Source organism: Chrysosporum bergii ANA360D (genome assembly GCF_029891735.1).
Taxonomy (GTDB): domain Bacteria; phylum Cyanobacteriota; class Cyanobacteriia; order Cyanobacteriales; family Nostocaceae; genus Umezakia; species Umezakia bergii.
Genome location: NZ_JANQDH010000079.1, coordinates 1 through 56,242, shown reverse-complemented (window position 1 = coordinate 56,242; position 56,242 = coordinate 1). Strand labels below are relative to the sequence as shown.

Genomic DNA, 56,242 nt, shown 5'->3' with positions numbered 1-56,242 from the left:
AGTCACCACCGCCAAAGCCGCCGCCGCCACAGCTAGGCATACCACCACTTGAGGAGTCACCACTACCAAAGCCACCGCCGCCAAAGCTAGGCATACCCCCACTTGAGGAGTCACCACTGCCAAAGCCACCGCCGCCAAAGCTAGGCATACCCCCACTTGAGGAGTCACCACTGCCAAAGCCACCGCCGCCAAAGCTAGGCATACCCCCACCAGTTAACGAGTCACCGCTTGAGGAATCAGCGCCCCCCATGCCCCCACCAGTAGAGCCGGAGTCAATGTCAATACCAGCCCAAGGGTTGACACCACCAGTCAAGGGGTTACCTTCAGCCATGGGGTCGCCAAAGCTAGCAAAAGGATCAGTATCTAGAATGCCGCCATCAGCAAACAGACTGGTATCAACACTAGAATCAGAGTCTCCAAAACCAGTGGCAAAGGAATTAATTAAGCTTTCCGGGGTTATACCATCAATTTCTAGTAAAGGCGCAAAAGGTGACTGTTGAAGTAAATCCATCGTCTCATCATTGTTAGTAGTGGTGTTTTCACCACCATCAACAGAAGATTCATCTTCACCGGGGCTAGGTACACCGCCACCAGTAGATGCGAAGTAAATCTCAAGATCAGCCCAAGGGTTGACACCACCAGTCAAGGGGTTACCTTCAGCCGTGGGGTTGCCAAAGTCAGCAAAGGGATCAGTACCGAGAACGCCACCATCAGCAAACAGATTGGCATCAACACTAGAATCCGAATCTCCAAAAGCAGTGGCAAAGGAATTAATCAAGGTTTCTGGGGTGACACCATCAATTTCTAGCAGGGGGGCAAAAGGTGACTGTTGCAGCAAATCCATCATTTGATCATTATTAGTGGTGGTGTTGTCGTCACCATTATTAATCAAATCTTCTGTCAAAATCATGGAATCTTCCATTATAAAAATCCTCAATTTTTCTCGATTAAACCGATTAAAACTTCCTAGTAACCTCAATTTATATATATTTGTGTTGCCCTATGGCTAATGAGACTTGATAATCTTGGCAACACACAGAAAATATGTTAATTGCGGTTGTTAATATATAGATTAGTTAATTTTTAATTGCTTCACAATGAAAAATATTTTGTTGAGTTTGTAAATATTTAGCTAACTTTTTCTATAGTTTTTAACCAATTAAACCAATGCAAAATCCAAAATCTAAAATTAAAAGGGTACACAAGAAACTAAAAATATGATTCACTTGTCATAATGAAAAATCACTATTAATTAAGTATGAATGTCAATAATTAGTATAAAATAACCTTAAATATAGTGCGCAAGGTACGGAAAATAGTTTTTTAAAAGATTAATTTGAGCATTTGTGTAAGTAAAATGGCTGGAAGTGTGGAAAATGTAGGAACAATTCAATTACTTTGGTCTATGGTTGGTTTGCTGCTGACAATGGGCGGTACTTTCCTAGAAGCTTATGGTATTGCTTTACCTTGGAATTGGGGTAAGCAAGGAATCCAGATTTTTTCTCTAGGTGTCACCTGTCAAGTTGGAGCAGTGCTGTTAGTGGGTTGTTTAGGAGGGAAAAATGCGGGCGCACTATCGCAAATCGCCTATTTAGTCATGGGTTTAACCTTACTACCAGTATTTGCAGATGGAGGCGGTCTTGGTTATGTTAAGCTATCTCAGTTTGGCTATCTGTTAGGCTTTATTCCGGGAGCGTGGATTTGTGGATTTTTGGCCTTTAAAGCTAGACCTAGGTTAGAAACTCTGGCTTTTAGTTGTTTTACTGGCTTGTTAACTGTCCACTTCTGCGGTATTACTTATTTGATTATCAGTTATATTTTTCAATGGCAAGGCCGCGAAGGTCTAGCCCTAATGCAAGCAATCCTCAAATACTCTTGGTTGGCACTACCTGGTCAATTAGCTATAGTATGTGCTGTTACTGTAATAGCATATGTGTTACGTCATTTAATGTTTTATTAGTTAGGCTTATGGCTAGGTGAATCTTGCTGACCGCACTAGCTGTAACTTCCCACTGTTTACCCCCTGGTTTCATGAGTGTAAAAAATCATCTCTTTTGGATTGTGGCTTTCGTCGGTTTTTTCTTGGATCAATTGACAAAATATTGGGTAGTGCAGACCTTTAGTTTGAGACAGACATTACCCATCATACCTGATGTATTTCATTTTACCTATGTCACTAATACTGGGGCAGCTTTTAGTCTATTCAGTGGAAAGGTAGAATGGTTAAGGTGGCTGTCGTTGGCTGTAAGTTTGGTGTTGATCGCCTTGGCCTGGCTTGGTCAAGAGTTAAATCGTTGGGATCAATTAGGTTACGGTTTGATTTTGGGTGGAGCAATGGGCAATGGTATTGATCGGTTCGTTTTAGGTTATGTGGTTGATTTCCTCGATTTTCGCTTGATTAATTTTGCTGTATTTAACCTGGCAGATTCATTTATTACAATTGGTATTGTTTGTCTGTTAATTGCTTCTTTACAAAAAACACCAAGTTCCAGTGAAAAGTCACGCTAATTATAATACATAATGATGTGAGGATTTTTTGTAGTCCATATGATATTAGTGTAAAAGTGAAACGCTGAGAATTAAGTACAGCTAATTTCTAGTTTGGCTGATGAGTAAAATAGTGGAAGATTCTGTCTTCAGAATGTTATCCGCTGGATTGTTTGCTAATAATTGTGATGTAAATAGCCGATGAGTTCCCCCCAACCCCCCCAGAAGCCACAAACTTTACTTGGTCAACTGACTCAAGCAGTACATACCATTCAAGCAAGGGTTGACTTTTCCAAGTTGGCGCTCAAGCCCAATGCCAAAGTACCAGAAATATGGGTGCAGGATGGGGGGGCGGACAAGGCGGAGGTCTATCCGTTGTTAGGCGATCGCTACATCCTAGGTCGTAGTTCCAAATCCTGTGACATAGTGGTGCGCAACCCAGTTGTCAGCCAAATTCATCTGTCACTGTCCAGGGATTCCACTCAACGCAGCCCTGTTTTTGTGATTAAAGATGAAAATTCCACCAACGGTATTTATCGCGGTAAACGCAGGATTAATACTTTAGAACTCCGTCATGGTGATATTTTCACGTTAGGACCACCAGAACTGGCCGCTTCAGTGCGCCTGCAATATGTCGATCCACCCCCATTCCATGTCAAAGTAACAACTTGGAGTGCTTACGGTATTGGTGGTATCAGTGCCTTGTTAGCTTTAGTTATAGGTGTGGAATGGCTCCAATTTTCCGTCCGACCTCTACCCACAGCCACCAGAGCGCCCATCGTGATTTATGCTCGTGATGGTTCCACTCCCCTGCGTCAGCCCCGCAGTACCTCCCATGTGGATATGAAGCGTTTGGAGGACTTCGGCCCATATTTACCCGCAGCCGTGGTGGCTTCGGAAGATAGTCGTTACAATTGGCACTTTGGTGTTGATCCCTTGGGAATTTTGCGAGCGGTGCTGATTAATACTCGCAGTGGAGATGTGCAGCAGGGAGCCAGCACCGTTACTCAACAAGTAGCCCGGAGTTTATTCCGTGACTATGTGGGCGCTCAGGACTCTTTGGGGCGCAAAGTGCGGGAAGTTGTTGTCTCCTTGAAGCTGGAAACTTTTTACAGCAAAGATGACATTTTACTCACCTACTTAAACAGAGTATTCTTGGGGGTAGACACATCCGGTTTTGAGGATGCGGCTCGCTATTATTTTGAGAAATCAGCTAAAGAATTAACTCTGTCAGAAGCAGCCACACTAGTGGGAATTTTACCTGCTCCCAACGCTTTCAACTTTTGCGGAGATAGTCCTAATAAACTTCAAGCCGTAGAATATCGGAATCGGGTAATTAGGCGAATGTTAGACCTGGGGAAAATCTCCCCACAGGAAGCCAATCGCGCCAGGCGATCGCCAATTCAAATTAGCCCCAAAGTTTGCGAACAGCAAGCGAGTACTATTGCTCCTTACTTTTACAACTATGTATTTCAGGAACTAGAATCAATTTTGGGAGTGGGATCTGCCAGAGAAGGTAACTATATAATAGAAACCAAACTTGATCCCCTCATCCAAGCCCAAGCAGAAACAGCATTGCGTAATTCAGTTAACAACGCGGGATCAATTTTTCGCTTTTCTCAGGGAGCGATCGTAACCCTAGACACTAAAACCGGTAGTATTTTGTCTATGGTGGGGGGGACAGATTTTAGAAAAAGCCAATTTAATCGTGCTGTCCAAGCCCAAAGACAACCAGGTTCCACCTTTAAAGTTTTTGCCTTTGCAGCCGCCCTGGAAAAAAAAATACCAGCTTCTAAAACCTATTCCTGCGCAGCCCTCCCTTGGCAAGGTTTTACCTACAAACCCTGTAGAACTGGTGCAGGAAACGTATTAAATATGACTACTGGTTTTGCCCTATCGGAAAATCCTATTGCTTTGCGAATAGCGAGAGAAGTAGGGTTAAATAGAGTCGTATCCACAGCCCAACGTTTAGGAGTCAAGTCATCACTTGAAGCGGTTCCCGGATTAGTATTGGGTCAAAGTGTGGTCAATGTTTTAGAAATGACTGGGGCTTTCGGGGCTATTACTAATGGTGGTGTATGGAATCCACCCCATGCCATTAGCCGCATCCTCGACAGTAGTGATTGTGAAGATCGTAATGACTTAACCACTTGCCGTGTAGTTTATTCCTTTGACGAAGATCCACGTGCTAACCAGCCCGCATTAGACAAAAGAATAGCGGCGGAACTCACCCGGATGATGCGCCAGGCTGTGACTAACGGTACTGGTCGCGCCGCATCTATTGGACTAGGAGAAGGTGGTAAAACCGGCACCACTGATAAAAACGTGGATCTATGGTTTATTGGCTCAATCCCTAGTCGTCAGCTAGTCACTGGTATTTGGCTAGGTAATGACAATAACTCCCCCACATCCGGCAGCAGTGGCCAAGCAGCACAACTGTGGGGCAATTACATGAGGCAAATTGTTAGATAAAACAAGGGAACAGGGAACGGAAACTGTCCAGCCATGAGGTTAAGGGAGAGGTCTGTATCCCCACCAAGGGCTAACTTGCAGGATAGCTTGCTTCGTAAAAACTACTCTAAATTGGGCTATAGGTTCATTGCCGATGGGAGAAGGATTAACAGGAAGATAAAGCAGTTTAGGGAGAGGAGTTAATTCTATGCCTTGATTTGCTCCTTGATTCACCGCTTTATAACCAACGATCGCCCCATCAGCAGTTACACCCACACGATAGACTAAATCTTCTGTTAACTCTGAGCGAGTATTCCAACCCCTATTGATTTGGTCATAAAGTTTGCCATTGAGAACACGTAATTGGGAGGGATTACTAATCTCTGTAGTTTTACTTAACAGTGCCTCTAAATCCGCCACTGTAGGGGGGGTCTCTGGTGTGGGAGTCGGCACATTTACAGGTGGTGGTGTTGTTGCCTTGGGTGTAGGAGAATTGCTTTGAGGTGTGGTAGAACTGGTTTTTTCCTCTACCTTTGGTTCTGGGGGGCGCAACTCTGGGGCGGGAATTAAGCTAAAAGCCATAGCCGCAACTGCTAAACTAGCAACTCCTATACCTGCTGGTACTGCTTCCTTACGGATCAGTTGATTAGCACCACCATAACCTCTAGCCACAGGACGTAATTCTAGGGATAACTCCGGTAAAGTTTGGCTGTCAGCAAAAAACTGATCCACAGCCTCCACCAAATCAAATAACTGCACCGTGTTCAAATCCAGTTGAATAGCCAGTTTCTTATGGTCAGGCTGAGAATCAAAGCCATCTGGGGTGATTTCCGAATGCACAATTAACCTATGGCGGTTACTGGCAATTTTTTGGAATTCCACCAATTCAGAATCTTGACTGTGGGCTTGGGGATTAGACACATTGCTCAAAAATTCTTGAGCATAGCCACTCACCGCCCTAACCAAACTTTCAAAAAATTCTCGTCCCCCCACCAAGGGCTGATTATGGCCAGATATATGGCATTCTGCATTTACCAATATTGATAATTCTGGACGCACCTCTGGGTAATGTGCTGTTTTCCCAGCATCACTTAAACCCTCTAACAGCAGCGTACAATTAGGTAGACTGTACTTACGTTGGATATTCATTCTACTTCACCGTCAAAAAGACTAATCCAGAATCGCTGCATTCCAGCTGTACCAGTACAAAATAGTAATTGTCCTAACAAATTCATTGCTAACTCATCTAATTTTTCATCAGAACTCAAGGACATCACACCAGAACGTTTAGCATTCATCCTACTTTTGAAATGTACTCTAAATCGCTCCAGATAATTAGATAGGCGCAAATTTTGTGCCAAGGGGATCTGCTTTTCACTCATTTGCTGATAAGTCATCAGCATTTGGCGAATAACCACAGTTAAGCGCCTGGCTATGTAGCTGGCAATTACCACTAAAGCTTTTGCCTCTATGATGGTTAAGGGACGGCGAATATGTGCTTTCCGCATGGGGTTGGAACTCCGCATCTGCCATAAATTTACCCGGTGTTTAATAATTCCCTTCAGTTCCAACTCGTCAGCAAAAGCCAAAATAGCTTCAGAGCTACCCAATTCTAAAGCTTCAATCGCCAGTAGAATCAAATCAACTTGCAGCCGGGTTCTAGCAGGACAACCCTCTGCGGTGATGGCAGGGTCTGGTAAAGTATCCAGAATCATCGGCAATGATGGGTATGTAGGACTTTTCAATGGCGTTAAGCTGGCTGAGACGTTCATTCTATAAAATACCTTGTGCAGTTTTAACAGACTCAATAAAATTAGTACAACTAATTTAAGGTCAGTGGATCAACAAGAACATGAGACTTATGGCAATAGGAATACTACCTGACATATATTAATTACTTATTCTACTTAAATCATTGTCTATACTGAAGTTCCAGTTTTCAAAGCATTTCTTTACCTTCCTGTGTTGATTGCAAAATTCCCAGCGTATGACATTATATTGTAAAATTTTCGAGGCATCGGGAATCAGGTACTAAGTACTAAACTATTACCCACTTAATTTGTATAACAGTTGATTGGACTTAGCTGCACAACAGCTTATAATCATCCTTCCTGACTTCCTCATCCCCACTACCTTATACTGATATTATGGATTTAAAGTCTCTAATTCGCGACATCCCAGATTTTCCTAAACCCGGAATTTTATTTCGGGATATAACTACTTTATTGCGTGATCCAGAAGGATTGCGTTATACTATTGACTTTTTCACCCAAAAATGTATTGATTCAGGATTACAGGCTGATTATGTTGTGGGTATGGAGTCCCGAGGGTTTATTTTTGGACCTCCTTTAGCTTACAAATTAGGAGCGGGTTTTATTCCCGTCCGAAAACCAGGAAAGTTACCAGCAGCAGTTTACTCAATTGAATATGAATTAGAGTATGGTACAGACTGTTTGGAAATGCATCAAGACGCTCTGCATCCAGATAGCCGAGTTTTAATTGTGGATGATTTGATTGCCACGGGTGGTACAGCCAAGGCCACGGCTAAGTTAGTCCAGAAGATTGGCTGCCAACTAGTGGGATTTGGTTTTATTATCGAGCTACGGGAATTACAAGGACGTAAACATTTACCAGATGTGCCGATTATTTCCCTGATTGAATATTAATCAGGGGTGCTGTGTTCCATTGACTAAATTGCTATGAATTATACAAAAATTTCCTGGGAGACAAGCGGGGATTGGCTACTAAGAATAGTCAAAAACGAAACATTTATTTATGTAATTAGACGGTTCTTACAAGCCTTGTTAACCTTGTTATTGGCAACGGCGCTGTCATTTTTGATCATGAAATTATCACCTGGGGATTATGTAGATACCCTGCGGCAAAACCCGACAATTTCTCCAGAACGAATTGAGGAATTGCGCCAACAGTTTGGTTTGGATAAATCTTGGCCAGAACAATTTGGACTATGGTTATGGCGCATCTTCACAGCAGGAGACTTTGGCACAAGTTTTGTTTACCAGCGCTCAGTAGGTTCTTTGTTGTGGGAGAGGATACCAGCTACCTTACTTTTAGCCATCGCATCTTTATTTTGCACCTGGGCGATCGCCATTCCCTTGGGAATTATCGCGGCTGTCAAACAAAATCAAGCCACAGACCGCATTTTACAAGTGATTAGCTACACCGGACAGGGATTTCCCAGTTTCATCACCGCCTTATTTCTGCTCATATTTGCTCAAGTCACCTCACCTTTATTCCCGGTGGGTGGTATGACTAGCATCGATCATGCTCAATTATCCTGGTTTGGTAAAATCCTGGATATTGGCTGGCACATGATTTTACCCACCATCGCCTTAAGTATCACTAGCTTTGCTGGTTTGCAAAGAATCACTCGCGGTGAATTATTAGATGTTCTGCGTCAAGATTACATCCAAACCGCCCGCGCCAAGGGACTACCAGAAAATCGAGTGATTTACGTTCACGCTCTCCGTAATGCCATCAACCCCTTAATTACTTTGTTGGGCTTTGAATTAGCCAGTTTATTAGGAGGAGCATTCATTGCGGAACAATTCTTTAACTGGCCGGGTTTAGGGAGATTGACTTTGCAAGCGGTGATGGCAAAAGATCAATATTTAGTCATGGCTAGCCTGGTCATGAGTGCCCTATTGCTGAATTTAGGCAATTTGATGGCAGACCTACTGTTGAGGGTAGCCGACCCCAGGATTCGTTTAGAATCTTAATTGACTGGGGATGGCTGAAATTTATCAAGGGCGCTTTAAGATTAATTTATAATACCCGAAAGCCTCTCCTTTAGGGCTAACAGTCAAGGGCATTAAAAGACCAGCAATGGAATTTCTCACCAAATATTTAGGCAAAAGATAAGCCAGTATTTTTGCCTTCCAAGACAAGGAAAAAAGTTTAAGCGACAACTTTTGTAATTTTAATAAAGTAGGCTGAATTGCCCAAGAAACATCTTCCATTACTTCAACTTCAAAGCCAATAGACTTTGCGATCGCATTCCAACTATCAATTTCTGAAAATCCATGACGCACTGCCATAGAAACTTCAACCAGTTGAGTTGCAGTTTGCAGCAACTTAGGAACTTGTTCCCACTTAATTTTCCGATATCCATCAAATACAATTAATTTTCCCCCTGGTCGCAGCACACGAAAAATTTGTTGTAGTGGTATGTCATCAGCAGATCCGTGACATAAACATTCAAAGGCAAAAACAATATCAAAAGATTTATCTAAAAAATTTAATTGATTAAAATCACCTTCTTTAAAAGATAGGTTTGAAAATTTATTTGCTTGGCGACGTGCTATTTTAATATGTGCTGAAGTTAAATCAATTCCAGTAAAATTAACTTGTGGATACTGCTCTGCTAAAAAACAACTATTAAATCCCTTGCCGCATCCTAATTCTAAAACATTCTGAGCATCAAGTTCACTAATTTGTTCAGCAACTACTCGCGGTTGAGCATAATAACCATCTGGATCAAATATGCCATCGGGATTCAATGCCATATGGATGGCATCTTGTCCAGAGTGATAGATTTGATAACCCCATTCACTTTGGCTATAGTAGGATATAGTAAAATCAGAATTAAATTCCCTTAACACAGCCTCGCAACCGAACAGCCAATCAATTTTAGCGATGGCATCTGCTAAAGTTAGTTCACTGGACAGGGTGTTATAGTCAATTTCCGCACCCCCAGTAAGTAGTTTAATAATAATATTTTTAAAATTTCTCAACAAGTTATTTCCCACCATAGAGAGAATTTTACCGTAATTTGGTCAGGAAACAGGCAACAGAGTTTTGAGCATTTCTCAAGTCCTATTATTCAATTGACTAATCCAAAATCCAAAATCCAAAATCCAAAATTGATTAAACTGCAACCTTTTCTAAAATCAACTTAGAACGCTTTACTTGCTCAGGAATAGTCACAGGATAATCCCCAGTAAAACAAGCTGAACAGAAACTATTGGTATCTTCCCTAGTTGCTTCTAGCATTCCTTTCCTACTGAGATAAGCAAGACTATCGACTCCCAACTGTTCGGCAATTTCTGTTACCGACTTGGTAGCAGCAATTAGTTGATCCTGGTTATCAGTGTCAATACCGTAAAAACAAGGATGTGTGACTGGTGGAGAAGAAATTCGCATATGCACCTCTATTACACCAGCTTCACGTAAAGTTTTAACTAGTTTCCTGCTGGTTGTACCCCGGACAATGGAGTCATCCACAATAATTACTCGTTTACCAGCCAATACATCTTTAAGGGGGTTGAGTTTCATGCGAATTCCTGACTCCCGCATAGATTGTGTAGGCTGAATAAAAGTTCTTCCCACATAGCGATTTTTAATCAATCCTTCAGCGTATGGTATACCAGAGGATTGGGCAAAGCCAATGGCCGCAGGGATACCAGAATCAGGAACACCAAAGACAATATCAGCATCTACAGCCGATTCTGCCGCTATTTGTTTCCCTAACCTCATGCGATAGCTATACAAACTTTCGTTGTGCATGATGCTATCAGGACGGGCAAAATAAATCATCTCAAAGATACATAACTTGCGCTGAGGTTTTTGACTCCAATGGTAGGAAGCTAGACCTTCTTCAGTAATCCAAACTAACTCCCCTGGTTCCACATCTCGTAAGTATTCAGCCCCAATAATATCTAAACCACAAGTTTCCGAAGCCAAAACATAACGGACTGGATTACCAGGTAAAGTACCAATCACCAAAGGACGAATACCATTAGGGTCACGAACACCCATTACACCAACTGAAGTACCAATCACTAAACTAAAAGCACCTTGGCAACGGTGAAACGCCTTACTTGCACCTTCTAGCCAATCTGCACCTGCATTAACAGCTTCAGCAATGACCAAAGCAATTAATTCTGAGTCCGTTGTTGTGGCTAAACTAACTTTAGTTTCGACTAACTCTTCTCGCAGTTGTACAGTATTGACTAAATTACCATTATGTGCTAGAGCTAATGACCCTAGCCGTGTTGGGATCACAGCAGGCTGGGCGTTATCTTTGCGACTGGAACCAGTAGTGGAATAACGAGTATGACCAATAGCCAGGTTTCCGGGTAACTGAGTTAAGACCGATTCATTAAAGACTTGAGATACTAAGCCCATGTCTTTGTGCAGGTGTACTTTTTCATCCTCAAAAGTTGCAATTCCAGCTGATTCTTGACCCCTATGTTGCAAGGCATACAATCCAAAATAAGTCATTTTAGCCACATCTTGTTCTGGTGCATAAATGCCAAAAACACCACAAGCTTCTTCTGGTTTGTCAAGCCGATGGTCATGACTAATGGGGTCTGTCGCCTGGTTGGGGTATTCATCCGCAGTAACGGAATGGGTGGGAATCATTAGCTATTGCTCCTGGTTTGGGTGTCAAGTCAGAATATTCTGTAATCAATGACGACTGAAATTATGTCGCTGGATAGTTGGCAAATCCTTAAGGAATATTTAACCATTTATCTATTAAAACATTAGTTAATTATCCGGGGATGGGGGATTGGCAAAATTAAGACGGCGGGCGATCGCATGGAAATAGCGTGCTTGCATTTCCTCCATAGTAACTTTGATTAAAGTTTGGTTATCAGTAGTTAACACTTTCAATTCTGCTTCAGAATTACCCAAATTACCCACTGTACCCAGTATTTGCCAATTTTGCTCCAGATGGGTCTGTAAATAAGACTCCCAGTTTTTTTGTTGGGCTAATGCGACAGAAACTAAAATTCTTGCTCCACCTTCCCCAAACAGCACTTGATCTAGACGTTTTAACTGAGTTGGTGAGACTTCCACCTTAATTTCCGCCCCTAAATTACCAGCCAGGCAAGATTCAGCCAAAGCAACAGCCACTCCACCCTCAGCACAATCATGGGCTGAACGTATCCAACCAGCCCGAATACCTTCCCGGCAAACTTGCTGCACACGACGTTCTAAATCAAAATCTATCCTTGGCGGCTTGCCGGCTACGGTGTTGTGGATAGTGGCTAAATACTCAGATGCACCCAAACTAACCAAACCAACAGAGGATGTCAGAGACAATCCCAAAAGATAAATTAGATCACCAGATGTTTGCCAACCTTGACCGCAAATTTTGGTTAATTCGGGAATCAAACCCACCATACCCACCACAGGAGTGGGATAAATTGGTTGTAATAATCCTTGGGAATCGTAAGTTTCGTTGTACAGAGACACATTGCCCCCTGTCACTGGTGTAGCCAACTCTTGGCAACCTTCCGCCAGCCCCCGACAAGCTTCCGCCAATTGCCAGTAACCAATGGGTTTTTCTGGACTGCCAAAATTGAGATTATCTGTCACCGCCAGAGGTTCAGCACCCACACAGCTGAGATTACGGGCAGCTTCTGCCACTACCGCCTTAGCTCCCTCATAGGGATCAAGGTAAACATAACGAGAATTACAGTCTACAGTGGCCGCCACCCCTGATGTAAAACTGGCAGCTTTGAATTCTTGATTCTTGATTTTTTCCAGAGGACGTAAGCGCACCACTGCCGCATCTGCACCTCCGGGCAAAATCACAGTGTTGTTTTGCACTTGATGATCATACTGACGATACACCCAACTTTTAGAAGCGATGGTGGGGGTATCCAGCAAAGTTAACAGAATATCATGCCAAGATTGCAGTTTTCCTTCAATTTCAATCCCAGCAGTTGTGCTAGGGGGTAAAGAATCGGGTGACCATTGCCAAGCCTGGGTAGCGTATTCTGGGGGATTTGTCAATAATTCCCGATAGTAAAGAGGGGTATTTTCTGCCAACGCCGCAGCTGGGATTTCCGCGGCTACTTCACCCTGAAAGAAAATCCGCACAACCGGGTCAGCAATCACCCTACCCGCAACCACAGCATGAAGTCCCCAACGTTGAAAAATATCAATTAACTCTTGTTCCCGCCCCTGATGGGCAACAAACAGCATTCTTTCTTGAGATTCTGAAAGCAGGTATTCATAGGGAACCATCTCCGTTTCCCGCACGGGAATCTGATCTAAATCTAATTCAATCCCCACACCACCTTTAGCCGCCATTTCTGATGTAGAACAGGTAATACCAGCAGCACCCATATCCTGGGCGGCCACAACAGCACCAGTTTTAAACGCTTCTAAACAAGCTTCAATTAAAGACTTTTCTAAAAACGGGTCGCCCACTTGCACTGCGGGACGGTTATCTAATGACTGATCAGTTAATTCCGCACTAGCGAAACTTGCCCCTCCCATCCCATCACGTCCAGTGGTAGAACCAACATATAATACCGGGTTGCCTATACCAGAAGCTCCAGATTTAACAATTTCTGGGGTTTCCATCAATCCCAGCGCCATTACATTCACCAACGGATTACCAGAATAAGCCCGATCAAAATAAACTTCACCACCCACTGTGGGAACACCAACACTATTACCATAGTGACTGATTCCAGCCACTACACCAGTGAATAGGCGTTGGGTTTTTGGATCATCTAAACAACCAAAACGCAAAGAATTTAATAACGCAATGGGACGCGCACCCATTGTAAAGATATCTCTGAGAATTCCTCCCACACCAGTGGCTGCTCCCTGGAAAGGTTCAACGGCTGAGGGGTGGTTATGAGACTCAATTTTAAATGCTAGTTGTAGTCCATCGCCCAGGTCCACCACCCCAGCATTTTCGCCAGGTCCAACTAAAATGCGCTGACCTGTGGTGGGAAACTGTTTTAATAAAGGTCGTGAATTTTTGTAACAGCAATGTTCCGACCACATCACCCCAAACATTCCTAGTTCTGCTTTGTTGGGATGTCGCCCTAAGCGTCTGACAATTTCTGTATATTCTTCTGGTTTTAAGCCGTTATCGGCGATTTCTTGGGGTGAAAAAGGACTAGAGGAGGTGGGGGTCATGGAGATAATGCACCAAGAGGACAACAAAATATTGTATCAATTTATTTACTCTATATGTGCGGGTATGGCCATTGTTTCCCTGAAAATTTCCCCACACTTGGTTAATAACCTGACAGATATTTTGCCACAGCTATTATCAAATGTGGGGAGGCGGTTGATGTGATTACATCAGGAATCTATTACAGGTAATTTTAATCATACCTGAGATACCTGGAAATAACATCGCTTTGATTAGGACATGGCTTGGATGATGTAATCAAAGTATGGTGCGGCTTCAGCTGCATCTTCAGCGCTGAGTAAGTCAAGGGAGGCTGTTTTTAAGACACTGATAGCTTCTACCATGCCTGGTACAGGAACACCCAGAGAATTGTACATTTCTCGCACACCGATTAAACCAATTTTTTCGATTGGATCTTTATCGCCGGCCAGTACGCCATAGGTAATTAGGCGCAAATACCAGCCAAAGTCACGGATACATAAGGAACGCTGGCGATCGCCATAAGCATTACCGCCCGGAGCGATAAAGTCAGGTCGTCTTTGCCACAGCTTTTTAGTTGCTTCTTGAACAATCTTTTTTTCGTTCTCTGCTAAAGTCGCAGCAATGCGTGTCCGTTGTACACCGCTTTGCAAAAAGTCTTTGATGCTTTTGAGTTCGCCACTGCTAGGATAACGCAGTTCGTCGTCGGCTTTGAGAATAACTTGGCTAATGACAGTCATAATTATACGCAACCACGCGAAATATTATTTGCTAGTTTAACGAGTCTGAGGCACACAAAGAAAGGAAAATTTTGACATACTCACCGTCCTAGAAGGTCGGTTATTCTTGACGGTTCACCGCAATTCGCCACGAAGGTAGTCTTACAGTCGCTCCCCGCCCGTTTAAAGTCATGCCCATGCCCCATGCCGACTACTTTTATGTTATAATACACCGAAAAGCCGTCATAGAAGAACGTGCTTCTTATCCCATTCTTGTGGTCCAGATGGAGTAAGTGGGAACCAATGACCAATGACCAATGACTAAACAACAAGGTGAGTTAATTGAAATTATTATCACTGACTTGAGTAATACTGGTGATGGTGTGGGACGTTTTCAGGAATTGGTGGTTTTCGTCCCCGATACTGTTCCAGGCGATCGCGCCTTAGTTCGCTTACTACACGTTAAAGCTAAATATGCCCATGCTAAAGTTCATCAGCTTTTACAACCATCTCCCCATCGGGTGCGACCAAGTTGTATTGTGGCTGACAAGTGTGGTGGTTGTCAGTGGCAACATATTAACTATGAATATCAGTTATTAGCTAAACATGATCAAGTCGTCCAAGCAATACAACGTATTGGCGGTTTTGTCAACCAAAAAGTAGATCCCGTATTGACCACGGCTGCACCTTTGGGCTATCGCAATAAAGCCACCTATCCCCTGGGAACTTCCTCCACAGGTCAAGTACAAGCTGGTTACTACCAAAAAGGTAGCCATCAATTAGTGAATTTAAATCAATGTCCGGTTCAAGACCTGAGATTAAATCCTTTACTGGCTGAAGTGAAGCAGGACATCCAACAGCGCGGTTGGCAAATCTACGATGAACAAAAACACCAAGGACTAATCCGCCATCTCAGTTTACGCATTGGTAGGCGCACTGGGGAAATGTTGTTGACTTTGGTAGTCAAGGACTGGAATTTACCAGGAATTGAACAGCAAGCCCAGCAATGGTTACAGCGCTATCCTCTGTTGGTGGGTGTGTGCTTAAATCGGAATAGCCATCGCACTAATGCTATTTTTGGGGGTCAAACTCGTTGTCTGGCTGGGGTTCCCTACCTACGGGAAAAATTCGCTGATTTAGAGTTTAAAGTCCGTCCAGATACTTTCTTCCAGGTTTATACAGAAACCGCAGAAGCACTATTACAGATTATTACATCAGAACTGAACCTGCAAGGACAGGAGTTGCTAGTTGATGCTTATTGTGGTATTGGTACTTTGACTTTACCTTTAGCAAAACAAGTCCGCCAAGCCATAGGACTAGAATTACAACCAGAAGCAGTACAGCAGGCAATTGTCAATGCTCAACACAATCAAATTAATAATGTCACCTTTCAAGTAGGAGCAGTGGAAAAGCTGCTACTTGAAATGGATATAATACCAGATGTGCTGTTACTTGATCCGCCTCGAAAAGGATGCGATCGCACTGTTATTGAGGCCTTATTGTCATCGAAACCTTCACGCATCGTTTACGTCAGTTGTAAAGTAGCCACTCTTGCCCGCGACTTAAAACTATTATGCCAAAATGGGCAATACACTATTGCACGGATACAACCTGCTGATTTCTTTCCTCAAACAGCCCATGTGGAAGTTGCCGCCTTTGTTGTGCTATCACATTGAGATACCACTACTTAATCTTTTACAAAAACTTAAATTTCTCATCTTAGCCTGAAAGTGCATACCAAGAATGCTAAAATCAAATTAAACCAATCATAAAAAACCTCAATGGTGACAAACATTAAAAACTGCATCAAGTTTTAACCACAATAACAAGATTGTGTAAAGCAAAAATCGGCATTTTCAGACCCTTTGATCAGTCTTGGCTAAAATATCCCACTTTTATATTTGCTAACATTAGCCGTTTTATGTATCAGCAATCTTATTTGATAAATAAACTCTATGCTCCATAGCATTTTCAAAACTTAGTATTTAAAGACGCTAGTTTGAAGGAAACACGATCACCTCAATTTTTATCAGGGTGCCTGTAACAGCAAACTGATGTCTAGCTAACTGAAAGCTACGGGGTTTCTAAGCGTGATTACTATTTCCCTCCGTCCACTGGGACGCTGTTGGGGTACGATTAGTTTCGCCTCAACTCTCTATCTATGTCCAATTTTAGACTTACTGTTGGCGGAAATTCCCCCCCAACTCCAAGCAGAATTACGGCTAGGACTCCAGGAAGCCTTAGTCAATGCCGCCAAACACGGCAACAACCTTGATCCCAGTAAAACTGTACTAGTACGGTTTTCTTTAATAGATAATCAATACTGGTGGATCATATCAGACCAAGGACAAGGTTTTATTCCGGCATCTGCCGACGATGAAGACCCCACCGATTATTTGCCCCCTGACGAGTCAGAAAATGGGCGTGGCTTGTGTCTTCTACATCAAATTTTTGATCAAGTACAGTGGAATCGCAAGGGTACAGAATTGAGGCTTTGTAAACAAATGGAAAATCGTCCCCGTCTGTCCTTAAGACGTTAGGGGACTACAATAAGCAATTTTGGATTTTGGATTCTTGATTATATACTATACCATATGCAATCAAATATTTGTTGTTTTACAACCAAGGCCAAGAAAAATTTTGAATTTGGGTTGTGGACGACAGGGTAATGCCAACTAAACCAACTCAGATCAAGCTCGGCAAATCAGTTATAATATGGACTAGCCAGGAGTGAACCCGGCAATGGTAATGAATCTGGCCTTAGTTCAGTTCACCTTGCTATCTTCGCTTTTATTCCCATGAGTGGGACAGGGAGGCGCGGAAATTGAGCGATCTAACCAACCAACAGCTTGTTGTAGTCTAATAATAGCTTCTTGTGGCTGATTTTGCAGGAGATATAAAACAGCAGCGGCAGCTTGCTCACTAGCCCGAGAATTGCGGTTAGATTTGAGGCGATGCCAATCATTAGGTGAGATACTTAGCCTCTCCATCAAAGCTTGGGCTAGTTGCACAGTGGTAAATTCATTAAGTTGACTGGTTTTAGGAAGCTGGGTAGGTTGAGACATGATCCCAAATGCTGAGTTAGCAGTTAAAATTTTCGGTATTGCCTAATATTTAATCATAGTTTACTACCTGAAAATGAATCCGCGTCAACAATCACAGCCATCAGAGGAAAGTCAAGAACCGGATTTTGACCAAGAACTAGAGGAACTAGAGCGATCGCTGGTCTACTTGAAAAAACGTTACAATCAGGTGCAAAGCGATGGACAGAAAAAGGCACAATGGCAACAGCGTCGCCAGGAATTACAACAAAATCAACACCAGACACCAGAAATCAAGGCGGAATTGCAGCAAATTAAACAGCAGTTGGAAGCTTTAGAAATTAATTTAGAAAGCCAGTTATTTTCCTGGCGTAGTCTGAAACAACCTTTCTGGCAAGCTGTCCGCTTTGGTGGATTGGGCGTTATCATAGGCTGGATCTTAAAGTCTTGTAGTGGGTGATATCATATCTTGCCTGTGGGCTGAAATTAAATGTTAATATTGCTTAATATCTGTGTGATCTAAGTTGACAAAAGAAAAGTTATATAGTATGAATCGACGAATTGCAGAAGTATTGCGGAGTGGTCAACCTGATGATTCTCTTGTAGTTCAAGGCTGGGTGAGAACGAAACGCGATTTAAAAGGCTTTGCTTTTATAGAAGTCAATGACGGCTCATCATTAGCTAATTTGCAAGTCGTGATCAATCAAGATTTGCCAGACTACGAAGAAACCATTAAAAAGCTGAATACAGGGGCATCTGTGGAAGTGACAGGGGTATTAGTGGCTTCTCAAGGTAAAGGACAGCGCATTGAATTAAAAGCCGAAGCAGTGAAAGTCTACGGTGAAGCCGATCCCGAAACCTATCCTCTACAAAAGAAACGCCACTCCTTTGAATTTTTACGCACAATAGGACATTTGCGATCGCGGACTAATTCTTTGAGTGCGGTCTTCCGGGTGAGAAACGCTTGTTCCACCGCCGTTCACGAATTTTTCCAAGAAAGGGGCTTTTTGTGGGTACATACACCTGTAATCACAGCTAACGACTGCGAAGGCGCGGGCGAATTATTCAGCGTTACCAGTCTCGACCTAAAAAACATTCCCCGCACAGAAAATCAACCTGTGGATTACAGCCAAGATTTTTTTGGTAAACCTACATACTTAACAGTTAGCGGTCAGTTAGAAGCAGAAGTCATGGCCATGGCATTTTCTAACGTCTACACCTTTGGTCCTACCTTCCGTGCAGAAAATTCTAACACCTCCCGCCACCTGGCGGAATTTTGGATGGTGGAGCCAGAAATGGCATTTTGTGACCTAAACGGTAATATGGATTTAGCCGAAGCATTTCTCAAACATATATTTAAAAATGTGTTAGAAAAATGCCCAGAAGACATGGAATTTTTTAACCTCCGTATTGATAATACTGTATTGGCAACAGCCGAGAATATTATTAATAATCAATTTGAACGCTTGACTTACACAGAAGCCATCAAATTATTAGAAAAAGCCGACGTTAAATTTGAATACCCAGTTAGTTGGGGGTTAGATTTACAATCCGAACATGAACGTTATCTAGCAGAAAACCTGTTTAAAAAACCCGTAATTGTCACAGACTATCCCGCGCAAATCAAAGCCTTTTATATGCGCTTAAATGAAGACGAACAAACTGTTCGCGCCATGGATATTCTTGTGCCTAAAATTGGCGAAATTATTGGTGGTTCCCAAAGAGAAGAACGCCTAGAAGTTTTAGAACGCCGTATTTTAGCCCAAGGAATGGAACCAAAAGATTTATGGTGGTATGTTGACTTACGCCGTTATGGTACGGTTCCCCATGCTGGTTTTGGTTTAGGCTTTGAAAGACTAGTCCAATTTATGACCGGGATGGGAAATATCCGCGATGTGATCCCGTTCCCCCGCACACCACAAAACGCCGAGTTTTAGTAGTGTATTATTTTGATCTGTATTCCTGCTCATGTAATTCATGTGGGGCTTAATACCAACTTTCCACTGAAGACCCATTGAGTTAATTTCATTTACGGAAGCCTAAAATTTAGGTGGGGAATGTAGTCATATTTTTAGGTGATATCCGGGTTGGAAGATAGCAGAAAAGGAATGTATCATAAACTATGAATTGTGAAGTTTGAATTAAAAAAATCTAAATTTAGCTTCACAATTCATAATCTATTAGTTTTCCATCTGAAGTCAAAATATCATCACCAGCTTGAGTTTTGAGTTAGGACAGAATAGCTCAAAACTCAAAACTTGACAAATCAGCAGCAGGTTTAAGCCATTTGATTTTCAATCGCCCAACGCGCTAGTTCAGTGCGGTTGTGGAGATTTGTTTTGCCCAACATATTGGACACATGGCTTTCAACTGTACGCTGACTAACATTTAATTCTTCAGCAATTTCTCGATTAGCTAAACCCCTAGCAACAAACTGTACTACTTTCAGTTCCGTGGGGGTCAACTGTACATCGAAAGGAACCTGAATGCGGGAACCGTTTTCTCCTCCTTTAGCTTGATGCTCTTTCCAACGGGTAGTTTGCTTCAGTGAAGATTCTACTTGTGCTACCAGTTCTTCTGGTTCAAAGGGCTTGACCATATATACGTCAGCGCCTTTATTCAGACCTTTAACTCGATCTGCACTTTGTCCCTTGGCGGAGAGGAAAAGTACCGGAATCCAAGCGGTGCGTTCAATTTGTCGGATTTGTTCTACAAAAGTATATCCGTCCATTTCCGGCATCATAACGTCACAGATGATCATATCTGGAATCTCTTGTTCAAGCATTTCCAGAGCTTCTCGTCCGTTTTCGGCAGTGTTGACTTCATAGCCTCTGAATTCCAGGTAATCCTTCACCAGCAAGATGAGGTTAGGGTCGTCATCAATTAGTAGAAGTCTTTTGTGATCTTTCATGCTGGGCTCTTTCATAGCAGTGGCACTTGTCGCGCTTCGTTCCATCAAGGTTTTAAGTGGTTATCCTTTGTGGTGGATCATTGAGATGTTGTCTGTCCTTTCTGTCTACTTAACTTGCCTTTGCTGTCTCGATGTCTCAACAGTAGTGATCACAGTCAGTGGTGACACTTTTGGTGGAGACGACTAGCTCATGGGCAAACTTCCGGTGAGGATACGTAGAGCAGTAGTATTGATAATGCGTTATTATAGATCGCTTTGAAGGTCGCGGGTGAAAAAAACACTGATTAAATCATTATCCTTCCCATTCACCAGGTAAGTGTTGGCTCAAGATCACCCTAACTTCAAAACAACCCGCGCTCTCATAGCCTTACTGCTTTACCATATCCTGCGGATGTCTACCCTCTATCAAAGTACTTACAAGCAAGTAGGGGAATCATCGGCAAAAGATGGGTTAAAAATGCACATTCTTCCACCACCATTATGCCTATCAAGTGTTTTGGGATGATTTGCTCAATAACTTCTGGTTTTGCTGGGCAACACCAGGCACCATCTGGGTAGAATACCATTATCGGTCTAGAACAAAAAACTCGCAAGCAGTTAACTGGAGTTTGAAGCAGACAAATGGGAAATGGTTTTGAGGCTGTTCAAGTGTTAGCTCTTGAATTGGCCTTGTTTTTGTCATCCCCCAAACACCAGACTAACTTGTTTTGTACAGAATTTATCAGCTTTCCGCCTCGGCACATAAATTTAGCCATATCAGAATATTCGTCACTGATTGACCAAAATCTGACCTATTCAAATAATCGAGTATTTGTACTTAGGTAATTCAGCCCTAGTCTTGTGCGGGAACCCGTACTCAACTAATTATTGCCATTGTATGCTGCTTTTGGGTACATTAGCACTCAGGAGTTGAGAGTGCTAACTCTGGAGAAATAAACATGGCAGCTGTAACTTTAAGCGTTTCTACAGTAAAACCCCTAGGCGATCGCGTTTTCGTAAAAGTGAGCGCCCCGGAAGAAAAAACCGCAGGTGGATTGTTCCTACCTGACAATGCTCAGGAAAAACCCCAAGTAGGCGAAGTTGTCGCACTTGGACCTGGCAAGCGTAATGATGACGGTAGCCGTCAAGAGTTAGACATTAAGGTCGGCGATAAGGTGCTGTACTCTAAGTACGCTGGCACTGACATCAAGCTGGGCACAGAAGAATATGTACTGCTGTCTGAAAAGGACATTTTAGCAGTTGTCAGCTAATGGGCAATGGGTAGAGACGCGATTGCTCGTGTCTGTACACAACCATGGGGAAGCCTAAAGCCTAACCCCCCAATTCTAAAATCCAAATTCTTTGACTTACTCCCGGAATTGAGACACCTATGGCAAAACGTATTATCTACAACGAAAACGCCCGTCGCGCCTTGGAGCGAGGCATCGACATCTTAGCTGAGGCCGTAGCTGTTACCCTTGGACCCAAAGGCCGTAACGTAGTCCTAGAAAAGAAATTTGGCGCACCTCAAATTGTGAATGACGGTGTAACCATTGCCAAAGAAATCGAATTAGAAGACCACATTGAAAACACTGGTGTAGCTTTGATTCGTCAAGCTGCTTCCAAGACCAACGACGCTGCTGGCGATGGTACCACAACCGCCACTGTTTTGGCTCATGCCATGGTCAAAGAAGGTTTACGCAACGTTGCTGCCGGTGCCAATGCAATTTTGCTGAAGCGCGGTATTGACAAAGCTACTGGCTTCTTGGTTGGGAAAATCGCTGAACACGCTCGTCCAGTAGAAGATTCTAAATCAATTGCCCAAGTTGCTTCCATTTCAGCTGGTAACGACGATGAAGTCGGTCAGATGATTGCCCAAGCAATGGACAAGGTAGGCAAGGAAGGGGTAATTTCCCTAGAAGAAGGGAAATCTATGACCACCGAGCTAGAAATTACCGAAGGGATGCGCTTTGACAAAGGCTACATCTCTCCTTACTTCGCTACCGATGCTGAACGCATGGAGGCAGTTTTTGATGAGCCTTTCTTGCTGCTAACCGATAAGAAAATTGCTTTAGTACAAGACCTCGTGCCGGTTTTAGAGCAAGTAGCTCGCGCTGGTCGTCCTTTGGTGATTATCGCCGAAGATATCGAAAAAGAAGCTTTAGCAACCTTAGTAGTTAACCGCTTGCGTGGTGTACTCAATGTTGCTGCTGTCAAAGCTCCTGGTTTTGGCGATCGCCGCAAAGCCATGCTAGAAGATATCGCTGTTCTTACCGGTGGTCAATTGATTACTGAAGATGCGGGTCTGAAGCTAGAAAACACCAAACTAGAAAGCCTGGGTAGATCTCGCCGTGTCACCATTACCAAGGACAACACCACAATTGTTGCCGAAGGTAACGAAACTGCGGTTAAAGCCCGTTGCGAACAAATCCGTCGTCAGATGGATGAAACCGAATCTTCTTACGACAAAGAGAAGCTGCAAGAACGTCTGGCTAAACTTTCCGGTGGTGTAGCTGTAGTGAAAGTAGGTGCAGCTACCGAAACCGAAATGAAAGATAAAAAGCTACGCCTAGAAGACGCAATCAACGCCACCAAAGCTGCTGTAGAAGAAGGTATCGTTCCTGGTGGTGGTACAACTCTAGCTCACCTCGCTCCTGGACTGGAAGGGTGGGCAAACACCAACCTCACAGGCGAAGAGTTGATTGGTGCTATGATTGTTGTCCGTGCTTTACCTGCGCCTCTAAAGAGAATTGCTGAAAACGCTGGTCAAAACGGTGCTGTTATTGCTGAACGTGTGAAAGAAAAAGAATTCAACGTTGGCTATAACGCTGCTACCAACGAATTCGTTGATTTATTAGGCGCTGGTATTGTTGACCCTGCCAAAGTAACTCGTTCTGCTCTGCAAAACGCCGCTTCTATCGCTGGTATGGTGTTGACAACCGAATGTATTATCGTTGACAAGCCTGAGCCTAAAGATGCTGCCCCTGCTGCTGGTGCTGGCATGGGTGGCGGTGACTTCGACTACTAATATTCTGTAGTCACATAAGTTAAAAAACAGCTGCTTCTCTCGTGGAGGCGGCTGTTTTCTGTATGGAGACTTTTTAGAAGTAGCAAAATTTTTTAAGGTGGCAAATCAACAATGTATTACGATAACTTATCGCTATCAATTGTGTTCAAGGACATTTGTAATGATTGTCAACAGTCCAATAGATAAAACTTGGCATGGCAAACTAAATTTAGTTTATGCCCATGGACTCAAGAGTACAGAGTTAATTCACAGTCACCATCAAGCACCCCTGAAAGTACAACGGCCTTTTTATCCAGAGGGTGAAAAAATTTGTCATAGTGTGATATTACATACTGCCGGGGGAGTAGTGGGAGGCGATCGCCTGTCTTATCACCTCCACTTGCAAAACAATGCACAGGCTTTAATTACCACAGCCGCAGCCAGTAAAATATACCGCAGCAATGGATTACAAGCCAGGCAAAATATTGAGATTAAAATTGATACTGGTGGTTGTTTAGAGTGGCTACCCCAAGAAACAATTTTGTTTAATGGGGCAGTTTATCGCCAAGATTTGCTGGTAGAATTAGCACCCGGAGCCAGTTGGTTAAGTTGGGAAATTACCCGATTTGGTCGCACTGCCAGAGGAGAAAAATTTTTACAAGGAGAATGGCGATCGCACACGGAAATTTGGCAGCAAGGCGTTCCCTTGTGGATTGATCGCCAATGGTTACCGGGTAACCAGGAAGTGTTCCACAGTCCTCATGGTTTGGCTGGACAACCAATAGCAGGTAGTCTGGTGTGGGTGGGAAGTCCAGTTTCTAGGGAAATTTTGGACAAAGCCCGAAACTTATGGCATGGTTCTGGAGAAGTTGGGGTTACTCGGTTACAAAATGGATTTTTGTGTCGATATCGTGGTTCTTCTACATCTGAGGTGAGAAACTGGTTTATAACTGTGTGGGAGTTGCTGCGAGGATCTTTTTTACATCGTAGTGGCTGTATCCCCAGAGTATGGCAGGTTTAAGCTAACCGGCGCAGAGAAAACAGAGGAGCAAAAAATGCAACTGACACCACAGGAAAAAGATAAGTTATTGATTTTTACTGCTGCTTTGTTGGCGGAAAGACGTAAAAATAGGGGTCTGAAGTTAAACTATCCCGAAGCTGTCGCCTATATTTCCGCAGCTATTTTGGAAGGTGCAAGAGATGGGCAAACAGTGGCAGATTTGATGAGTTATGGCACAACCTTGTTAACAAGAGATGATGTGATGCCTGGTATACCAGAAATGGTCCATGAGGTCCAGGTAGAAGCAACTTTTCCTGATGGTACAAAACTGGTAACTGTGCATAATCCTATTCGTTAGGAAAACACAACTTAATATAGAAGAAAGAGAAGGTCAGTCAAATGGAGGGAAAAAATGCTATCGTCATATAGATTGACTGAGGTAAATATTCAAGGTTATCGACCTTTTAGAGATTTTACAGCGCCATTACAACCTCTAGAAATTATTGTTGGCGCTAATGGTGCTGGAAAATCAAGTTTGTTTGAATTCCTCAAATTTTTACGAGATAGTCTTTATCAAGATATACCACCTGAAATAGTTACTGGTTCTATTGGTCAACAGATTTTTCATATTCCTGGTCCGGAAAAGTTTCAATGGAATATAGAAATTGCTACAGATCATCCTGTGGGTATGAGATATTTAGGGGAACTTATGGGTCCGGTTGGTCGAACTCAAGTATCCTATGAGCGTGTAGAGTCTTCTCAACCTTTTAGTGATCAATACCCTAATCCATACATATATATGAATATTCAAGGGAATAAAGGTGTGATTCGAGAACCTGGAGAAACTGGATTTACACGAGTCAAAATAGAACCAGACATAGAACAAGATATTGCTTTAAAGCGTCATAATCAACTAACGCTGAGTGCAATGACCAATCCATCGCTGGAAGCATTATATAACTTACGTGAATATATTCGTAATTGGAGGTTTTATAGTTCCTTCAACATAGCAAATGATAAAATTCGTAAATCAGTTCCCCTAGAACAAGAACCAGTATTACGCGAAGATGCAGGTAACTTAAGTTCAGTGATACATTATTTAATGACTGAACATAGACCAGAGTTTGAGCAACTACAACAACACTTACGTTCGGTAATTCCCGGTTTTAAAGGTTTAACAGTCAAAGCTCGTGGTGGACCAGGAGAAGTCATAGCTTTTTGGCAGGAATCCGGAATTGATCAAGATTTAAGTCTCGCTGACTTATCAGATGGAATTTTGCGTTTAATTGGTTGGATTTGCCTTTGTGTACAGCCAAATCCACCATCTTTAATTTGTATTGATGAACCAGATCAAGGTGTACATCCTCGGACACTACCTGTTCTTGCAGCTTTATTTGAAAAAGCTTCTGAACGTACTCAAATTATCTTAGCTACTCATGCTTCTTACTTTCTGACACAGTTCGATATTTCTCAAATTGCTGTAATTAGAAAAGAAAATGGAGAAGCAAAGTTTATTAAACCTGGAAATTCACAAGTTTTAATTGATATGCTAGATGATTTTGGTTCAGATGAAATAGAACAGCTACACCGTAGTGATGAATTAGAGAGGCTACCATGAAAGTTGAAATTTATGTAGAAGGCACATCTGATAAACTAGCAATGGAAGCACTATTAAAAACTTTAATCGATCAGAAAATTCAACAGGGTATTATCATCAGATTTTTTGCAGTTAAGGGAAATAATAATGAGAGAGGAGGAGATGCTAAAATAGAGTTACTAACAAAGACACCCACCAAAGCAGTCAACATTATCTGCAATCAGCCAGATTCAATTGTGGTAGTCATGCCGGATTTATATCCCAAGAACAAAGGCTTTGAGCATGAAACAATTCAAGAAATGGAAAATGGGATATTAAATGAGTTTGATAAAGTATTAAAGTCTAAAAACATAAATGATGTTAGGTTAAGAGAAAGGTTTAGAGTTTTTTGCTTTAAACATGATTTGGAAACATTAATTTTAGCGGCGGAATCACAATTAACAAACCTACTTAGTGTTAATCCTTTACCCATAAAATGGACAAGACCAGTTGAAGAACAAAATCATCATGAGCCACCGAGAAGAATTGTAGAGCAAATTTTTAAGAAATGTGGCAAAAAATATAAAGGTACTGTAGATGCACCAAACATATTACAAAGTGCTAGATATGAGGATATTGCCGAATTATGTCCTCAAGCTTTCAAACCATTTGTAGAATTTTTGCAAAATTTGCCAAATTTATAAATCAGGTAAATAAGGAAAATTATGTTATGATTCCAGGACAGATTATCACGCCAGATGGTGAAATAGAGTTAAACGCCAATCGTCCTACTATAAAATTACAAGTTGGCAATACAGGCGATCGCCCCATTCAAGTTGGTTCACATTTTCACTTTTATGAAGTGAATGCAGCATTGAGTTTTCCTCGAGAACAAGCACGGGGAATGCGCCTTGATATTCCCGCAGGAACAGCAGTGAGGTTTGAACCAGGGGATATAAAAGAAATTACTTTAGTACCTTTAGTTGGTAGTCGGCAAGTTTACGGCTTTAACAATAAAGTTAATGGCCATATCTAAACTCCTCTTATTATAACCTCAACCCAAAAAATCCTATCATGCCTTACAGAATCTCTCGTCAAGCCTACGCAGAAACCTACGGTCCCACAGTGGGCGATCGCATCCGATTAGCAGACACAGAATTATTTATACAAGTTGAACAAGACTTCACCACTTATGGCGACGAAGTGAAATTTGGCGGGGGTAAAGTTATCAGAGATGGAATGGGACAATCCCCCATTGCCAACGCCGATGGAGCAGTAGACTTAGTAATTACTAACGCCTTAATACTAGACTGGTGGGGTATTGTTAAGGCAGATATAGGCATTAAAGACGGCAAAATTTTCAAAATCGGTAAAGCCGGCAATCCCTACATTCAAGACAATATAGATATTATTATTGGACCGGGTACAGAAGCCCTAGCCGGGGAAGGCATGATTCTCACAGCAGGCGGTATTGATAGCCACATTCATTTTATTTGCCCCCAACAAATAGAAGTAGCCATCGCCTCCGGTATTACTACCATGATTGGCGGTGGTACTGGACCTGCCACCGGCACAAACGCCACCACCTGCACCCCAGGACCTTGGAACCTATACCGGATGTTACAAGCTGCTGACGCTTTCCCTGTTAACTTAGGTTTTTTAGGTAAAGGTAATACCAGCCAACCCAAAGGAATTGTAGAACAAGTCTTAGCCGGTGCCATGGGGTTGAAGCTACATGAGGACTGGGGAACTACCCCAGCCACCATTGATACTTGTCTCACTGTTGCTGATGAGTATGATGTCCAAGTAGCAATTCATACTGACACCTTAAACGAAGCCGGATTTGTAGAAGATACCATAGCCGCCTTTAAGCATCGCGCCATCCACACCTACCACACCGAAGGCGCAGGGGGTGGACACGCACCAGATATTATCAAAGTTTGTGGGCAAAGCAACGTTTTACCATCTTCCACTAATCCCACACGCCCTTACACCATCAACACTTTAGAAGAACACTTAGATATGTTGATGGTGTGCCATCACCTGGATGCCAACATTCCCGAAGATGTGGCCTTTGCCGAGTCTCGCATTCGTCGAGAAACCATCGCTGCTGAAGATATTCTGCACGACTTAGGGGCATTTAGTATGATTGCTTCTGATTCCCAAGCCATGGGGCGAGTGGGAGAAGTGATAATTCGCACTTGGCAAACCTCCCATAAAATGAAAGTACAACGGGGAAGCCTTCCCGGAGAGGAACTAGCAGATAATAACCGTGTAAAAAGATATGTTGCTAAATACACAATTAACCCAGCTATTACACATGGAATTGCTAAATATGTGGGTTCAGTGGAAGAAGGGAAACTAGCAGATTTATGTTTGTGGCGACCGGCATTTTTTGGTGTCAAACCAGAAATTGTGATTAAAGGTGGCATGATTGCTTGGTCACAGATGGGCGATGGTAATGCTAGTATTCCCACACCTCAACCTGTGCATACCCGACCCATGTTTGGCAGTTTTGCCGGGGCGCGTCACGCTACATCTTTAACTTTTGTTTCTCAAGCCGCTTTAGAAAGGGAAGTTCCCCGCCAGTTGGGATTACGCAAATCTACTGTGGCGGTTTCCGGGACACGCCAAATAAGTAAAGGAGATATGAAGCTAAATGACGCTCTACCTCACATTGAAGTAGATCCAGAAACCTATGAAGTTAGGGCTGATGGTGAATTGCTGATTTGTCAACCTGCAACTGTTTTGCCAATGGCACAAAGATATTTTTTGTTTTAGTTCATAGTTTCTTAGCAAATACCCCACCCCCCAGGAACATCTGGGGGTTTTTTATGTGCTTTTAGTCTAAAGTCGAGATTTAATTTGTATAACCCTAGGGAAGATGCCGGCACTACCTATATTGATCAAGTATTGATCAAGTACAAATGATTGGATTTAGCTGATTAAGAGCTTATCAATTACTTTAAAATCATACTTATGTTACTGATTTATACGCAAAGTTTGTAGTAATAAGCAATAGCAAACCGGAAATAAATTAGCCCCTGGTTGCAATTTAAGGGTTTTCTCGGTCAATTATGTCAATCTTGAAAAGATTGTAATAAGAAGTTGTCTGTACCATTTAAATCACTTTTTCTATGTTAAATTGAGTAAGTGTGATAGATGCTGCATTAAGTTTACATTCAGGCAGTTAGTTAAAAGTGCCACTGCATCAAACAGAAAAGATGCTAATTCGTCTTGATCAAGTAAGTAAGTGGTTCGTGGTTGGTTAGGGAACATTCTTGAAGTCAACCTTGAACCAGCAGCGTATTAACCAATATCCCAAGAACTGCGAATAGCTCAAACTATCTCGTGGTGACTTCAACCCCCAAATTTATCTGGGAAACAGTTAGGAATTTGCCAACTGGAAAAATTTTTTTAAATTAGGAGTTCTTTCCATGACAATAGATGATTATGCTAATAACACCACCACCACAGGCCGTCTCAATGTGGGAGGGTCTATAACGGGGAACTTAGAGACAAGAGGCGATCGCGATTGGTTTCGGGTTGAACTACAAGCAGGGACTGAATATCAGTTTAACCTGAATGGCAACACCCTCAGTGATACCTATCTGCGTCTGTTGGATAGCAACGGTAACTTAGTCACATACAATGACGATGCTAACGGCTCCCGTAATTCTCAGATTGTCTTCACTGCCAACACATCAGGGACATTCTACCTCTCTGCCGGCTCTTTCTACGATTGGTACAGAGGTACATACACCCTTTCTTCTACTGTCCTTTCCGACGACTATGCTAATAACACCACCACCACAGGCCGTCTCAATGTGGATGGGTCTATAACAGGGAACTTAGAAACAAGAGGCGATCGCGATTGGTTTCGGGTTGAACTACAAGCGGGGACTGAATATCAGTTTAACCTGAATGGCAACACCCTCAGTGATACCTATCTGCGCCTGTTGGATAGCAACGGCAACTTAGTTACCGAGAATGACGATGCTAACGGCTCCTATAATTCTCAGATTGTCTTCAGAGCAAATACATCAGGAACATACTACCTCTCTGCCGGCTCTTTCTCCGATTGGTACAGAGGTACATACACCCTTTCTTCTACCGTCCTTTCCGTTGCTCCCCAAGACGACTATGCTAATAACACTACCACGAGAGGACGTGTTAATGTCGATGGGTCCATAACAGGGAACTTAGAAACCGAAGGCGATCGCGATTGGTTTGCCATTGACCTACAACAAGGATCTGTCTATCATTTTAACCTGAATGGCAACACCCTCAGTGATACCTATCTGCGTCTGTTGGATAGCAACGGGAACGTCATAGCCTACAATGACGATGCCAACAGCTCTCGTGATTCTCAGATTATCTTCAGATCAAATACATCGGGAACATACTACCTTTCAGCCGGCTCGTATAATGATTCCTTCACAGGTACATACACCCTTTCTTCTAGCCTCCGATCTACGGATTACAGTGAGATCACTGGCTACGGCGAAACCAGAGTAGATTTAGCCTTAGCGCAACTACTAGGTGTAAATGTACCAAGGGTCAGTGATTTAGGAGGTAACAGCTGGGGTCTCGATCGTATTGGTGCCCCTGAAGCATGGGCTATGGGCTACAGAGGGCAAGGTACAGTGGTGGCTGTGCTAGATACTGGTGTAGATTGGACTCACTCAGACCTCAATGATAATATCTGGATCAATACCGACGAAATTGCTGGAAATGGTATTGATGATGACCGCAACGGCTATATTGATGATGTCCGTGGCTGGGACTTTGCCAATCGGGACAACAACCCCAATGATGTGCAAGGTCACGGTACTCATGTAGCCGGCACTATTGCTGCTGAAGCCAATAACATTGGCATCTCTGGTGTAGCCCCGGATGCCAAAATTATGGCAGTCAAGGTACTTGGTGATGATGGGTCAGGTTATATTACAGATATTGCTGCTGGTATCCGCTATGCCGTAGACAACGGCGCTCATGTGATTAATATGTCCCTCGGAGGCGGTGGGGTAAATCCAACAATCAACAGCGCCATCCAGTATGCCACCTCTAGAGGTTCATTGGTTGTTATGGCTGCTGGCAATTCAGGGGGGGATAGCCCAGAGAATCCTGGTGCTTACGCAGCAGAAAATGGCTTAGTAGTAGGTGCAATAAATAGTAATGGTGACATTGCTGGTTTCTCTAATCGCGCTGGGGGTGAGCAAGATTTCAACGGTGATGGACTAAGAGTACCCAACTATGTCACAGCAGCAGGGGTTAGTGTGTATTCCACAGTTCCTGGTGGTGGCTTTGCACGTTATAGCGGTACTTCTATGGCAACGCCTCATGTTGCAGGTGCAGCAGCAATTTTAATGGGTGCAGCGCCTAATCTCTCTCCTGCCCAAGTAGCGGACCTTATTACTGGAACAGCAGTACAGGGAGGTTCTGGTGCATTATCCTCTACACCACAGCCTACTAGTCCCCAGACTGCGGGGTTAGAGAGCGGCACTTTCTATGCTTGGGTTTGATATCAAGCCAGACATAAATTATTAGACATCTCTTAGGTGTCTTAGGTGTACCATTGTAGAGACGCTCCATGGAACGTCTCTACTTTCTTGGTGGTGGAGGTTTGCTTGATTACTTAATAAGTCAAGGAGGAGTGTAATGACTGTAGTAAACATAAGTGATTTAACGAACATAGTATAAATCAGTAGGAATATATAGGATTGCTTCAACAGGTGAGATACAAATGTAAATGATCGTCTTGTAGTGTGGGCATCTTGCCCGCTAAGTATGTACCTAGTTACGTGAAGGGTGCTATAAAATTATTAATAAGTAACAAAATATGAAATATGATTACTCAAGAGTTATCCAATGTGGCGGCAATTATCCGGAAGCAGCGTGATTTTTTTCAGACTGGTCAAACAAAAAATATTGCTTTTCGCCTTGAACACCTGAAAATTCTTAAACAAGCAATAGTTACAAATAAACAACCAATTATTCAAGCATTACACGCTGATTTACGCAAACCAGAATTTGAAAGTTATGCCACAGAAATTGGTGTAGTCAATGAAATTGATTACGCTATCAAACATCTCAAGTCCTGGAGTCAGCCTAAAAAAGCCCCAGTGCCGGGTAAGTTTTTCCCATACTCAGCTAAAATTTATCCAGAACCCCTAGGAGTTGTTTTAATTATCGGACCTTGGAATTATCCGTTACAACTGATGATCTCACCATTAGTAGGTTCCATAGCTGCGGGAAATTGTACAATCCTCAAACCCTCAGAAATTGCCCCCCATACTTCCAGTTTGTTAGCTGAGATCATGGGCAAGTATTTTAACCCAGATTATATTGCTGTGGTAGAAGGAAGTGTAGAAACCAGTCAACAACTCCTAGCAGAAAAGTTCGACCATATCTTTTTTACTGGTGGTACAGCTGTTGGCAAAATCATCATGGCAGCAGCAGCTAAACATCTGACACCAGTTACTTTAGAATTAGGTGGGAAAAGTCCTTGTATTGTTGATACTGAAATTAATGTAGAACACACGGTTAAACGAATTGTTTGGGGCAAATTTCTCAATGCTGGACAAACTTGTATTGCTCCTGATTATCTTTTAGTTAATGGAAAAATCAAACAAGATTTAGTGGATGGCATGAAAAAATGCCTGATAGAATTTTATGGAGATAATCCGGCAAATAGTCCAGATTATGCCCGAATTATCAACCAGAAACAATTTGACAGGTTGGCTAACTTGCTCAAAGATGGCCAGATTATTATTGGCGGAGAAACTAACCCTGGGGAACTTTATATCGCCCCTACCTTACTGGATCATGTTTCCTTAACAGATAAAGTTATGCAAGAGGAAATCTTTGGTCCTATCTTGCCGATAATTGAATATAAGGATATCACAGAAGCGATCGCTTTAATTAACTCCCGACCAAAACCTCTGGCTTTATATTTATTTACTCAAAATCACAATTTGCAAAAACAAGTTTTACAACAAACTTCATCAGGTGGCGTTTGTCTCAATGACACAATTATGCAAGTTGGGATCTCATCTTTGCCTTTTGGTGGTGTGGGTGATAGCGGAATTGGTAATTATCATGGTAAGGCTAGTTTTGACACTTTTTCCCATTACAAAAGCGTGTTAAAAAATTACTTTTGGCTGGATTTAAACTGGCGATATGCTCCCTATCAAGGCAAATTATCAGCTTTAAAGAGAATTATTGGCTAAAGTGCAAAAAATTTTTTTGGATAATGAGTAACAGGTTTACCCTACTCATTACCCTTTTTTTTACTGAAGATTCACCATTAATAATCTGATCACGCCAGCCCAGAAAAAGCCTAGATACAGCATTCATAAAAGTATTAGTAAATCTGAAAGTTGGCTTTTCCTGACTGGGTAATTATGATTCTTCTTCCTCTTCTTCAGTGGTGGGATAGATAAAGGTAGAACGTCCAGACAAAATTGATTTGCCCATAGAAATGGCCTTTTGAGCCTCAACGGCAGCTTTTTGTCTCCAAGTGGCTCGACGTTTATCTCGTTTGGATTTGGATGTTTTCTTCTTAGGAACAGCCATAGTAGCGGATATCGCAATTTTTGACAACCTTTCTATTCTAGTCCATCAATTCCACTTTGAAGAGGGCAGAAACTGGAAATTGGGATTTCCGAGTTTTTTTACCATCTACTGTTTTGCTTTCTGGGGCGGAGAATCAGCAGAATTTTCTGTGACATTGACAGGACTGTCGGCTGCATCAATCATAGGGGCTGGTTGATTTTTCTGCGAAATTGGTGGTTTCGCATCAAATAAAAGGAGCGATCGCGCTGTTTTGAAGTAAGTAGCCCAACGTTGAGGGTCGGGGCTTGTGCGCCATTGCTGGCGACTAACTTCTAAAGCCAAAACAGGAGCCATGGAACCATAACTTTCTACAGTGACGATTACGGACACATCTGTAGTTAATATGTCTTTGTCAAAGCTACGTTGAGCAGCGGCCCGTGAAACCGCTTCTGCTCTCCGCAATATACTTTCATAGCTTTCGTCTCCAAGCCGATTAATCTTCAGATCAACTCTAGCAGTATAAGCACGAACTATTTGGGGAGCCATGGCTTCTGTTAAAGTCCACACAGAAATGGGGGAGAAAAGTAAAACAGCTAACGGAAAAATCCGGATCTTTTTGGCAATTTGGCCAATAAATGGAAAGGAGATGATCAATGATAGTTGATGAGCAATACTCCTGGTCATAAACCGATAACTCCTTATTGATTACCTGTAATTTGATTCTTTCTAAGCATGATTATCTAAGTTTACTGTAATAAAAACTGCTGATCAGTGAGTCAAGCGATCATATTCTCCGCACAGCAAAAACTACAACCTACAAAAAGCGGGATGGCAAACTACTGGGCGATTACAATTGGCATCAATCAATATCAGTTATTTCAACCTTTACGGTGCGCTCAAGCAGATGCGGAAGTGCTCAACAATTTTTTGGTGCAAGAAGGAGGTTTAAGCCAGCAACACTGTCTGTTAATGACAGATTCTTCCCCACCTATGAGGGAGAGATCCACCTATCCCACCAAACAAAATATTCTCGTGTTGCTGGAAGATTTGACAGCCACTTGTTGGCAACCACAAGACCATCTATGGTTATTCTTTAGCGGTTATGGAGTGAGTTACAAGGGCAAAGATTACTTAATGCCAGTGGAAGCAAATCCGGAATTAGTAGAAGAAACTGGTATAGAAATGCGATCGCTAATGCAAAGTTTACAATTAGCCCAAATTAATACATTGCTCCTGCTTGATATTAACCGTGCTTTTGGTAGTCAAGCAGATAGTCCTGTGGGACTAGAAATTATGGAACTTGCCCAAGAATTGCAAATTGCCACTATTGTTTCTTGCCAATGTGATCAATTCTCCCATGAAAGTGGAGAACTAGGTCACGGATTCTTCACCGCAGCATTATTAGAGGCTTTGCGTTCTCGTCAAGCTAGTAACTTAACTGACTTAGAAAGCTATATAAGTCTTCTCACCCCAGAATTATGCCAACACTACTGGCGACCTGCACAAAACCCCGTTACCATTTTTCCATCTTACCCACAACCATTATTGCCGCAGGTTGAGTTGCCAAAGGGAAAACAACTACTTTCCAGCACCATAGCCACCAGTGCTGCGGAACAACTTATTTTTCCTGACGAAAGTTTTGCTGTTGCAATTACAGCCCCCCCTCTATTAACCACGACCCAAAACAGGCCAGGACTGGGTGTGGAAACCAGCCTCGCTGGCACATCCTCATCAGTGAATTTATCCAAGTTCATACCACCCATGGGCAAGTTAGAACAACAACCACTTTCCAGCTTGTCTAAAGAGCAGTACCAGCAGGAAAAAAACCCGGTGAACAACCGAATGGCTACAGGGAAAAGGTTTATCCCCCGTGGGCAAGGTGATGTTTCTTCTGGTTCTAAGCATCAGGCAAATACCCCTTTATGGAAACAGTTTTTATTTTGGGGAGGAGGCACTATGTTGGTAGTGGCTTTAATTTCTGTAGTTGCTCTTCGCAATCAAGCCAGATTTTTACAAGTCAAAAAAATATCACCTCCATCAAGTAATACTGCTATCCCTGAAACATCACCAGTAACCCTGAGATCAAAAAACCAATCTAGCCCCCAAATTACTGCTCAATCTGAGTCTGAAAAGCGAAGTCAAGCAGTTTTAGAATTAGGCAAAATGTCTCTGCAAGCCACTCAACCTGGTGATTTAGCCAAGGCCATCGCCACTGCTAGCAAAATTCAACCCAGTGAACCACTCTACCAACAAGCTCAGGACAATATTCAAATTTGGACTCGCATGATTCTAGACTTGGCAGAAGATCGCGCTCAAGAAAAACAATATAAAAATGCCATTGCTGCTGCTCAATTAGTTTCTCCAGACCAAGACCTTTATCCTCAAGCACAAGCAGCAATTAGCCAATGGCAATTAGAAGCTGAACAATATATCGGTAATCAAACTGTTTTAGATGCAGCCCAAGCTTTAATTAAACCCAGACAAGCATCAACATATAATCGCGCCATTGAAGTCGCTAGAAGAGTCCCACCGGGTCAACCAGGATTTGACAGCGCCCAAAAATTAATTAATCAATGGAGTGAGGAAATTTTACAACTGGCCAAGAGTCGAGCCGAAAAAGGCAATATTAAAGCAGCAATTGAAACGGCTACTTTAATCCCAGAGGTGACAGCTGTTTACGAAGACGCTCAAGCAGCCATCCGCAAATGGCAGAGTACAAAAATTCAAAATTGAAGTATTGGGAACAGGGAATAGGGTTTTGAGGAAATGAGTTAGGAATAATTAATTATTCCTAACTCTTAACTTTTGAGTCTAGATGTTACAATTAGCATCCAGTATTAACAGTAGTGGGATATATCCTCACCACATTCGTCGGCAAGGTAGCACAACGCTCGGAAGCGTAAAGCAACTACTTCTTCAAACAAGGGATTGAGTTTACACATAGGGGGGATGTGAAACAAAGTTTTCCCGAATAATTTGACATCGCGCTCAAAAGGACATTGAGCAGGAATCAGTTTGCACAAGCGGTGAGCTAGTTGGCGATTATTGATTTTAATATTTTCTATCCTCTGGCGCAGGGGTCGGAGAATATCACCCTGAAATTGAGGAGTGGAATGGTTTAACTGGGTTACAGGAGCTTTACTAGTCTCTGTTTGGTTAATAGATACCCAGCTGGCCAGAAAAAACTTTTTTGTGGTACTTTCAAATACCTTCATGATCAGTCCTCTGTGTTAATGAGGGTATTCACCTCTAGTTGTAAATATATACAACCTGTTACTGCTGTTTCCTGAAAAAATCGTCTTCTGACTAAGTTATAATAGGTCTTACAGTAGCCACTTATGTCAGAACCCAATTCATTACTACGTCAAGTTAATCGCAATTTTCGCGGGATCGGTAGTGTAGTAATCTAATCTTATTTATAACTTGACACACTTTAAATTTTAATAAAGTCATCTGTCATTGGACAGGTTCAACGGTAATTGTTACATAAGTTAACATTGTCCCGATTTTCCTTTAAACCTAATAGTTCGCCATGCAAAAAAAGCCTGCTTAGGCAGGCTTCGTTGCTGTGGCTACACCCTCAAGGGTGAGAGGAATTGTTGATTATGATGCGACTTTGGCAGTGGTGCGAGTGCGCCGCCTTCTACCATCGGCAACTGTCACGGGTGGTTCTTCTGGAATTTGCATCAATAATGTCAGGGTTGGTTGACATTGCAATTCTCGCCGGATGGAGCGTTGCAATTCTCGTTCTAACATTTCCTGCAATCCACCCCAGTCTACTTCTGTTCTTTGACCTTCACAGGGTGGTTGAGCAAAATCTGACCAACGCACGGTGAGCATTTCTTCAATGCGCTGTTGTACCCATTTTTGGATCAGCGATCGCTCTACACCAGTAACGACACCCCGGAGATGAGTTTCTGGTTTAGCCAATAGTTTGCCATTCCAATCAATGGCCGCAGCAATAGTGATAATGCCTTCTTCTGACATTTGTTGTCGTTCTTGCAAGACCTTGGCGCTGACCATTCCCGAACTAGTAGTATCCACCAGTTCTATACCCGATGGTACTTTACCAGCCACACAGATGGAATCCTGTGTTAGTTCCACTATATCGCCATTGTTGATGATCACCATATTTTCGGCGGGAATGCCCATACTTTGGGCTGTTTCCGAGTGTTTTACTAACATTCGATGTTCACCGTGGAATGGCACAAAGAATTTAGGACGAGTTAAGGCAATCATCAGTTTTTGTTCTTCCTGACAACCGTGTCCAGAAACGTGAATACCTTTATCCCGTCCATAAACCACTTTTGCCCCTTGAAGCATCAATTTATCAATGGTGTTAACCACTGCGATAGTGTTGCCAGGAATGGGGTTAGCAGAGAATAGTACCGTGTCCCCGGGGCGAATTTTCAGTTGGGAATGTTCCTTGTTGGCAATGCGGGTCATGGCTGCCATTGTCTCACCCTGAGAGCCAGTCGTTAAAATCAGGACTTTTTCATCTGGCAGAGTACGTACTACTTGCAATGGCTGTAGTAGACTGTCTTCACACTTGATGTAACCTAGGTTGCGGGCATGAGCAATCAAATTGAGCATAGAACGACCCACAACCGATACTACCCGATTATGCTTCTGTGCTAACTCCAAAATCATATTGATGCGATGCACGCTGGAAGCAAAGGTGGTGACAAATAAGCGACCAGTAGCATTACCAAATTCCCTGTCCAGGTTGGGGTAAACTGAACGTTCCGAAGGTGTATATCCTGGTACTTCTGAGTTTGTAGAATCACTCAACAAACACAGTACACCTTGTTCGCCGTGTTCTGCTAACCTTTGTAAATCGAAGTTTTCCCCATCTACCGGTGTATGGTCGATTTTAAAGTCCCCTGTGTGGATGACCACCCCTAAAGGCGTATGAATTGCCACTGTAAAGCTATCGGCAATAGAGTGAGTGTTGCGGATATATTCTACAAAGAAATGTTGACCAATCCGTACCACATCACGCGGTTTAACTGACCTTAACTCAGTGCGATCGCGCACTCCTGCTTCTTCTAATTTTCCCTCTAGCATTGCCATTGCCAGTCTGGGACCATAAATTACAGGTATATCAAATTGCTTGAGATGAAAAGCGATACCGCCGATATGGTCTTCATGACCGTGAGTGACGATCATGCCTTTAATTTTCTGGCGGTTCTCCCGTAGATAGGTTGTATCTGGCAGGACAATATTTACCCCCAGCATTCCTTTGGTGGGAAAGGCTAGACCAGCATCTAAAAGAACAATTTCGTCCTCGTACTCAAACACACAGGTGTTTTTGCCAATTTCATGCAAACCGCCCAAAGGAATAATTTTTAGGGCAGATTTAGTTTCGCTATTTACCATTTTCTCCTTGTATTGTTGTTAGGTTTTCAGCTTTAATCACTTCAAATTCACCGAGCCTGTCATCCAAGAAAATACTACCTTTGTATTTTACAGTAGCTAATTTTCCTGGGTATTCTCAGTATTTAATAAACCGATTTTACATATATAACTCTTCTCATTTTCATTAGATACATATTTATCTTTTTTGTCTCCATTGGTAGTTTATTAAATTTCATACCTCACTCAACTACAAAATCATATATTTATGACAGTTTAAGCATAGAAATTTAAAATGCAAACCAGTTACCATTACTTTCATTGTTGATATACATAATCTAGAAACGACAAATCATTCAGCCTTACACAAGTTGCTGTCTAGGTTAAATCAAGTTTTTTTAACACCGCCTTTAACTTATCAATAGTATCTGAATCAGCCTCCCCTAGGGGCAGACGACTTGAACCAACATCCCAGCCTTGAAGTTTCAAGGCTTGTTTAATTAGAATGGGATTTGTAGTTAAAAATAAAGCTTTAAACAACGGAAATAGTTGTAAATGAATTTCTTGAGCAGTGGTGATTTGTCCAGCAGTAAACGCTTGGATCATCTGCTGTAGTTGATTACCTACCAAGTGAGAAGCTACACTCACCACCCCTGTTCCCCCGACTGCTAACAAGGGTAATGTTAGGGAATCATCTCCAGAGTAAATCTGGAATTCTTTTGGGGTCGAGCGACGGATTTCAGTAGACTGGTCTAGGTTTCCACTGGCTTCTTTAATGCCGACAATATTCTTAATTTGTGCTAACTGGGCAACAGTATCTGGATTTAGGTTTTGGCCAGTACGTCCAGGGACGTTGTATAAGAGTAGTGGCAGTTCCGGACAAGCTTGGGCTATAGCTTGAAAGTGCTGATATAGACCTGCTTGTGGTGGTTTGTTGTAATAAGGTACAACTTGTAATGAACCGTGTACTCCTATTGTAGCAGCTTTTTGGGTGGCTGCCATCGCCTCCTTAGTGGAATTAGAACCACATCCTGCTATAACCTTAGCTTTTCCTGCCACCGCCTGCAATACTTCTACAAACAACTGGTATTCTTCGTCCCAAGTTAGAGTCGGTGATTCTCCTGTTGTGCCACATACTACTAATGTATCTGTACCGTTATTAGCTAGATGTGCTGCTAATTTTGCCGCCACATCATAGTTAACACTACCGTCTGCTTTAAACGGCGTAATCATAGCGGTTAAAACTTTGCCAAATTCTCCCACCCTGTTTTCACTCCTAATCAGCCTTTTGGTTTTTCCTATAACCTATTGGTCAATAACACCTGAAATCTAATTGGCTATTTCTTTTCACTTAAAGCCTGCGCTTTTGCTGGTTTAAGTAGACTTTTTTCTACTAATAACTCCGCAATTTGCACTGCATTCAATGCAGCGCCTTTACGAATTTGGTCACCACACAGCCATAATTCCAACCCGCAGGGATGAGAAATATCTTGACGAATCCTCCCCACTAGCACTTCATCTTTACCTGTGGCTTCTATGGGCATCGGGAAGTAATTATTTTGCCAATCTTCTATTAATTTTACTCCGGGAGCGCGACTTAAAATTTCTCTGGCTGCATCTGCACTAAAGGGATTTTCAAATTCTAAATTAATTGCTTCTGAATGGGCGCGAAGTACGGGAACCCTGATACAAGTGGCAGTAATTTTTATTTCTTGGTCGCCAAAAATTTTCCGGGTTTCGTTGACCATTTTCATTTCTTCCTCACAGTAACCGAAATCGTTTAAAGGTGAGTTATGTGGGAACAGGTTGAACGCCAACTGATAAGGTAACACCTCGGCTACTGGTTGTTGTCCCTGTAAGATAGCGCTGGCTTGGGTTTTCACTTCTACCATTGCTTTAGCACCTGCGCCACTGGCTGATTGATAGGTTGAGGCGACGATACGTTTGATGGGACTTACTTGATGGAGAGGCCAAATTGCCACCGTCATCAAAATTGTGGTGCAGTTGGGGTTAGCGATAATACCTTGATGGTTAACAGCCGCTAATGGATTTACCTCTGGTACTACTAGCGGAACTTCCGGTTGCATCCGAAAGGCGCTGGAATTATCTATTACCACTGCACCTTTTGCTACAGCAACACTGACCCAAGTTTTGGATGTGGAACCCCCAGCGCTGGCTAACACTAGATCCAGATTTTCCAGGGAGCGATCGCTGACCAATTCTACTGGTAAATCTTCCCCTTTAAACCGCAGCAATCGGCCTGCACTCCGTTCTGATGCCAATAGCTTTAATTCTGCTACCGGAAAATCACGGCTTTCTAGTAATTCCAACAACTCTGTGCCCACGGCACCAGTTGCGCCCAAAATAGCTACACGATAGGATTTCGACAAATTAGCTTTCTCCTTTAAGCGATCATCATCTGTAGTTTTTACAAAAATTTGATAATTTATACTTGCTTACACTTATGGCGGTGATTTATTTTCAATAATTTTTTTTTATTTTCTGGGAATTTTCTCAATACAGTCCTTTTTTTTCTAGCTTACATGAAGTTCAACCATGTTGAAATTTTTGGAAATTTACTGTCATTGCTGCTATTATTTTCCACCTATTCTACAAAAGAATATAATAATTATACAACAACATAGTGTCCAGTAAACAAAACAAGTATCTATGGCAATTGTCAATCACGATGGATTCCAACTGTTGACACTGACTTTCACCTGCACGCATACGGACAGAGCAGACAACAAAACACATGATAGCCAGATATGCTAGTTGTTAACCAGGATATCACAGTGTTACACCTTTGAGTTAAGAAAGACGAAAATGGTTAAGTTATTGTAATAACTCAGAGTTTCAATAAGTAAAGTTATTACGGCAAATTGTCAAGTCCCTTGCCATTGGCGGTAAACTGGATATCTACTCAAGGCAGTCATCCATACAATATTGGATTTTGACAGATAACTTGTGGGCACCTTCCATTCCCAACCCAAGAGAAAACAACCCAAAGAAGCGGTAAATCGCCTATTGTGGGTATTTGTAGCCAAAAAATCAGAAATATAGAGACGAAGCATGAAAGTTACCCAGGAAAAACTTCCCGCCAGCCAAATTGGCTTGGAAATCGAGATTACGCCAGAAATTACTCAAAAGACTTACGAACAGGTAATTAAAAACTTAGCTAGTACTACAACTATTCCTGGGTTTCGTAAAGGCAAGGTACCCCGGCCGATATTGCTACAGCGCCTGGGCGTAACTCGCATCAAAGCAGCAGCATTGGAAGAACTAGTCCAAGATGGGGTAGAAAAAGCACTCAAACAGGAAGAAATTGCCGCAATTGGACAACCACAACTGCGGAGTTCCTTTGAGGAATTGATGAGTAATTATGAACCAGGCAAACCTCTGACTTTTTTAGCAGCTGTGGATGTCGAACCTGAAATTAATCTGGTACAGTACACTGGTTTGGTGGCTAAAGCCGAGGAAATCAAATACAACTCCAATCAAGTTGATGAAGTCCTAGAAAAACAAAGACAAGAGTTAGCGACCTTGATTCCCGTAGAAGGACGTGTAGCCCAAATTGGCGATGTAGCAGTAGTTGATTTTAAAGGTGTGCTGGCGAGAGGTGGAGGCGAAGAGGAAACAGCCGAGCCAACACCAATTCCCGGTGCTGAAGCCACAGATTTTCAACTAGAATTGCAAGAAGATAAATTTATTCCCGGTTTTGTATCAGGGATGGTGGGGATGAATCCTGGAGAAACTAGGGAAATTGCGGCTCAGTTCCCAGATCCTTACGCTAACGAGGAGTTAGCTGGAAAAGCAGCAACTTTCACAGTCACACTGAAAGAACTGAAAGAAAAAGAATTACCAGAATTGAACGATGACTTCGCCCAGGAAGTTAGTGACTTTGATACCTTGGATCAACTGCGTGCTTCTTTAGAAGAACGATATCAAAAAGAAGCTGAGGAAAAAACTAAATCCAATCAGCAGGAAGCTTTACTGGTAGAACTGCTCAAGAATGTAGAAGTTGACTTACCAGTAACCTGGATTGAGAAAGAAATAGATGCGATGCTGACTCAAACAGCAATGCGGCTTTCTCAGCAAGGATTGGATGTGAAACGGCTGTTTACTCAAGATATTATCCCCAAATTGCGGGAGCAATCGCGCAATGAGTCCATTGAACGCCTAAAACGGTCTCTGGCGTTAATGGAAGTGAGCAAACGCGAATCTATCAATGTAACACCTGAAGAAGTTGAAACCAGAGTCTCCGAATTGATGCAGCAGTACGCAGACCAAGAAATTGATGCTGAAAGACTGCGCTCAGTGGTGGAAGACGAACTTTTAACCGAAAAAATTGTTGATTGGCTGCTAGAACATTCATCAGTGGAACTTGTCCCCGCAGGTTCTCTCTCTACCCCAGCAGAAACAGCCACAGAGTCTGAAACCACTGTACTTGAAACTGAGGAACAAGTCCCCCCCGCTAGTACAGAACCAATATAATCTGTGGTAAGACCCGATTAATCGCGCTTTCACAAAAAGTGCTGAGTAAAAAATCTTACTACTCGGCACTTTGCTTGAGAGACGTGATAAATATCTCCACAGCAAATTCCGGGAACACATAGCATAAAATTGGAAGAAATCAGCTATCTCTGATGGCTTTACCTTGATCTCCTGCACCCAGAGCTATATTCATAAGGCATAATAGTTAAGAAACAGGTCAAATAAAATTGCATTCCTAACTAGTCCTAACTTAATTCTCAATTTTTTCTTATATGCTTGTATCTCAGTTGGCAAATTACCCCATCCATAGTTTAAGCAGCATCAAAATTAGCTCCCACTTGAGCCAACCGACTAACATTGTACCCATGGTGGTAGAGCAGTCTGGCATGGGAGAAAGGGCTTTTGATATTTACTCCCGCCTCCTGCGGGAGCGGATTATCTTTTTGGGTACTCCCATAGATGATGCTGTCGCCAATTCAATTGTGGCTCAATTGCTTTACCTAGACTCCGAAGACTCAGAAAAAGATATCCAACTGTATATCAATTCTCCTGGCGGTTCTGTCTACGCAGGGATGGCAATTTATGATACAATACAGCAGATACGTCCAGATGTTGTTACCATATGTTTTGGATTAGCCGCCAGTATGGGAGCATTTCTATTAGCAGCAGGTTCTGCTGGTAAACGTATGTCCCTACCAGACTCTCGCATCATGATTCACCAACCACTGGGGGGTGCTCAAGGTCAAGCCATTGATATTGAGATTCAAGCGAGAGAAATTCTTTATGTTAAGGCTCAGTTGAATCAGTTACTTAGTCATCACACTGGTCAACCCCTAGAAAGACTTGAAGCAGATACTGAACGCGACTTTTTTATGTCGGCGGAAGAAGCAAAAAATTACGGTTTAATTGATCAAGTCATTTCCAGACAAAACATTCCCTCCACAAGGGAAAAGGTCACTATTCTGAAATAAGAGGCTGGTATGTCTAAGTACGACTCCCATTTAAAATGTTCGTTTTGTGGCAAGTCTCAAGAGCAAGTACGTAAATTAATCGCAGGTCCGGGAGTCTACATCTGCGATGAATGCGTTGACTTGTGTAATGAAATCCTCGATGAAGAGTTACTTGACACAAATGCTGCTGCGTCACAACCAGCACCAAAATCAGAACCACCTCAAAAACGTCGTGTCCGTTCTTCTAATTTCTCACTTAACCAAATTCCTAAACCCAGAGAAATTAAAAATTATCTGGACGAACACGTGATTGGTCAAGACGAAGCTAAGAAAGTATTATCAGTAGCAGTTTATAACCACTACAAACGTCTAGCAGCTATTCAGTCGAAAGGCAAAAATGGCGCAGACGACGCAGTAGAACTGCAAAAGTCTAATATTTTACTAATTGGCCCCACGGGTTGCGGTAAAACCCTATTGGCGCAAACCTTGGCAAAAATCTTGGATGTACCCTTTGCTGTGGCTGATGCTACAACACTCACAGAAGCAGGGTATGTTGGTGAAGATGTGGAAAATATCCTGCTGCGACTGTTACAAGTGGCAGATTTAGATGTAGAGGAAGCCCAGCGAGGTATTATCTATATTGATGAAATAGACAAAGTAGCTCGCAAAAGTGAAAACCCTTCTATCACACGGGATGTTTCCGGTGAAGGCGTGCAGCAAGCTTTGCTGAAAATGTTAGAAGGGACAATCGCCAATGTCCCTCCTCAAGGAGGACGTAAGCATCCTTATCAAGACTGTATCCAGATTGATACCAGTAATATTCTGTTTGTCTGTGGTGGGGCTTTCGTCGGTTTAGAGAAGGTGGTAGAAAATAGAATAGGCAAAAAATCTATTGGTTTTGTGCAGCCGGGAGAAAATCAGTCCAAAGAAAAACGGGCAGCCGATGTTCTCCGCTATCTAGAACCAGATGACTTAGTGAAGTTTGGTATGATTCCCGAATTTATTGGACGTGTGCCAATGACAGCTGTGGTAGATCCTTTAGATGAAGAAGCACTGATGGCAATTTTGACTAAACCACGCAGTGCTTTGGTGAAACAGTACCAAAAGCTGCTCAACATGGATAACGTCCAATTAGATTTTAAACAGGATGCTTTGCGGGCGATCGCTCAAGAAGCCTACCGCCGCAAAACGGGCGCTCGAGCCTTGCGGGGCATTGTGGAAGAATTGATGCTTGATGTCATGTACGAATTACCATCTCGTAAGGATGTTAATCGCTGCATGGTCACTAAGGAAATGGTAGAGAAGCGCTCAACAGCTGAATTAATAGTACATCCATCTTCCTTACCTAAGCCAGAATCAGCTTAGTAGTCATTAGTCATTGGTCATTGGTCATTAGCGTTTGACTTTTGACTTTTGACCGAAATGTCAACGGCGAGCGGAGCTAATGGCTTCAGACATGGGGGTTAGCCGTTGGCGATTTCAATCGCCTTCCCCATTCTTAAAATAGTTCGCTTGCACTAATAACTCTAATTTTTGCTTTTTCTCTAATATTATACCATCCCCTAGGTGTTAAAACTACGGTGGTTTTTGTTTTAACTTCATCATGAAGTATTGGTATATTTTTTAATCTTTTTTATCCTTTCATGGTTGCCATTGTGAGATATACTATGTATACTATTATGCCAAATTACTTTTGACTTTTGAATTTTGAAAAATGCCTTATATTTGTGTTCGTGGTGTTGAGCATTATTATCAATGGGTGAGAAAACCATCTGCTGCTTTGGTGAAGCCTGTTATGGTTTTTATTCATGGTTGGGCTGGTTCAGCTAGGTACTGGAAAAGTACGGCTGATGCTTTAGTAGACCAATTTGATTGTTTACTCTACGATTTGCGCGGTTTTGGTCGTTCTCGTGGAAAAAGCACCATAGCACAGCACCAGTCAAACCGGGGAACATCAGCCGTAATCAAAGAGTTAACTTACGAGCTAGAAGAATATGCTCAAGATTTAGCAGCTTTACTCGATGAGTTACAAATCCAGTGCGTTTATCTTCATGCTCATTCAATGGGTGCATCTATTGCTACATTATTTATCAACAGCTATCCCCAACGAGTAGAACGAGGGATTTTAACCTGTAGCGGCATTTTTGAGTATGACGAAAAGGCCTTTACTGCTTTTCATAAATTTGGTGGTTACGTAGTCAAATTTCGTCCTCAATGGCTAAGTAGAATACCATTCGTTGACAGAATATTTATGGCTAGATTCTTGCACAAACCCATTGCTAATTCAGATCGTCAGGCTTTTTTGCAAGATTTTCTGGCAGCAGACTATGAGGCTGCATTAGGTACAATTTATACTTCTGTGAGCAAGGCACAAGCGGAGTTAATGCCTAATGAGTTTGCCAAACTGACAGTACCCACTTTGCTGGTGGCTGGTGAGTATGACCGGATTATTCCTGCTCAGATGGGGTGTAAAGCGGCAGCAAAGAGTGACAAAATTGATTTTACTATTATTCCCAATACATCCCATTTTCCCATGTTGGAAGATGCAGCCACTTACTTACAACGAGTGCAAGAGTTTTTGCAGGTAACTCTGGGTTGAGCGGAAATTGCTAACCCAAACCAAGTTCACGTTTTAACAAACTAATTGACTTAGAACCAATGTAGTTTTCCACCTTAATAAGTTTGGGTGGACGGATAATGTCGTTAAGTAATGCTTGTACTGCTGCATGTACGCTAGGAAAACTGGCTTGATCGCTGACAATTACTTGCGCTCGTTTAACAACGGCTTGCAGTTTATACGCATCTTTGGGTTGTGCTGTCATTATCAATAGCTCATCTCCTCGTAAACCGTGAAGAATGACTTCCGCAGCACGAGCAATTCCAGCACTCAAACTCACTATACCTACGCAATTTTCCCTGGGCAAAGTTTTCAGCAAACTCAGTTCCCTGGCGTAGTCATATATATCTAAAGGAATCACACGTACAGCTTTGGGTGCGGCGATCGCTTCCACATCGCTGATGAAATAACGGCTTGTCACCACTGTCGCCGAGCTAGTTTTATCTAATACAGCCGTTAATTCTTCCATGGCCACTAACCGTACAGGTATGTTTAGAGAGATTTCCAACTCATGCACCATCAATTCACCCGCACCCATGTCATGAGAGGGAACTACAACCAATACTTGGGCGCTACAACGTAAGCGCCAATCAATTTCACCTAAAAATAGTTCCCGCGCTTGATTGAGTGAATAGCCTTGAGCAAGCATATCATTCAGTGCTTTTTGCACCAATTTATACCCATCTTCGTTTTGTTTTTTGATCGCGGGCGATTGCAGCCAGCTACCGCCTTCATCACCTCGGCTACGCACATAAATTCCCGAACCAGCTAGACTTTCCACAAACCCTTCTTCTTCCAACTGACGGTAAACTTTACTGATGGTGTTACGGTGTAAACCTGTTTGCATGGCTAATGACCGCGTGCTGGGCAACTTGTATCCAGGTGGATATTGTCGGCAAGCGATGGCAAACCGAATTTGATTAAATAATTGGTTTGAAGCGGGAATTTCACTGTCTGGCTGAATACGGAATTGAATCATTACCAAACCTGTTGATAGTGGTAGAAGCAAATAAATAACTGCATTGATTACATATTTGATATTTTATATACACAAAGCACTTTTTGGGTAGAAATTTTTTCTACCCGCACTTTGATTGGCAAATGGTCTCTAGTTACTGGCATAGTTATATCAAAGAATCACATCTTCAATCTTTTATGCAAGAGCAAATAATAAATACCACAACCGTTAATCTTTCGCAAGATAATCTGGAAATATCGGCGTATTTGGCTTTGCCACAGGCATCTGGTTCTTATCCGGGAGTTGTGGTACTACAAGAAATTTTTGGTATCAATGCTCATATTCGCGCAGTCACAGAACGAATTGCTAAACAAGGATACGTAGCCATCGCCCCGGCACTTTTTCAACGTCAGGCTCCCGGTTTTGCAACAGGCTACACTCCAGAAGATATTGAAATTGGCAGAAAGTATGCCTGGACCCAAACTCAAGCATCAGAGTTGTTGAATGATATTCAATCAGCCCTAGACTATCTCAAGACTTTACCCCAAGTGAAACTAAATAGCTTTGGCTGTATAGGCTTTTGTTTTGGTGGTCATGTAGCCTATTTAGCTGCTACACTACCAGATATTAAGGCGACTGCTTCCTTTTACGGTGCTGGCATTCCCACTCGCACACCAGGAGGCGGCGCTCCCAGTCTCACTCTGACCCCGGAAATAAAAGGCACAATATATGCTTTTTTTGGCATGGAAGATGCCAGCATTCCCAGGCAACAAGTAGATCAAATAGTCGCAGAATTAGAAAAATACCAAATTTCTCATCGTGTGTTTCGCTACGATGGATCTGACCACGGATTTTTCTGTGACCATCGCGCCAGCTATAATCCTAAAGCCGCAGCTGATGCTTGGGAGCAAGTAAAACAACTTTTTAGCAGTGTGTTAAAGGACTAGAAGGAATTGGTCAATATTCCATCTGTTTAGGTTGTTTTGCCTACCGAACAGTAATGCCATAATTATTTAACACTCCCACTAGGTGGGAATTTGTTAGGCGTTGAGTAAAACTCCAATGGCATTAAATTAACAAATAATAATTTATCTTCAATCGTCATGAACTCCGAATCGAAAGTTTCTCAACCAGCCAACTCGTCCTTTACAATGGACGATTTTGCCAAAGCACTAGAAGTACACGACTACCAGTTTCAAAAGGGACAAGTTGTATCTGGAAAAGTGTTTCAACTTGAGTCTGATGGAGCCTATGTAGATATTGGTGGCAAGTCATCGGCTTTTCTCCCCCGTGATGAGGCTTCTTTGCGAGCAGTCACGGATTTATCACAGCTGCTACCATTACATGAGGAACTGGAGTTTTTAATTATCCGAGATCAGGATGCAGAGGGTCAGGTAACTCTTTCCCGTAGACAGCTGGAAATTCAGCAAATCTGGGAACGAGTGACACAAATGCACGAAGCGGGCCAGACGGTGCAAGCCAGGGTAACAGGTGTGAATAAAGGCGGTGTTACCGTTGATATCCTCTCTTTGCGAGGATTTATTCCGCGATCGCAATTAGCAGAGCGTGATAAATTAGAGGCGCTGGTAGGGCAAAGTTTGACTGTAAGTTTTTTAGAAATTAATCGTAATGCCAAAAAACTGATCCTTTCCCAGCGATTGGCTACTCGTTCTAGCAATTTCAGCTTATTAGAACTAAATCAAGTAGTAGAAGGTAAAGTTACTGGTATTAAACCTTTTGGAATATTTGTAGATTTAGATGGACTCAGTGCCTTGCTACATATTAAGCAAATTAGCCAAAAATTCATTGAATCTCTAGAAAAATTCTTTCAAGTCGGTCAAACAATCAAAGCTGTAATTATTGACTTAGATGAGGGTAAAGGTCGTGTAGCTCTTTCTACCAGAATTTTAGAAAACTTCCCCGGTGAATTACTAGAGAATTTTGATGAGGTTATGGCTTCAGCAGAAGCCCGTGCTAATCGAGCTATCAACAAAACTGCTGAATAATTGCCGAGTTTCACGCCAATTTTTGGGCTTTTTCCTCTTGGCGTGAGGCATTGTTTTTGATATTTTTTCATACCTACTGAACGGAGAGGGGGAGATTCGAACTCCCGGAGGTTTTAGCCTCATCCGATTTCAAGTCGGACGCAATCGACCACTCTGCCACCTCTCCAATAAAACTGTCAAGCTTTTTAATTAATCCACAACAAAGCACTACCATAACACTTTTGTGGCATATTCACAAGCTGACAGACAATATTATATCTCATCTTCTGGGGGAATTGCACTACTAAAGGCAAATATTTCCGCAGGGCTGCGCTATCGCTGGTACAAAATTTCCTCCACAGTTACCTGGAAATTATAGCCCACCCAGACCAAGGAGACTTGGGACACTTCACCCCCTGTCAAGTAAACAAGGGAAAAATTACGCAGTTTTTCCCCCTGATTTTCTAAAATCCTGGGTACAGTTGCCGCGTTCAGGTAAATTGTTCCCTCTGGACTTTTAAATATAGTTTTGCGCCGCACTTTTTTAGTGTGTCTTAAAGTACGGTGCATATGACCAAATGTCACCAGAGGAATGGTTTTACCAGCCGTGAGAGCTTGAGAAATAGCTGCGCCCAGGTCTGGGTCGCCAAAGTCGCCACCGATGGGATGCCAGTCCTTACCACAGGGATCTTCAGGGCGATCGCCTAAACCACTGGGTCCATTGTGACCGAGAAAAATAATTGTTTCGTAAGCAGCCCTGTTTACGGCTTTAACGATTAGGTCGGTGGACTCCTCCAGACTTGTCACACCATAACGTTCTTGCACAATGTCGGCGAATTTCCACTCTGGCCCACCCCATGTAAAGGGACGACCCCCCACCACAGTTAAATTCCAGTCGGGAAAATCCAGTTTACTGTAACCTACATGGGCTGGCCCTAATAAATCCAGCTGTTCTTGTACCCAATCTGACTGGGAGCGGTCGTAGGGACATTTCTTACGTCCCCATTCCGTGGCTGTGTACCAGGCATCGTGGTTTCCCATCACAGCTGCTTTGGGAATGTCGAGGGAGGCGATCGCTCTCACCACGTCCACCGATTCATTGCCAAAATCGCCCACAAATAGCACTAGGTCAACACCCAGATGCTTGAGTGCAGTGCCATCTTCTAATTCCCATTGGTCGTGAACATCTCCAACTACAGCAATTTTTAGGGTTATTGATTTCGTTTTTTGACTGGTCATGCCACTTTCCTTGCAGTCTATCTCCAGCATATGAAACTCCGTCGGATTTGGACATAACTCGGCAAACTCTACTGTCTACCACTTTTGGTAAAAACTACTATAATTGAATCCACAGAACAAAACGTGCAAATTCAAGCAAACCCTAACTGTGTTTACCACTGCAATACCTCAAACCCCACTGGGCGAACTACCACTAGATTTATTTACTGCCATTGAGAGTCTCAAACAAGAACTCAATGCGGTTATCCTAGCCCATTACTATCAAGAACCAGACATTCAAGATATCGCTGACTTTATTGGCGATTCATTACAACTGGCCAAAGCCGCAGCCACAACAAATGCAGATGTGATTGTTTTTGCTGGTGTTCACTTTATGGCAGAAACGGCAAAAATACTTAATCCTGATAAATTGGTGCTGTTACCAGATTTAGATGCTGGTTGTTCTTTAGCAGATAGTTGTCCACCAGAAGCATTTGCAGCTTTTAAAGCAGCGCATCCGGATCATTTGGTGGTTTCTTACATCAACTGCTCGGCTGAAATTAAAGCCATGAGCGATATTATCTGTACTAGTTCCAACGCTGTTAAGATTATCCAACAAATACCCCAATCACAACCAATTATTTTTGCCCCAGACCGGAATTTGGGGCGGTATGTCATGGAACAAACTGGACGAGATTTGCTGCTTTGGCAAGGTAGCTGTATTGTTCATGAAACTTTTTCGGAAAAGAAAATTGTCCAGTTAAAAATTACTCATCCTGAAGCAGAAGCGATCGCTCATCCAGAATGTGAAAGTACTGTATTGCGTCATGCCAGTTTTATCGGTTCAACCGCCGCTTTACTCAAATATTGTCAAAATAGCCCGACAAAACAATTTATCGTGGCTACAGAGCCGGGGATCATTCATCAAATGCAAAAACTGGCTCCTGATAAGCACTTTATTCCGGCCCCTCCATTGAATAACTGTGCTTGTAACGAATGTCCATTCATGCGATTAAACACTCTGGAAAAATTATATTTAGCCATGAAAAATCTTACCCCTGCCATCACTATGGCAGAAGACATACGCATTGCGGCTCTGCGTCCCATTCAGAGGATGTTAGAAATGAGTGTTTAGTTAAAAGATGTTGTAGTCATTTTGTGGAGGCGTGAAATTTTGCGTCTCTACACCACCCAAAACTATAACTTACTTTTCTCCGCTTCTGTTTGTGCCACTTTACTATACTTTCTGTATAGTTGAGTGCGGATCTTAGCTTCCTCATAGCGCCTGTGATCAGGTGTCACCATACTCATTAAATCTGAAGCCCGTTGCCACTCTGCTGCTAATTCTAACCATTGAGTTGAGGTATTAGCTATTTTACCTGTATCAGAGGCTCGGTTGGCAATTCGCACAGCCTCTGCAAAATGATCTTCCAAAGGAGCAGAAACCCTATTATTAAAATCACCCGGTGAGCTTTTCTCCATTGGTGTGATAGAAAATTTAAAGGTTTCTAGTTTTATCAGGTTGATTAATTTATCACCTAACAGGGCATACACAAACCAAGTAAGTAACAGAAGTGAACATAAACCAACTGCTGCTGGTATTCTTTTTGTGGATGAATTTTTACGAAGTCCTAAAGATGGAGAAAATTGGGTTTTGGGTAAATGTATTTTTATTAATTCACTTTGAGCTTGTTTTAAATCTGTCATCAAGCGCTTGAAAATATGGGGCTGAGTTAATGTAATTTCCTGTGACCAAAGCAATTGATGATCACCATGACGATAAATTTCTGTTAGCCAGAGTAATTGCTGTTCTCTAACAATTCGACTATTGATATTAACTCGACGAATATTACGGGGTGAGATGGAATTGAGGATTTGCTGGATTTGTTCTACAAGAGTAGCCTGGTCAAGTTGTTCTTCTCTAGCCGCTTCACATAGAAGTTGTAACACACCATCGGCAAAAATGGCTCTGGTTCTCACCCCGAACTTAGCCAGTTTTTCGTTCAATAATTGAATAATCGCTGCTACACTTCCTTGGTGAGCCTGCCAAGCGATATCATTGATACCATCTGCTATTTGAACTTTAGTGCTAGATGTTGCACCCTGGGTGATTAACTGACTCATCACTTTAAACAATCCATTCTACTGGTTTTTACTTTGTCTTCAATTTTACGAGTAAAAATACAACTCGCCAAATAAAATCACAAAAATTAAGGCTTTTTTTGGTTGATAAGCAGAAGTTTTTATTGGTGTATAGTTTACTTGTGTAAGATTGTATATCATTATTTCAGCGATCGCCTATGGTTATATAGTAGATAAATTTGACTCACTAAAGCCCAAACATCAAACTAAGTTGTTAATATGCTAACTTTAACCCAACTAAAACCGCCTAATCCTGATGTTGCCGTCATGTTCACCCTAACACTGACAGCAGAAGAACGCACTCGCAGTCGTCATCGCTGGGAAACAGAAGATGGCACAGTTATATTTTTGCGTTTACCCAGAGGAACATTACTGCGAGATGGTGATATTTTGCAAGACGAAACCAGTCAAGAAAAGGTGAAAATTATTGCTAAACCAGAACCGATTTTAACTGTTTTTGCTCAAACACCGCTTTTATTAATGCGGGCAGCATATCATTTGGGAAATCGCCATGTACCCATAGAAATTACCTCTAGCTATCTACGCTTATTACCAGATTCTGTTTTACGTACCATGTTAGAACAACTGGGGCTGGAAATTAGAGAGGAAATCACACCATTTCACCCAGAATTAGGCGCTTATGGACACCATCACCCTCACTGATGCCAATTTTTTATCTATATTGCAGTTAGGTAGCCCCGGTTTGCCTGTGGGAGCATATAGCTATTCTGAAGGATTAGAACTACTCGTAGAAAATGGCACTATTTCACATCAAGCTAGTTTAAAACATTGGTTACAGGCAGAATTACAATATGGGGCAATTCGCTTAGATGGGGCGGTGATGGTACGAGCAGAAAAGTCTGCTAGAATTGGCGATAGGTCAGCCTTATGTCGGTGGAATATGTGGTTATCTGCTGCTAGAGAAACCGAAGAACTACGGGCTTGTAGTTGGCAGATGGGGCGATCGCTGGCCCAGTTGCTTGGTAAACTACAACCACAGATCATGCCTTTGGTTGATGCTGTCAATGATCCCTGCAATTATGCCATTGCTTTTGGTATTGCTGTTGCTCATGGGCAAATCAATATTAAAGCAGCTTTGCTGGCATATGTGCATAGTTGGGCTACTAATTTAATTACTGCTGGGGTAAAACTCATTCCCCTTGGCCAAACTGCGGGACAAAATTTATTGTGGGAATTACAACCATTAATTAGCGCTGTGGTAGAGGAAATGCTAGCTTTGGAAGATGACGAACTCAGGTGTTGTAGTTGGGGGTTGTCCTTGGCCAGTATGCAGCATGAAACTCAGCATACAAGATTGTTTAGGAGTTAGATAAAAAACTATGAGTGCATTACGTGTAGGAGTAGCAGGTCCAGTAGGTTCCGGGAAGACGGCTTTAGTGGATGCCATGTGTAAGGCTTTGCGTCACCAGTATCAACTGGCTGTGGTGACAAATGATATTTATACTCAAGAGGATGCTCAGTTTTTGGTGCGTTCTCAAGCATTAACAAGCGATCGCATTTTGGGAGTAGAAACTGGCGGCTGTCCCCACACAGCAATTCGTGAAGATGCTTCCATGAATTTGGCAGCCATTGAACAATTAGAAAACGAATTTATTGATTTAGATTTAGTGTTTTTGGAAAGTGGCGGCGATAATTTAGCGGCTACTTTTAGTCCGGAATTGGTAGATTTAACAATTTATGTAATTGATGTGGCAGCAGGTGATAAAATTCCCCGCAAAGGTGGACCCGGTATTACTAAATCTGATTTGTTGGTAATTAATAAAATTGATCTTGCCGCCCATGTTGGAGCAGATTTAGAGGTGATGAGACGAGATGCTGAGACAATGCGCGGTGATCAACCTTTTATTTTTACAAATTTGAAAACTCAACAAGGGCTGGCAGATGTAATTAAATTTATAGAGTTACATACAGCAAAAATGAGTTAGTAAAGACAAAATTTTATTTTCTGAAAATTATATTTAGCTTAGTTATAGCATTTCTTAAACACGTGAGATACAAATGTAAATGATCAAAGTCTTCTCGTGAGAGCATCTTGCTCGCTGCTTAATACATCTGTTTCCCCTAATGATGTACCTCACCTGGCTGACGGGGCGACAAACAAGACAGTGTAAAGAATGTAACGATTTATGGTAAAAAAAGATAGGTCAAATATTGTCAATAAGACCTATCTAATGAAAATATCGTCTCCTCGGACATTATATTAATTTCTGCACAGAACCTTTACACAGTGAAATTAGCTGTAGTTAAAGTCCCCGTTAATCCCGTCACTTCCATCACCGCGTCGGTATTAGCATTAAACCCAGCTACCCCATCGTTAATGGCCACAAAAGTTCGACTACCAAAGGTGAATTGAACCACCGCATGGGCGCTGAGGTTAGTTAATATCGCACTTATAGCCGCAGTGTCGAAGGTGGCAGGACTCCCCACATTGTTAAACTCAGTAGCAGCATTACTGACAGCAAAGCTATCTTGATTAGCATTGAAATCAGTGATGACATCAAATTTATTTAACAGTGAATTGGTCAGGTTTTCGTAGACAAAGACATCATTACGACCACGACCCAGTAAGATATCTTTACCGTTGGTGCCAATCAGGGTATCATCACCATTTGTTCCCTTGATGATGTTGTCAGCTTGGTAGATTTTCAGATGACGGAACTGACTGTTAGCTGTCGGATTAGCTACATCGTGGTCATTCACCAACGTAAGGTAGTTAAAGTTGCCTGTAAAGTAATCTCCTACGTTAATGGTGTAAGCCTTCCACCCGTGACCTGTAGTGTAGTTTTTATAGTTTTTCTGTCCCCAATTTTGAGTACCACTGAGTTGGAAAAAGTTTTGGGGGTTATTGTGGTCATTATTCATGTCAAAGCCAATACCGTGAATTTCTCCT

General features: G+C 42.4%; 50 protein-coding genes, 1 tRNA gene and 1 pseudogene. 32 read left to right on the top strand and 20 right to left on the bottom strand.

Annotated elements, in window-relative coordinates:
* The coding region (locus NWP17_RS12255; protein ID WP_280655188.1) for a hypothetical protein at positions 1–922 on the bottom strand (922 nt) is incomplete at its 3' end.
* Between the two features lie 435 nt (positions 923–1,357).
* Between NWP17_RS12255 and NWP17_RS12250 the strand changes: the two genes are divergently transcribed.
* The 3 genes from NWP17_RS12250 to NWP17_RS12240 all read left to right on the top strand — a co-directional run bounded on the left by NWP17_RS12250 (position 1,358) and on the right by NWP17_RS12240 (position 4,959).
* Positions 1,358–1,960 (top strand): biotin transporter BioY, encoded by a 603-nt coding sequence (locus NWP17_RS12250; RefSeq protein ID WP_280655187.1) that lies wholly within the window; start codon positions 1,358–1,360, stop codon positions 1,958–1,960.
* 71 nt (positions 1,961–2,031) lie between these two features.
* A complete protein-coding gene (gene lspA / locus NWP17_RS12245; protein WP_280655190.1) occupies positions 2,032–2,508 on the top strand; it encodes a signal peptidase II in 477 nt (158 codons plus the stop codon).
* Between the two features lie 180 nt (positions 2,509–2,688).
* Entirely contained in the window at positions 2,689–4,959 is a 2,271-nt protein-coding gene (locus NWP17_RS12240) for a transglycosylase domain-containing protein (RefSeq protein ID WP_280655186.1), read from the top strand.
* Positions 4,960–5,001: 42 nt separating this feature from the next.
* On the opposite strand, the pseudogene NWP17_RS12235 reads toward NWP17_RS12240, so the two are convergent.
* Together NWP17_RS12235 and NWP17_RS12230 are read right to left on the bottom strand one after the other, a co-directional pair.
* Positions 5,002–6,087 (bottom strand): annotated as a pseudogene (locus tag NWP17_RS12235) (DUF4335 domain-containing protein); the annotation flags it as partial.
* Positions 6,084–6,710 carry a DUF3038 domain-containing protein gene (locus tag NWP17_RS12230; RefSeq protein WP_280655185.1) on the bottom strand — a complete coding sequence of 209 codons (627 nt, stop codon included), beginning with the start codon at positions 6,708–6,710 and terminating at the stop codon, positions 6,084–6,086. The pseudogene NWP17_RS12235 and the gene NWP17_RS12230, both read right to left, overlap by 4 nt.
* 375 nt (positions 6,711–7,085) lie before the next feature.
* Here NWP17_RS12230 and NWP17_RS12225 point away from each other — a divergent pair, with 375 nt between their 5' ends.
* A complete protein-coding gene (locus NWP17_RS12225; protein WP_280655184.1) occupies positions 7,086–7,604 on the top strand; it encodes an adenine phosphoribosyltransferase in 519 nt (172 codons plus the stop codon).
* A 33-nt stretch (positions 7,605–7,637) separates the two neighbouring features.
* Positions 7,638–8,678: an ABC transporter permease gene (locus NWP17_RS12220; protein ID WP_280655183.1), complete on the top strand. Its 1,041-nt coding sequence runs from the start codon at positions 7,638–7,640 to the stop codon at positions 8,676–8,678.
* A 24-nt stretch (positions 8,679–8,702) separates the two neighbouring features.
* On the opposite strand, the gene NWP17_RS12215 is transcribed toward NWP17_RS12220, so the two are convergent.
* The 3 genes from NWP17_RS12215 to purL all read right to left on the bottom strand — a co-directional run bounded on the left by NWP17_RS12215 (position 8,703) and on the right by purL (position 13,845).
* Positions 8,703–9,710: a class I SAM-dependent methyltransferase gene (locus NWP17_RS12215; protein WP_280655182.1), complete on the bottom strand. Its 1,008-nt coding sequence runs from the start codon at positions 9,708–9,710 to the stop codon at positions 8,703–8,705.
* Positions 9,711–9,825: 115 nt separating this feature from the next.
* Positions 9,826–11,322 (bottom strand): amidophosphoribosyltransferase, encoded by a 1,497-nt coding sequence (purF, locus tag NWP17_RS12210; RefSeq protein ID WP_280655181.1) that lies wholly within the window; start codon positions 11,320–11,322, stop codon positions 9,826–9,828.
* A gap of 126 nt (positions 11,323–11,448) precedes the next feature.
* Positions 11,449–13,845, bottom strand: coding sequence for a phosphoribosylformylglycinamidine synthase subunit PurL (gene purL / locus NWP17_RS12205; RefSeq protein ID WP_280655180.1), 2,397 nt, complete (start codon positions 13,843–13,845; stop codon positions 11,449–11,451).
* On the opposite strand from purL, the gene NWP17_RS12200 reads away from it, so the two are divergent.
* Positions 13,844–14,008 (top strand): hypothetical protein, encoded by a 165-nt coding sequence (locus tag NWP17_RS12200; RefSeq protein WP_280655179.1) that lies wholly within the window; start codon positions 13,844–13,846, stop codon positions 14,006–14,008. The two genes, purL and NWP17_RS12200, sit on opposite strands and share 2 nt — an antisense overlap.
* 68 nt (positions 14,009–14,076) lie before the next feature.
* On the opposite strand, the gene NWP17_RS12195 is transcribed toward NWP17_RS12200, so the two are convergent.
* Entirely contained in the window at positions 14,077–14,562 is a 486-nt protein-coding gene (locus NWP17_RS12195) for an allophycocyanin subunit alpha-B (protein ID WP_280655178.1), read from the bottom strand.
* Between the two features lie 296 nt (positions 14,563–14,858).
* On the opposite strand from NWP17_RS12195, the gene rlmD reads away from it, so the two are divergent.
* Both rlmD and NWP17_RS12185 read left to right on the top strand, forming a co-directional pair.
* Entirely contained in the window at positions 14,859–16,217 is a 1,359-nt protein-coding gene (gene rlmD, locus NWP17_RS12190; protein ID WP_280655177.1) for a 23S rRNA (uracil(1939)-C(5))-methyltransferase RlmD, read from the top strand.
* Between the two features lie 414 nt (positions 16,218–16,631).
* Positions 16,632–17,081: an ATP-binding protein gene (locus NWP17_RS12185; RefSeq protein ID WP_280655176.1), complete on the top strand. Its 450-nt coding sequence runs from the start codon at positions 16,632–16,634 to the stop codon at positions 17,079–17,081.
* 225 nt (positions 17,082–17,306) lie between these two features.
* Here NWP17_RS12185 and NWP17_RS12180 read toward each other — a convergent pair whose 3' ends face one another.
* A complete protein-coding gene (locus tag NWP17_RS12180) occupies positions 17,307–17,606 on the bottom strand; it encodes a DUF6439 family protein (RefSeq protein ID WP_280655175.1) in 300 nt (99 codons plus the stop codon).
* A 73-nt stretch (positions 17,607–17,679) separates the two neighbouring features.
* On the opposite strand from NWP17_RS12180, the gene NWP17_RS12175 reads away from it, so the two are divergent.
* Together NWP17_RS12175 and asnS are read left to right on the top strand one after the other, a co-directional pair.
* The gene (locus tag NWP17_RS12175; protein WP_280655174.1) at positions 17,680–18,042 is read left to right on the top strand and encodes a sll0565 family protein; all 363 of its coding nucleotides are present in this window, start codon (positions 17,680–17,682) and stop codon (positions 18,040–18,042) included.
* Positions 18,043–18,130: 88 nt separating this feature from the next.
* Positions 18,131–19,519 carry an asparagine--tRNA ligase gene (asnS, locus tag NWP17_RS12170; RefSeq protein ID WP_280655173.1) on the top strand — a complete coding sequence of 463 codons (1,389 nt, stop codon included), beginning with the start codon at positions 18,131–18,133 and terminating at the stop codon, positions 19,517–19,519.
* 341 nt (positions 19,520–19,860) lie between these two features.
* Here the strand turns inward: asnS and NWP17_RS12165 are convergent, their stop codons facing one another.
* Complete coding sequence (locus tag NWP17_RS12165; RefSeq protein WP_280655189.1) at positions 19,861–20,538, bottom strand: response regulator transcription factor; 678 nt, start codon at positions 20,536–20,538, stop codon at positions 19,861–19,863.
* A gap of 274 nt (positions 20,539–20,812) precedes the next feature.
* On the opposite strand from NWP17_RS12165, the gene NWP17_RS12160 reads away from it, so the two are divergent.
* The 11 genes from NWP17_RS12160 (at position 20,813) to NWP17_RS12110 (ending at position 33,287) form a co-directional block, all read left to right on the top strand.
* The gene (locus NWP17_RS12160; RefSeq protein WP_280655172.1) at positions 20,813–20,998 is read left to right on the top strand and encodes a hypothetical protein; all 186 of its coding nucleotides are present in this window, start codon (positions 20,813–20,815) and stop codon (positions 20,996–20,998) included.
* 433 nt (positions 20,999–21,431) lie between these two features.
* The gene (gene groES, locus NWP17_RS12155) at positions 21,432–21,743 is read left to right on the top strand and encodes a co-chaperone GroES (RefSeq protein WP_280655171.1); all 312 of its coding nucleotides are present in this window, start codon (positions 21,432–21,434) and stop codon (positions 21,741–21,743) included.
* Between the two features lie 119 nt (positions 21,744–21,862).
* Entirely contained in the window at positions 21,863–23,500 is a 1,638-nt protein-coding gene (gene groL / locus NWP17_RS12150) for a chaperonin GroEL (RefSeq protein ID WP_280655170.1), read from the top strand.
* 160 nt (positions 23,501–23,660) lie between these two features.
* Positions 23,661–24,500, top strand: a complete 840-nt coding sequence (locus tag NWP17_RS12145; protein ID WP_280655169.1) for an urease accessory protein UreD — start codon at positions 23,661–23,663, stop codon at positions 24,498–24,500.
* A 34-nt stretch (positions 24,501–24,534) separates the two neighbouring features.
* Entirely contained in the window at positions 24,535–24,837 is a 303-nt protein-coding gene (gene ureA / locus NWP17_RS12140) for an urease subunit gamma (protein ID WP_280655168.1), read from the top strand.
* A 54-nt stretch (positions 24,838–24,891) separates the two neighbouring features.
* On the top strand, positions 24,892–26,097 hold the full coding sequence (locus tag NWP17_RS12135) for an AAA family ATPase (RefSeq protein WP_280655167.1): 1,206 nt from the start codon (positions 24,892–24,894) through the stop codon (positions 26,095–26,097).
* A complete protein-coding gene (locus NWP17_RS12130; RefSeq protein ID WP_280655166.1) occupies positions 26,094–26,759 on the top strand; it encodes a DUF4276 family protein in 666 nt (221 codons plus the stop codon). The genes NWP17_RS12135 and NWP17_RS12130 overlap by 4 nt, the downstream gene beginning before the upstream one ends.
* Positions 26,760–26,785: 26 nt before the next feature.
* Positions 26,786–27,091, top strand: coding sequence for an urease subunit beta (locus NWP17_RS12125; RefSeq protein WP_280655165.1), 306 nt, complete (start codon positions 26,786–26,788; stop codon positions 27,089–27,091).
* A gap of 38 nt (positions 27,092–27,129) precedes the next feature.
* On the top strand, positions 27,130–28,836 hold the full coding sequence (gene ureC, locus NWP17_RS12120) for an urease subunit alpha (protein WP_280655164.1): 1,707 nt from the start codon (positions 27,130–27,132) through the stop codon (positions 28,834–28,836).
* 656 nt (positions 28,837–29,492) lie between these two features.
* On the top strand, positions 29,493–31,580 hold the full coding sequence (locus NWP17_RS12115) for a S8 family serine peptidase (protein WP_280655163.1): 2,088 nt from the start codon (positions 29,493–29,495) through the stop codon (positions 31,578–31,580).
* A 324-nt stretch (positions 31,581–31,904) separates the two neighbouring features.
* Complete coding sequence (locus NWP17_RS12110; protein WP_280655162.1) at positions 31,905–33,287, top strand: aldehyde dehydrogenase; 1,383 nt, start codon at positions 31,905–31,907, stop codon at positions 33,285–33,287.
* A gap of 172 nt (positions 33,288–33,459) precedes the next feature.
* Here NWP17_RS12110 and rpmF read toward each other — a convergent pair whose 3' ends face one another.
* On the bottom strand, positions 33,460–33,633 hold the full coding sequence (gene rpmF, locus NWP17_RS12105; RefSeq protein ID WP_280655161.1) for a 50S ribosomal protein L32: 174 nt from the start codon (positions 33,631–33,633) through the stop codon (positions 33,460–33,462).
* A gap of 105 nt (positions 33,634–33,738) precedes the next feature.
* Positions 33,739–34,296: a hypothetical protein gene (locus tag NWP17_RS12100; RefSeq protein ID WP_280655160.1), complete on the bottom strand. Its 558-nt coding sequence runs from the start codon at positions 34,294–34,296 to the stop codon at positions 33,739–33,741.
* Between the two features lie 144 nt (positions 34,297–34,440).
* On the opposite strand from NWP17_RS12100, the gene NWP17_RS12095 reads away from it, so the two are divergent.
* Positions 34,441–36,345 carry a caspase family protein gene (locus NWP17_RS12095; RefSeq protein ID WP_280655159.1) on the top strand — a complete coding sequence of 635 codons (1,905 nt, stop codon included), beginning with the start codon at positions 34,441–34,443 and terminating at the stop codon, positions 36,343–36,345.
* A gap of 104 nt (positions 36,346–36,449) precedes the next feature.
* Here NWP17_RS12095 and NWP17_RS12090 read toward each other — a convergent pair whose 3' ends face one another.
* The 4 genes from NWP17_RS12090 to NWP17_RS12075 form a co-directional block, all read right to left on the bottom strand.
* Positions 36,450–36,827 carry a Mo-dependent nitrogenase C-terminal domain-containing protein gene (locus NWP17_RS12090; protein WP_280655158.1) on the bottom strand — a complete coding sequence of 126 codons (378 nt, stop codon included), beginning with the start codon at positions 36,825–36,827 and terminating at the stop codon, positions 36,450–36,452.
* A gap of 388 nt (positions 36,828–37,215) precedes the next feature.
* Entirely contained in the window at positions 37,216–38,991 is a 1,776-nt protein-coding gene (locus NWP17_RS12085; protein WP_280655157.1) for a ribonuclease J, read from the bottom strand.
* A 354-nt stretch (positions 38,992–39,345) separates the two neighbouring features.
* Positions 39,346–40,230 carry a 4-hydroxy-tetrahydrodipicolinate synthase gene (gene dapA, locus NWP17_RS12080; RefSeq protein WP_280655156.1) on the bottom strand — a complete coding sequence of 295 codons (885 nt, stop codon included), beginning with the start codon at positions 40,228–40,230 and terminating at the stop codon, positions 39,346–39,348.
* A gap of 74 nt (positions 40,231–40,304) precedes the next feature.
* On the bottom strand, positions 40,305–41,357 hold the full coding sequence (locus NWP17_RS12075) for an aspartate-semialdehyde dehydrogenase (RefSeq protein WP_280655155.1): 1,053 nt from the start codon (positions 41,355–41,357) through the stop codon (positions 40,305–40,307).
* A 682-nt stretch (positions 41,358–42,039) separates the two neighbouring features.
* Between NWP17_RS12075 and tig the strand changes: the two genes are divergently transcribed.
* The 4 genes from tig (at position 42,040) to NWP17_RS12055 (ending at position 47,010) form a co-directional block, all read left to right on the top strand.
* Complete coding sequence (gene tig, locus NWP17_RS12070) at positions 42,040–43,461, top strand: trigger factor (RefSeq protein ID WP_280655154.1); 1,422 nt, start codon at positions 42,040–42,042, stop codon at positions 43,459–43,461.
* Between the two features lie 272 nt (positions 43,462–43,733).
* Positions 43,734–44,432, top strand: a complete 699-nt coding sequence (clpP, locus tag NWP17_RS12065; RefSeq protein WP_280655153.1) for an ATP-dependent Clp endopeptidase proteolytic subunit ClpP — start codon at positions 43,734–43,736, stop codon at positions 44,430–44,432.
* Positions 44,433–44,441: 9 nt separating this feature from the next.
* A complete protein-coding gene (gene clpX, locus NWP17_RS12060; protein WP_280655152.1) occupies positions 44,442–45,776 on the top strand; it encodes an ATP-dependent protease ATP-binding subunit ClpX in 1,335 nt (444 codons plus the stop codon).
* A 349-nt stretch (positions 45,777–46,125) separates the two neighbouring features.
* A complete protein-coding gene (locus NWP17_RS12055) occupies positions 46,126–47,010 on the top strand; it encodes an alpha/beta fold hydrolase (protein WP_280655151.1) in 885 nt (294 codons plus the stop codon).
* 10 nt (positions 47,011–47,020) lie between these two features.
* Here NWP17_RS12055 and NWP17_RS12050 read toward each other — a convergent pair whose 3' ends face one another.
* The gene (locus NWP17_RS12050) at positions 47,021–48,007 is read right to left on the bottom strand and encodes a GntR family transcriptional regulator (RefSeq protein ID WP_280655150.1); all 987 of its coding nucleotides are present in this window, start codon (positions 48,005–48,007) and stop codon (positions 47,021–47,023) included.
* Between the two features lie 176 nt (positions 48,008–48,183).
* On the opposite strand from NWP17_RS12050, the gene NWP17_RS12045 reads away from it, so the two are divergent.
* Positions 48,184–48,933, top strand: a complete 750-nt coding sequence (locus tag NWP17_RS12045; RefSeq protein ID WP_280655149.1) for a dienelactone hydrolase family protein — start codon at positions 48,184–48,186, stop codon at positions 48,931–48,933.
* Between the two features lie 156 nt (positions 48,934–49,089).
* Positions 49,090–49,992: a S1 RNA-binding domain-containing protein gene (locus NWP17_RS12040; protein ID WP_280655148.1), complete on the top strand. Its 903-nt coding sequence runs from the start codon at positions 49,090–49,092 to the stop codon at positions 49,990–49,992.
* Between the two features lie 81 nt (positions 49,993–50,073).
* Here the strand turns inward: NWP17_RS12040 and NWP17_RS12035 are convergent.
* Together NWP17_RS12035 and NWP17_RS12030 are read right to left on the bottom strand one after the other, a co-directional pair.
* Positions 50,074–50,158: transfer RNA gene (locus NWP17_RS12035), tRNA-Ser, on the bottom strand.
* A 146-nt stretch (positions 50,159–50,304) separates the two neighbouring features.
* Complete coding sequence (locus NWP17_RS12030) at positions 50,305–51,210, bottom strand: TIGR04168 family protein (RefSeq protein ID WP_280655147.1); 906 nt, start codon at positions 51,208–51,210, stop codon at positions 50,305–50,307.
* A gap of 148 nt (positions 51,211–51,358) precedes the next feature.
* On the opposite strand from NWP17_RS12030, the gene nadA reads away from it, so the two are divergent.
* Positions 51,359–52,324 (top strand): quinolinate synthase NadA, encoded by a 966-nt coding sequence (gene nadA, locus NWP17_RS12025; protein WP_280655146.1) that lies wholly within the window; start codon positions 51,359–51,361, stop codon positions 52,322–52,324.
* 62 nt (positions 52,325–52,386) lie between these two features.
* Here nadA and NWP17_RS12020 read toward each other — a convergent pair whose 3' ends face one another.
* Positions 52,387–53,313, bottom strand: a complete 927-nt coding sequence (locus NWP17_RS12020; protein ID WP_280655145.1) for a hypothetical protein — start codon at positions 53,311–53,313, stop codon at positions 52,387–52,389.
* A 237-nt stretch (positions 53,314–53,550) separates the two neighbouring features.
* On the opposite strand from NWP17_RS12020, the gene ureE reads away from it, so the two are divergent.
* From ureE to ureG, 3 genes are read left to right on the top strand one after another with little or no spacing between them, the layout of a single operon-like run.
* Positions 53,551–53,994, top strand: coding sequence for an urease accessory protein UreE (gene ureE / locus NWP17_RS12015; RefSeq protein ID WP_280655144.1), 444 nt, complete (start codon positions 53,551–53,553; stop codon positions 53,992–53,994).
* Positions 53,972–54,661: an urease accessory protein UreF gene (locus tag NWP17_RS12010; RefSeq protein ID WP_280655143.1), complete on the top strand. Its 690-nt coding sequence runs from the start codon at positions 53,972–53,974 to the stop codon at positions 54,659–54,661. The genes ureE and NWP17_RS12010 overlap by 23 nt, the downstream gene beginning before the upstream one ends.
* Positions 54,662–54,671: 10 nt before the next feature.
* Entirely contained in the window at positions 54,672–55,277 is a 606-nt protein-coding gene (ureG, locus tag NWP17_RS12005) for an urease accessory protein UreG (RefSeq protein WP_280655142.1), read from the top strand.
* A 295-nt stretch (positions 55,278–55,572) separates the two neighbouring features.
* Here ureG and NWP17_RS12000 read toward each other — a convergent pair.
* A partial coding sequence (locus NWP17_RS12000) for a bluetail domain-containing putative surface protein (protein WP_280655141.1) occupies positions 55,573–56,242 on the bottom strand: 670 nt, incomplete at its 5' end.

Bases quoted from the DNA above. Each gene is read 5' to 3' on its own strand.
- NWP17_RS12250 (WP_280655187.1), top strand. From the start codon at position 1,358: ATGGCTGGAAGTGTGGAAAATGTAGGAACAATTCAATTACTTTGGTCT.
- lspA (WP_280655190.1), top strand. From the start codon at position 2,032: ATGAGTGTAAAAAATCATCTCTTTTGGATTGTGGCTTTCGTCGGTTTT.
- NWP17_RS12240 (WP_280655186.1), top strand. From the start codon at position 2,689: ATGAGTTCCCCCCAACCCCCCCAGAAGCCACAAACTTTACTTGGTCAA.
- NWP17_RS12230 (WP_280655185.1), bottom strand. From the start codon at position 6,710: ATGAACGTCTCAGCCAGCTTAACGCCATTGAAAAGTCCTACATACCCA.
- NWP17_RS12225 (WP_280655184.1), top strand. From the start codon at position 7,086: ATGGATTTAAAGTCTCTAATTCGCGACATCCCAGATTTTCCTAAACCC.
- NWP17_RS12220 (WP_280655183.1), top strand. From the start codon at position 7,638: ATGAATTATACAAAAATTTCCTGGGAGACAAGCGGGGATTGGCTACTA.
- NWP17_RS12215 (WP_280655182.1), bottom strand. From the start codon at position 9,710: ATGGTGGGAAATAACTTGTTGAGAAATTTTAAAAATATTATTATTAAA.
- purF (WP_280655181.1), bottom strand. From the start codon at position 11,322: ATGATTCCCACCCATTCCGTTACTGCGGATGAATACCCCAACCAGGCG.
- NWP17_RS12200 (WP_280655179.1), top strand. From the start codon at position 13,844: ATGGAGATAATGCACCAAGAGGACAACAAAATATTGTATCAATTTATT.
- purL (WP_280655180.1), bottom strand. From the start codon at position 13,845: ATGACCCCCACCTCCTCTAGTCCTTTTTCACCCCAAGAAATCGCCGAT.
- NWP17_RS12195 (WP_280655178.1), bottom strand. From the start codon at position 14,562: ATGACTGTCATTAGCCAAGTTATTCTCAAAGCCGACGACGAACTGCGT.
- rlmD (WP_280655177.1), top strand. From the start codon at position 14,859: ATGACTAAACAACAAGGTGAGTTAATTGAAATTATTATCACTGACTTG.
- NWP17_RS12180 (WP_280655175.1), bottom strand. From the start codon at position 17,606: ATGTCTCAACCTACCCAGCTTCCTAAAACCAGTCAACTTAATGAATTT.
- NWP17_RS12175 (WP_280655174.1), top strand. From the start codon at position 17,680: ATGAATCCGCGTCAACAATCACAGCCATCAGAGGAAAGTCAAGAACCG.
- asnS (WP_280655173.1), top strand. From the start codon at position 18,131: ATGAATCGACGAATTGCAGAAGTATTGCGGAGTGGTCAACCTGATGAT.
- NWP17_RS12165 (WP_280655189.1), bottom strand. From the start codon at position 20,538: ATGGAACGAAGCGCGACAAGTGCCACTGCTATGAAAGAGCCCAGCATG.
- groES (WP_280655171.1), top strand. From the start codon at position 21,432: ATGGCAGCTGTAACTTTAAGCGTTTCTACAGTAAAACCCCTAGGCGAT.
- groL (WP_280655170.1), top strand. From the start codon at position 21,863: ATGGCAAAACGTATTATCTACAACGAAAACGCCCGTCGCGCCTTGGAG.
- NWP17_RS12145 (WP_280655169.1), top strand. From the start codon at position 23,661: ATGATTGTCAACAGTCCAATAGATAAAACTTGGCATGGCAAACTAAAT.
- ureA (WP_280655168.1), top strand. From the start codon at position 24,535: ATGCAACTGACACCACAGGAAAAAGATAAGTTATTGATTTTTACTGCT.
- NWP17_RS12135 (WP_280655167.1), top strand. From the start codon at position 24,892: ATGCTATCGTCATATAGATTGACTGAGGTAAATATTCAAGGTTATCGA.
- NWP17_RS12130 (WP_280655166.1), top strand. From the start codon at position 26,094: ATGAAAGTTGAAATTTATGTAGAAGGCACATCTGATAAACTAGCAATG.
- NWP17_RS12125 (WP_280655165.1), top strand. From the start codon at position 26,786: ATGATTCCAGGACAGATTATCACGCCAGATGGTGAAATAGAGTTAAAC.
- ureC (WP_280655164.1), top strand. From the start codon at position 27,130: ATGCCTTACAGAATCTCTCGTCAAGCCTACGCAGAAACCTACGGTCCC.
- NWP17_RS12115 (WP_280655163.1), top strand. From the start codon at position 29,493: ATGACAATAGATGATTATGCTAATAACACCACCACCACAGGCCGTCTC.
- NWP17_RS12110 (WP_280655162.1), top strand. From the start codon at position 31,905: ATGATTACTCAAGAGTTATCCAATGTGGCGGCAATTATCCGGAAGCAG.
- rpmF (WP_280655161.1), bottom strand. From the start codon at position 33,633: ATGGCTGTTCCTAAGAAGAAAACATCCAAATCCAAACGAGATAAACGT.
- NWP17_RS12100 (WP_280655160.1), bottom strand. From the start codon at position 34,296: ATGACCAGGAGTATTGCTCATCAACTATCATTGATCATCTCCTTTCCA.
- NWP17_RS12095 (WP_280655159.1), top strand. From the start codon at position 34,441: ATGGCAAACTACTGGGCGATTACAATTGGCATCAATCAATATCAGTTA.
- NWP17_RS12090 (WP_280655158.1), bottom strand. From the start codon at position 36,827: ATGAAGGTATTTGAAAGTACCACAAAAAAGTTTTTTCTGGCCAGCTGG.
- NWP17_RS12085 (WP_280655157.1), bottom strand. From the start codon at position 38,991: ATGGTAAATAGCGAAACTAAATCTGCCCTAAAAATTATTCCTTTGGGC.
- tig (WP_280655154.1), top strand. From the start codon at position 42,040: ATGAAAGTTACCCAGGAAAAACTTCCCGCCAGCCAAATTGGCTTGGAA.
- clpP (WP_280655153.1), top strand. From the start codon at position 43,734: ATGCTTGTATCTCAGTTGGCAAATTACCCCATCCATAGTTTAAGCAGC.
- clpX (WP_280655152.1), top strand. From the start codon at position 44,442: ATGTCTAAGTACGACTCCCATTTAAAATGTTCGTTTTGTGGCAAGTCT.
- NWP17_RS12055 (WP_280655151.1), top strand. From the start codon at position 46,126: ATGCCTTATATTTGTGTTCGTGGTGTTGAGCATTATTATCAATGGGTG.
- NWP17_RS12050 (WP_280655150.1), bottom strand. From the start codon at position 48,007: ATGATTCAATTCCGTATTCAGCCAGACAGTGAAATTCCCGCTTCAAAC.
- NWP17_RS12045 (WP_280655149.1), top strand. From the start codon at position 48,184: ATGCAAGAGCAAATAATAAATACCACAACCGTTAATCTTTCGCAAGAT.
- NWP17_RS12040 (WP_280655148.1), top strand. From the start codon at position 49,090: ATGAACTCCGAATCGAAAGTTTCTCAACCAGCCAACTCGTCCTTTACA.
- NWP17_RS12030 (WP_280655147.1), bottom strand. From the start codon at position 51,210: ATGACCAGTCAAAAAACGAAATCAATAACCCTAAAAATTGCTGTAGTT.
- NWP17_RS12020 (WP_280655145.1), bottom strand. From the start codon at position 53,313: ATGAGTCAGTTAATCACCCAGGGTGCAACATCTAGCACTAAAGTTCAA.
- ureE (WP_280655144.1), top strand. From the start codon at position 53,551: ATGCTAACTTTAACCCAACTAAAACCGCCTAATCCTGATGTTGCCGTC.
- NWP17_RS12010 (WP_280655143.1), top strand. From the start codon at position 53,972: ATGGACACCATCACCCTCACTGATGCCAATTTTTTATCTATATTGCAG.
- ureG (WP_280655142.1), top strand. From the start codon at position 54,672: ATGAGTGCATTACGTGTAGGAGTAGCAGGTCCAGTAGGTTCCGGGAAG.